49 protein-coding genes and 1 tRNA gene (1 of these 50 only partly in view) are annotated in these 49769 nt (G+C 59.9%); 18 read left to right on the forward strand and 32 right to left on the reverse strand.

Going from position 1 to position 49769, the window contains the following annotated elements; genetic code table 11:
• Positions 1–487: the 5' end (the start) of a tRNA dihydrouridine(20/20a) synthase DusA gene (dusA, locus tag ACW9HW_RS03000; RefSeq protein ID WP_457398221.1), read on the reverse strand. It extends 509 nt beyond the left edge of the window; the window shows 487 of its 996 coding nt (coding positions 1–487); it begins with the start codon at positions 485–487; its stop codon lies beyond the left edge, outside the window.
• A 525-nt stretch (positions 488–1012) separates the two neighbouring features.
• On the opposite strand from dusA, the gene ACW9HW_RS03005 reads away from it, so the two are divergent.
• Entirely contained in the window at positions 1013–1843 is an 831-nt protein-coding gene (locus tag ACW9HW_RS03005) for a type 1 glutamine amidotransferase domain-containing protein (protein WP_457398223.1), read from the forward strand.
• 327 nt (positions 1844–2170) lie between these two features.
• Here ACW9HW_RS03005 and ACW9HW_RS03010 read toward each other — a convergent pair whose 3' ends face one another.
• Both ACW9HW_RS03010 and ACW9HW_RS03015 read right to left on the reverse strand, forming a co-directional pair.
• Entirely contained in the window at positions 2171–2605 is a 435-nt protein-coding gene (locus ACW9HW_RS03010) for a helix-turn-helix domain-containing protein (RefSeq protein ID WP_457398226.1), read from the reverse strand.
• Positions 2602–3918, reverse strand: a complete 1317-nt coding sequence (locus ACW9HW_RS03015; protein WP_457398229.1) for a type II toxin-antitoxin system HipA family toxin — start codon at positions 3916–3918, stop codon at positions 2602–2604. Before ACW9HW_RS03015 ends, ACW9HW_RS03010 begins: the two co-directional genes overlap by 4 nt.
• Positions 3919–4596: 678 nt before the next feature.
• Here ACW9HW_RS03015 and ACW9HW_RS03020 point away from each other — a divergent pair.
• Together ACW9HW_RS03020 and ACW9HW_RS03025 are read left to right on the forward strand one after the other, a co-directional pair.
• Positions 4597–4938, forward strand: coding sequence for a DUF6124 family protein (locus ACW9HW_RS03020; protein WP_457398232.1), 342 nt, complete (start codon positions 4597–4599; stop codon positions 4936–4938).
• A gap of 175 nt (positions 4939–5113) precedes the next feature.
• The gene (locus ACW9HW_RS03025; protein ID WP_457398235.1) at positions 5114–5332 is read left to right on the forward strand and encodes a hypothetical protein; all 219 of its coding nucleotides are present in this window, start codon (positions 5114–5116) and stop codon (positions 5330–5332) included.
• A gap of 198 nt (positions 5333–5530) precedes the next feature.
• On the opposite strand, the gene ACW9HW_RS03030 is transcribed toward ACW9HW_RS03025, so the two are convergent.
• The 6 genes from ACW9HW_RS03030 to ACW9HW_RS03055 form a co-directional block, all read right to left on the reverse strand.
• Positions 5531–6322 (reverse strand): transporter substrate-binding domain-containing protein, encoded by a 792-nt coding sequence (locus ACW9HW_RS03030; RefSeq protein ID WP_457398238.1) that lies wholly within the window; start codon positions 6320–6322, stop codon positions 5531–5533.
• 156 nt (positions 6323–6478) lie between these two features.
• Complete coding sequence (copD, locus tag ACW9HW_RS03035) at positions 6479–7396, reverse strand: copper homeostasis membrane protein CopD (protein ID WP_457398241.1); 918 nt, start codon at positions 7394–7396, stop codon at positions 6479–6481.
• 3 nt (positions 7397–7399) lie between these two features.
• Positions 7400–7783 (reverse strand): copper homeostasis periplasmic binding protein CopC, encoded by a 384-nt coding sequence (gene copC, locus ACW9HW_RS03040; protein WP_457398244.1) that lies wholly within the window; start codon positions 7781–7783, stop codon positions 7400–7402.
• A 54-nt stretch (positions 7784–7837) separates the two neighbouring features.
• The gene (locus ACW9HW_RS03045; protein ID WP_457398247.1) at positions 7838–8716 is read right to left on the reverse strand and encodes a copper resistance protein B; all 879 of its coding nucleotides are present in this window, start codon (positions 8714–8716) and stop codon (positions 7838–7840) included.
• Positions 8717–8726: 10 nt separating this feature from the next.
• Complete coding sequence (locus ACW9HW_RS03050; protein ID WP_457398250.1) at positions 8727–10424, reverse strand: copper resistance system multicopper oxidase; 1698 nt, start codon at positions 10422–10424, stop codon at positions 8727–8729.
• 105 nt (positions 10425–10529) lie between these two features.
• Positions 10530–11231: a murein L,D-transpeptidase catalytic domain family protein gene (locus ACW9HW_RS03055; protein WP_095196902.1), complete on the reverse strand. Its 702-nt coding sequence runs from the start codon at positions 11229–11231 to the stop codon at positions 10530–10532.
• An 83-nt stretch (positions 11232–11314) separates the two neighbouring features.
• Between ACW9HW_RS03055 and ACW9HW_RS03060 the strand changes: the two genes are divergently transcribed.
• Positions 11315–13063 carry a L,D-transpeptidase family protein gene (locus ACW9HW_RS03060; RefSeq protein ID WP_457398253.1) on the forward strand — a complete coding sequence of 583 codons (1749 nt, stop codon included), beginning with the start codon at positions 11315–11317 and terminating at the stop codon, positions 13061–13063.
• A 203-nt stretch (positions 13064–13266) separates the two neighbouring features.
• Positions 13267–14055, forward strand: a complete 789-nt coding sequence (locus tag ACW9HW_RS03065) for a lipopolysaccharide biosynthesis protein (RefSeq protein WP_457398256.1) — start codon at positions 13267–13269, stop codon at positions 14053–14055.
• Between the two features lie 79 nt (positions 14056–14134).
• Here the strand turns inward: ACW9HW_RS03065 and ACW9HW_RS03070 are convergent, their stop codons facing one another.
• Positions 14135–14458: a DMT family transporter gene (locus tag ACW9HW_RS03070; protein WP_095196899.1), complete on the reverse strand. Its 324-nt coding sequence runs from the start codon at positions 14456–14458 to the stop codon at positions 14135–14137.
• A 15-nt stretch (positions 14459–14473) separates the two neighbouring features.
• The gene (locus tag ACW9HW_RS03075; RefSeq protein WP_457398260.1) at positions 14474–15472 is read right to left on the reverse strand and encodes an SLAC1 anion channel family protein; all 999 of its coding nucleotides are present in this window, start codon (positions 15470–15472) and stop codon (positions 14474–14476) included.
• 114 nt (positions 15473–15586) lie between these two features.
• Between ACW9HW_RS03075 and ACW9HW_RS03080 the strand changes: the two genes are divergently transcribed.
• Entirely contained in the window at positions 15587–16537 is a 951-nt protein-coding gene (locus ACW9HW_RS03080; RefSeq protein WP_095196897.1) for a GlxA family transcriptional regulator, read from the forward strand.
• A gap of 202 nt (positions 16538–16739) precedes the next feature.
• Here the strand turns inward: ACW9HW_RS03080 and ACW9HW_RS03085 are convergent, their stop codons facing one another.
• Positions 16740–17588, reverse strand: a complete 849-nt coding sequence (locus ACW9HW_RS03085) for a LysR family transcriptional regulator (RefSeq protein WP_457398263.1) — start codon at positions 17586–17588, stop codon at positions 16740–16742.
• A 109-nt stretch (positions 17589–17697) separates the two neighbouring features.
• Between ACW9HW_RS03085 and ACW9HW_RS03090 the strand changes: the two genes are divergently transcribed.
• The 6 genes from ACW9HW_RS03090 to ACW9HW_RS03115 all read left to right on the forward strand — a co-directional run bounded on the left by ACW9HW_RS03090 (position 17698) and on the right by ACW9HW_RS03115 (position 24538).
• Positions 17698–18402, forward strand: coding sequence for a haloacid dehalogenase type II (locus ACW9HW_RS03090; protein ID WP_457398266.1), 705 nt, complete (start codon positions 17698–17700; stop codon positions 18400–18402).
• A gap of 17 nt (positions 18403–18419) precedes the next feature.
• Positions 18420–19193: an aldolase gene (locus tag ACW9HW_RS03095; RefSeq protein WP_457398268.1), complete on the forward strand. Its 774-nt coding sequence runs from the start codon at positions 18420–18422 to the stop codon at positions 19191–19193.
• A gap of 145 nt (positions 19194–19338) precedes the next feature.
• Entirely contained in the window at positions 19339–20910 is a 1572-nt protein-coding gene (locus ACW9HW_RS03100) for a sensor domain-containing diguanylate cyclase (RefSeq protein ID WP_095196893.1), read from the forward strand.
• 140 nt (positions 20911–21050) lie between these two features.
• Positions 21051–22457: a DUF1254 domain-containing protein gene (locus ACW9HW_RS03105; RefSeq protein ID WP_457398271.1), complete on the forward strand. Its 1407-nt coding sequence runs from the start codon at positions 21051–21053 to the stop codon at positions 22455–22457.
• 346 nt (positions 22458–22803) lie between these two features.
• The gene (locus tag ACW9HW_RS03110) at positions 22804–23598 is read left to right on the forward strand and encodes an exodeoxyribonuclease III (protein ID WP_457398274.1); all 795 of its coding nucleotides are present in this window, start codon (positions 22804–22806) and stop codon (positions 23596–23598) included.
• Between the two features lie 112 nt (positions 23599–23710).
• Entirely contained in the window at positions 23711–24538 is an 828-nt protein-coding gene (locus ACW9HW_RS03115; protein WP_095196889.1) for an arylamine N-acetyltransferase family protein, read from the forward strand.
• 63 nt (positions 24539–24601) lie between these two features.
• Here the strand turns inward: ACW9HW_RS03115 and ACW9HW_RS03120 are convergent, their stop codons facing one another.
• Both ACW9HW_RS03120 and ACW9HW_RS03125 read right to left on the reverse strand, forming a co-directional pair.
• Positions 24602–24928, reverse strand: coding sequence for a BrnA antitoxin family protein (locus ACW9HW_RS03120; protein ID WP_095196888.1), 327 nt, complete (start codon positions 24926–24928; stop codon positions 24602–24604).
• Between the two features lie 3 nt (positions 24929–24931).
• Entirely contained in the window at positions 24932–25213 is a 282-nt protein-coding gene (locus ACW9HW_RS03125) for a BrnT family toxin (RefSeq protein ID WP_095196887.1), read from the reverse strand.
• Between the two features lie 245 nt (positions 25214–25458).
• Here ACW9HW_RS03125 and ACW9HW_RS03130 point away from each other — a divergent pair, with 245 nt between their 5' ends.
• Complete coding sequence (locus ACW9HW_RS03130; RefSeq protein ID WP_095196886.1) at positions 25459–26976, forward strand: nucleobase:cation symporter-2 family protein; 1518 nt, start codon at positions 25459–25461, stop codon at positions 26974–26976.
• A gap of 66 nt (positions 26977–27042) precedes the next feature.
• On the opposite strand, the gene ACW9HW_RS03135 is transcribed toward ACW9HW_RS03130, so the two are convergent.
• The 15 genes from ACW9HW_RS03135 to antA all read right to left on the reverse strand — a co-directional run bounded on the left by ACW9HW_RS03135 (position 27043) and on the right by antA (position 41196).
• Complete coding sequence (locus ACW9HW_RS03135) at positions 27043–28275, reverse strand: dienelactone hydrolase family protein (RefSeq protein WP_457398279.1); 1233 nt, start codon at positions 28273–28275, stop codon at positions 27043–27045.
• Positions 28276–28303: 28 nt separating this feature from the next.
• The gene (locus ACW9HW_RS03140) at positions 28304–29089 is read right to left on the reverse strand and encodes an SDR family oxidoreductase (protein ID WP_095196884.1); all 786 of its coding nucleotides are present in this window, start codon (positions 29087–29089) and stop codon (positions 28304–28306) included.
• The gene (locus ACW9HW_RS03145; RefSeq protein ID WP_095196883.1) at positions 29086–29679 is read right to left on the reverse strand and encodes a cysteine hydrolase family protein; all 594 of its coding nucleotides are present in this window, start codon (positions 29677–29679) and stop codon (positions 29086–29088) included. The genes ACW9HW_RS03140 and ACW9HW_RS03145 overlap by 4 nt, the downstream gene beginning before the upstream one ends.
• Positions 29679–30212: an aromatic-ring-hydroxylating dioxygenase subunit beta gene (locus ACW9HW_RS03150; RefSeq protein ID WP_095196882.1), complete on the reverse strand. Its 534-nt coding sequence runs from the start codon at positions 30210–30212 to the stop codon at positions 29679–29681. The genes ACW9HW_RS03145 and ACW9HW_RS03150 overlap by 1 nt, the downstream gene beginning before the upstream one ends.
• Positions 30202–31533: an aromatic ring-hydroxylating dioxygenase subunit alpha gene (locus ACW9HW_RS03155; protein WP_095196881.1), complete on the reverse strand. Its 1332-nt coding sequence runs from the start codon at positions 31531–31533 to the stop codon at positions 30202–30204. The genes ACW9HW_RS03150 and ACW9HW_RS03155 overlap by 11 nt, the downstream gene beginning before the upstream one ends.
• A 17-nt stretch (positions 31534–31550) precedes the next feature.
• Entirely contained in the window at positions 31551–32495 is a 945-nt protein-coding gene (locus ACW9HW_RS03160; RefSeq protein ID WP_457398283.1) for a PDR/VanB family oxidoreductase, read from the reverse strand.
• A 250-nt stretch (positions 32496–32745) separates the two neighbouring features.
• On the reverse strand, positions 32746–33555 hold the full coding sequence (locus ACW9HW_RS03165; protein WP_457398286.1) for an alpha/beta hydrolase: 810 nt from the start codon (positions 33553–33555) through the stop codon (positions 32746–32748).
• A gap of 6 nt (positions 33556–33561) precedes the next feature.
• Positions 33562–34248, reverse strand: coding sequence for an ABC transporter ATP-binding protein (locus ACW9HW_RS03170; protein ID WP_095196878.1), 687 nt, complete (start codon positions 34246–34248; stop codon positions 33562–33564).
• A complete protein-coding gene (locus ACW9HW_RS03175; RefSeq protein ID WP_457398289.1) occupies positions 34241–34990 on the reverse strand; it encodes an ABC transporter ATP-binding protein in 750 nt (249 codons plus the stop codon). The genes ACW9HW_RS03170 and ACW9HW_RS03175 overlap by 8 nt, the downstream gene beginning before the upstream one ends.
• Positions 34987–36003: a branched-chain amino acid ABC transporter permease gene (locus ACW9HW_RS03180; RefSeq protein WP_095196876.1), complete on the reverse strand. Its 1017-nt coding sequence runs from the start codon at positions 36001–36003 to the stop codon at positions 34987–34989. The genes ACW9HW_RS03175 and ACW9HW_RS03180 overlap by 4 nt, the downstream gene beginning before the upstream one ends.
• 10 nt (positions 36004–36013) lie before the next feature.
• A complete protein-coding gene (locus tag ACW9HW_RS03185) occupies positions 36014–36925 on the reverse strand; it encodes a branched-chain amino acid ABC transporter permease (protein ID WP_457398293.1) in 912 nt (303 codons plus the stop codon).
• A 66-nt stretch (positions 36926–36991) separates the two neighbouring features.
• Positions 36992–38152 carry an ABC transporter substrate-binding protein gene (locus tag ACW9HW_RS03190; RefSeq protein WP_457398296.1) on the reverse strand — a complete coding sequence of 387 codons (1161 nt, stop codon included), beginning with the start codon at positions 38150–38152 and terminating at the stop codon, positions 36992–36994.
• 104 nt (positions 38153–38256) lie between these two features.
• On the reverse strand, positions 38257–39279 hold the full coding sequence (gene antC / locus ACW9HW_RS03195; RefSeq protein ID WP_095196873.1) for an anthranilate 1,2-dioxygenase electron transfer component AntC: 1023 nt from the start codon (positions 39277–39279) through the stop codon (positions 38257–38259).
• A 19-nt stretch (positions 39280–39298) separates the two neighbouring features.
• Positions 39299–39790 carry an anthranilate 1,2-dioxygenase small subunit gene (gene antB, locus ACW9HW_RS03200; RefSeq protein WP_095196872.1) on the reverse strand — a complete coding sequence of 164 codons (492 nt, stop codon included), beginning with the start codon at positions 39788–39790 and terminating at the stop codon, positions 39299–39301.
• A gap of 2 nt (positions 39791–39792) precedes the next feature.
• A complete protein-coding gene (gene antA / locus ACW9HW_RS03205; RefSeq protein ID WP_095196871.1) occupies positions 39793–41196 on the reverse strand; it encodes an anthranilate 1,2-dioxygenase large subunit in 1404 nt (467 codons plus the stop codon).
• Positions 41197–41557: 361 nt separating this feature from the next.
• On the opposite strand from antA, the gene ACW9HW_RS03210 reads away from it, so the two are divergent.
• The 3 genes from ACW9HW_RS03210 (at position 41558) to ACW9HW_RS03220 (ending at position 45075) form a co-directional block, all read left to right on the forward strand.
• The gene (locus tag ACW9HW_RS03210) at positions 41558–42808 is read left to right on the forward strand and encodes an OprD family porin (RefSeq protein WP_457398300.1); all 1251 of its coding nucleotides are present in this window, start codon (positions 41558–41560) and stop codon (positions 42806–42808) included.
• Between the two features lie 259 nt (positions 42809–43067).
• On the forward strand, positions 43068–44081 hold the full coding sequence (locus tag ACW9HW_RS03215; RefSeq protein ID WP_457398303.1) for an AraC family transcriptional regulator: 1014 nt from the start codon (positions 43068–43070) through the stop codon (positions 44079–44081).
• Position 44082: 1 nt separating this feature from the next.
• A complete protein-coding gene (locus ACW9HW_RS03220) occupies positions 44083–45075 on the forward strand; it encodes an AraC family transcriptional regulator (protein WP_095196868.1) in 993 nt (330 codons plus the stop codon).
• Between the two features lie 85 nt (positions 45076–45160).
• Here ACW9HW_RS03220 and ACW9HW_RS03225 read toward each other — a convergent pair.
• Positions 45161–45236 (reverse strand) — tRNA-Asn (locus ACW9HW_RS03225).
• A 230-nt stretch (positions 45237–45466) separates the two neighbouring features.
• Here ACW9HW_RS03225 and ACW9HW_RS03230 point away from each other — a divergent pair.
• The gene (locus ACW9HW_RS03230; RefSeq protein WP_095196867.1) at positions 45467–45697 is read left to right on the forward strand and encodes a hypothetical protein; all 231 of its coding nucleotides are present in this window, start codon (positions 45467–45469) and stop codon (positions 45695–45697) included.
• Here ACW9HW_RS03230 and ACW9HW_RS03235 read toward each other — a convergent pair.
• Positions 45694–45903: a hypothetical protein gene (locus ACW9HW_RS03235; protein WP_095196866.1), complete on the reverse strand. Its 210-nt coding sequence runs from the start codon at positions 45901–45903 to the stop codon at positions 45694–45696. The two genes, ACW9HW_RS03230 and ACW9HW_RS03235, sit on opposite strands and share 4 nt — an antisense overlap.
• 237 nt (positions 45904–46140) lie before the next feature.
• Positions 46141–47337, reverse strand: coding sequence for an amino acid aminotransferase (locus ACW9HW_RS03240; protein ID WP_095196865.1), 1197 nt, complete (start codon positions 47335–47337; stop codon positions 46141–46143).
• 351 nt (positions 47338–47688) lie between these two features.
• Between ACW9HW_RS03240 and uvrB the strand changes: the two genes are divergently transcribed.
• Positions 47689–49704 (forward strand): excinuclease ABC subunit UvrB, encoded by a 2016-nt coding sequence (uvrB, locus tag ACW9HW_RS03245; RefSeq protein WP_095196863.1) that lies wholly within the window; start codon positions 47689–47691, stop codon positions 49702–49704.
• Positions 49705–49769: the final 65 nt, after the last annotated feature.

The raw sequence follows: 49769 nt of genomic DNA on the forward strand, positions 1-49769 counted from the left end.
GAACCGTGCCGACGAAATCGCACAACTCCTCGTAACTGTCTCGCCCGTTAATCCCGATGCGATGCTTCACCGTCACCGGAATCGACACCGCATCGCGCATCGCCTTCACACAATCGGCCACCAACTGCGGATGCCCCATCAGGCACGCGCCAATCATATTGTTCTGCACCCGATCACTCGGGCAGCCGACATTCAGATTCACCTCGTCGTAACCGTGGTCCTGGGTCATGCGCGCACACGCCGCGAGATCCAGCGGCACACTGCCGCCCAACTGCAACGCGAGCGGGTGCTCGGCTTCGTCATGGCGCAGGAAACGGTCGTGATCACCGTTGAGGAGTGCGCCGGTGGTGACCATTTCGGTGTAGAGCAGGGCGTTTTTCGACAGCAGGCGCAGGAAGAAACGGCAGTGGCGGTCAGTCCAGTCCATCATCGGGGCGACGGAGAAACGGCGGGAGAGTGGGGCGGGTGTTGTGGTGGTTACGGGCATTGGGGATCTGGAATCGGTGAGGCTGGGAGGTGGGGGAGTTTAACAGGAATGGGGGGATGGGGCTTGGGGGAGTCTTAAAGGCGGTGTTCTGAGCATTTGAACGAAAGGTTAGTGGGCAATTGGTGGGACTGGTGCGAACAAATACATCTATTCCCTTTTTCCCTTTTTCCGCTGTCCCCTTTTTCCGCTTTTTCCTGATGTGGCGCTGCGAAAGCGGGAGCGGGCTAGGGCATATCTAGGGCCACAACAGGCCGCAGTACGCCTCGGGAAGATTTATAGAAGGCCGTTTTTTACGGTCTACAGCGGACCAGAGGGGAGCTTGAAGGGGGGGCGAATCTCTATCCAGTTGCCCCGCGTTAAGCCATACATCAAAGGCTACTGTCGACCCATTGCAACCCTTCGCAAAAGGTGGCCATCGGCCTATTGATTACTCAATGTAATAAGTGAAATTCAGTTCAGGGGCTCTATCTCAGTTTGCTCTAGTAATAGGATGGCTCCATCAACTCATTCCTATTGGAGAATCGCGTGAAAAAAACCATTATTGCCGCCCTGTTAGCCGCTGCCGCTAACTATGCCAACGCCGGCACGGTATTGGTTGTACTGTCGGATCAGGATCAACTGGACCTGAAAGACGGCAAGGTCATGCAAACAGGTTTCTTCCTGAACGAATTAATGCAACCGGTGCAGACCTTCATCGCTGCGGGTCAAACCGTCGTATTTGCCACCCCGAGCGGCAAGGCGCCAACTGCAGACCAGAAATCCAATGATGTGAGCTTCTGGGGCGGCGATGAAAAGGCCCGCCAGGAAGGTCTCGCGCTGCTGGACACGCTGAAGCTGACCTCGAAGAGCAACTCGCCAGCAATCAGCTTTGCGCAAGTTCAGAAAATCGGCTACGACAAGTTCGATGCCGTATTCGTGCCTGGTGGCCATATCCCGATGCAGGATCTGCTGAAGGACAAACAACTGGGCCAACTGCTGACCAACTTCCATGAGAAAGGCAAGATCACCGGCTTCACCTGCCATGGCACCATAGCCATGTTGTCGGCGATCCCGGACGCGCACGGTTTTGTCTCCGCGCTGGAATCGGGTAAACAGCCGGCAGCGCCAGCCAATTGGATTTACAAGGGCTACAAAGTCACCGCCTTCACCGACGCGGAAGAGGAGCTGGCCAAAGGCTTCCTCGGCGGCGGCCATATGAAACTGTTCCCGCAGGATGGCCTGACGGCAGCCGGTGCTAACTTCTCCGAAGCCAAGCCATGGAGCGAGAACGTGATCGAAGACCGCGAAGTCATTTCCGGTCAGAACCCACAGTCGGCCAAGGCAGTCGCCGTGGCCATGTTGGCGAAACTGAAGTAATCCTGGGCGGCCGTTCCAGGCAAGCCAGGCCTTAGGTGCTGCGGGTCGATCTGCTTTGGCGCCAGCACCACCGTCTATCTCGACTCGCTGCAAGCTTATGTGTCGGAAGACGACACCCGCTGAATGATTTAGCCAATCTGTTGCGTCGACCGGTTGAATCCACAGCCAAAAGCGGACAGTGATTGAAAAATAAATCTGTCCCCTTTTTTCCCCTTTTTTCCCTTTTTTCCCGCTTTTTTCCCGTTGGCTGATTTCGGTCCGATCGAGTTTTAGCTCCGATATGTGAGCGTTAGCTCTTAACTTCTGGTTCCGAAACAGACCATCCACTCATTTGGTTGGGTCCTTATCACCATCCTTGATCTTGGTCTGTGCAGCAGCCCTGCGAGAAGTAACTTTACTTAGCTGACCCGCATACGTCCGTTGAGGACTAGAGCCGCGAGCAGGTGTTTTAGATACAGGTTTGTGCTGCCCTAATGGCGGTGTGTAAGTCGTTGTGACCCTCATGGTCAACCCTAAGCGCAGCCCGAACTTCCTCAGGATGGACTCGACGGTAGAGATGGTCGGATTTCCCTTGTCATTTTCGATCAGATACAAGGCCTTGGTCGACATGTTACACATAGTAGCAAAGGTGTCTTGATCGAAACCGGTCACCTCAAGTCGTAGTCGGCGAATAGAGGTTCCCAAGGTTTCATTTCCCATATCATGCTGCTGCATGATGTCTTCAATCAGCTTCTTGCGAAACTCTGGTGTGATCGCATTCATTGAAGACCCCAATCAGCCAAGTGCATATCCAACTTGTTCAGGGGGACAGAGTGGGCTTGTCTCACTTCTTGTGGAAGATCGACCAGCAGATCCGGCAAAGCTCGGAACGCCTCTGCTGCTCCGAGCAAACGCTCAAAGAGCGCATCAGGGCTAACTAAACTCTGAAAAAAACCGCAGATCGCTCTCCAGTCCGGACTTCCCTTGTGCTCAGATTCCCACTTGGTTACTCGAGTGATACCTTCGGGGTCAAGCACCATAGGAGCGAGGTCGTAGATCGGTGCCAGCTCAAATCTGCCTCGATGTCTGAAAATAGCCGTATTGCGGCCATGGTTGTCCGAGTTTCCGAGGATACGGTTAAGCAGATCGCGCCGCAGGTATTCGAAAACCAATTCCTCAAGCTCTCCATTCTGCCCATTCGTAATCCATAGATTGATCAGGCGGTGGATTACGTCCTCATGATTCATCCTAGAACCGGGAGTCGTATTTCCACACACCGAGTAAATCGACTCGACCGGTATCCTTTCCACTTCACCGTTGTTAACTCGCCGATCAAAGCGTGGCATCCATAAGCTCGGCTTATCGGCTTCTTCAAGCACAAGCCCGTCCGTAGATATTGTATTCAAACCAAGCTGTGAGACGGCTTTGTAGTAGTGGTACTCGGCCCGCAGGATATTCTTATCGCGTTCAGTGGCCTGGTTGCGCGCAAATTTCACTAGCCAATGGCGGCAAGCAAGTTCGTCAGGAAGCATGGCATCAGCGTAAAGAGCCCCATCTATCCCCTCAACCATGATCAGCTTTGGAGCCTCTCCTTGGGCACCTGTAGCGCCGCCTAGAGCAGCACCTGATTCATAGGCGTACTCAAGGAAGTCATTTGTTCTGTCCACTACTTCCTTGCGAGGGAAGGCCTCCTTACGGGCCTGATCAATGTGCTCGAAAGACTCCTTCACACGCAGGTGCCCAATAGGCGAGGGCGTGCAGCGGACTAGAAGGAAAAAATCCAAGTCCATCTGATCGGGTTTTTCGCCAGAGAAACGTTTTATTAGCGACTTACGCGCGGCGCCAGCCGGCATGATGTCGTATACAAACGGGGGGTATCCCTTGCTATCAACAGGGCTCCAGGTCAGTGGAAGATTAACGCTGACAGCTGGTTCGAACATCGTCTCTAACCTGTCGATGAATTCGACCAAGTAGTGCTGATCGTAAGACACACTGCAGCGCGACGCCTCAATCTTCTGAGGATCCGACGTAGAAAGCATCATGGCATCGCGCCATTGGCCTTCAACGTATGTCTGGATAGTGATATGCCCTGACATGATGCACGCAACCCAATCGGAATTATGATGCCGATTATTGTGGGTCAATCACTAATTTTCAGCAATAAAATTCCGGTTATCTTGGGAGGAGCCTGTAAATTCGGTAATATAATGCCGACTCTTTCTGGTCCGCGGAGGTGACCGTCACTGACCCAGAGCGACCTATCTAAATCGCTATAGATGAAACGTTCCAGACCTTATAACACGCCAAAAACCGAATGAATCCCGGTGGTACATAAATGGTACAGACGTAAGCGAATGCTTCCTTAAGTCTTGTTTTAAAGGTTCTTTTGTTCAGTAGTTCCAATCCATCATCGAACAATGCCAACAACCTCATGTTGATGAAATCACCCAAAATGTAGGAAATTTCCCGCCATCTCTGTCGAATTCACCCATCTTGTTTCCCCCTCAACCACCCAGATAACCTTCCCCCCCGTCGCTGCAAATTCAGCGACAAGGGTGTGGAAGCCCTTCACAAGATCTAGGCGCATAGGCGCCACCTGAATTTAAGCAGGCGCTTTTTTCATGTCTGCTGTTAAATTATGGCGGCTGTGCGCGGGGCACTTTCGGGTGCGCCGGGTTCCTAGATCCCCGGTCTTCCACACCTGCGCACAGCTGCCACCTATCATGTGGAAGTGATGCTGGCAGTTCCTTTAATTAATTCTAGGAACGCAAACGATGAAAAAAATAACGCCCGATCCTCCCGAAGCGCCAACCGCTTCCGATCTCGACCAGCTTTCCGAAGCCAGTCATCGTGTTGTCAGCAAGCGCTTACGCAATCCGAATCACGCCGATCCCATCTGCCACGTCTTTACCATCGTGCCTAACGTCGACACTGAAACCTTGCTTTGTCACGCTTGCGAAACGCTGGCGTCGCTAAACGTCCTCACTACAGATCTGGCCTGTAAGCTCGAAGGCTCGCCACGCAGTCTGGCGTTGTCGATTCAGCAGTTGGCGGTCGTTGGAGAGCTGTTGGTGAATAGGGCACTGGATAATGTCGACCCGCCCGTGAGTGCATGAGTGCACGGTTGTAAAAGAATAGGGCGCCCTTAGGGACGCCCTATTCATTGGAGAAACCACCCCACCTGAACTAACGCTGTCCCCCAGCAAAGTTTCATAATCCCCACCCGCCCCACAGCCTAGGATGAAGGCATAAATCCAAACCAACACACCTCCACCCGACAGGACACCGACAATGATTTCAAACCTCGCCAAAGCCACGCTAATTGCCGGTGCTGTGCTGTTGAGCGCTTGTTCCGGGGTGAGTACCGCAAACCGTTATTCCGAAGAAAGCGTACCGTCCAGCGGCTTTGGCCCGGGGCCCACCAACAACCCTGACAAGATGAATTTCCATGGCAGTGCGCTCGGCAATAGCTTTGGTGAGTACAGCTCGGGTTTGCTGCACGACGACTGATTGGCTGCCAATCGTTTAACGCTGCAATGGAGAAGGGCGCCCTGCGCAGCAGTTGCAGGCACGGATAACGCAGTCTGTCTGCACAGGCGCAGGGGGCCGCTTTGCGGCCCAGCGGGAGTGAACTCCCTCGCCACAGATTTCTTGCTGGCCTAAAGATGATTTGAATGAACAGCTGAGCGAGTGCCCTTTTGATGTTCGTTACTTATCTTCAGGCACCGCCAACCACTGCCCCAACACCTTCTGATAATTCCCTGTCACCTTGGCCAGATGCAGCCACTGATCCACATACAACTTCCACGTCATGTCATCCCGCGGTAGCAGATAAGCCTTTTCCCCATATTGCATGTACTGCGTCGGATTGACCGCACACAATCCCGGTTTGAGTTTTTGCTGGTACAGCGCTTCTGAGGCATCTGTGATCATCACGTCGGCCTTTTTATCCAGCAGTTCCTGAAAGATGGTGACGTTGTCGTGCAGTTTCAGTTGCGCCTTGGGCAGGAAGGCGTGGACGAAGGCTTCGTTGGTGCCGCCGGCCGGTTCGACCAGGCGGACTGTGGGCTGGTTGATCTGGTCGATGGTTTGGTACTGCGCCTGGTCTTCGCAGCGCACCAGGGGGATTTTCCCGTCGACGTCGAGGGTGGTGCTGAAGAAGGCTTTTTTCTGTCGTTCCAGGGTGACCGAGATGCCGCCCATGGCGATGTCGCATTTGCCGGCGAGCATGTCGGGCATCAGGGTTTTCCAGGTGGTTTGTACCCATGCGACCTTGACGCCGAGGCTGTCGGCCAGGGAGCGGGCCATGGCGATGTCGATGCCTGAGTATTCGCCGTCCTCGGCTTTGTAGGTGTAGGGTTTGTAGTCGCCCGTGGTGCAGACGCGCAGTTGGCCTTGTTGAATGACGCTGTCCAGGTGCGATGGGGTTTCTTGTGCCTGGGCGCCTAGGGATAGTGCGAGCAGGCCACTGAGCATCAGGGTGCAGTTGATGTTTTTCATTGTTATTGGGCTTTTGTGGTGGCGTGGTTTTGAAGGGTGGGAGTGTAGTGAAACTTTCAGGGGTTTAAAAAATGAGTGGCTCCCCTGAATGGGACTGCTGCGCAGTCCAGCGGGAGCAAGCTCCCTCGCCACAGGTGAAATGTCAGGCTTCTTCCTTTACAGGTCGCCGATTTCCGCTCCTGGACTCAAGGTCCCGAGCCACGCCACCAATCCCACAATCAACACCGCTGCCGTCAATTCCACCATGACGCTGCGCCGCAACGCATTCGCTGCCACTCGATACTGCCCCTCCCGCAATGAACGCTCCAGCGTCGGCCCCAAATGAAAGCGGTTCAGCGCGGCGAGGACGAGCATGCCGGCGACCAGCGCGACTTTGACGAACAGTAAAACCCCGTAAGTATTGAGGAACAGTTTCGGGCCGGCGATGAAGAGGTAGTTCACAACCCCGCTCACCGCGATGACAACAACGATGACTGCGCCGATGGATTCAAACCGGGTGACGGCGTGGGCCAGCAGGCGAATGCGATCTTCGGTTTGCAATGCAGCAGTCCGTGACATCCAGGCAAACGCGACCAGCGCACCCAGCCAGGCGCCACCCGCTAGCAAATGCAGGATGTCCGCCGTGAAGTGCCAGATGCCCTCATCCATCGCCCCGTGGCCACTCCAGGCCAGGGAGGCGAGGGCGGCGCCGCCAGCAAGCGTCGCAACGAGCAAGCTGACGCCGGGTGCGCGCCGGTGGAGCAGCATGGCGATTCCAGCGACAACCAGCGCAATGATCCGAACCGTCCAGGCCAGCCCGACTTCCGTTTCCCGGACCATCATTTCCATGTGCGGGCGCAGTGCTGCGGAGTCTGTTTCACCGCTCATGGCACTTGCCAGCAAAACCATGCCGGCAACGGACAGCACCGCACCGAGGAGGGTGGTTCCCGTCAATAGCGAGCGAAACGGCAACACCGCCCCCGATATCCGTTCCGGTCCTTTAAGGCTGTACAGTCCAAAGAGCGCTACCCCAAACAGCAGCATCAAATCCGAGTACAGCGCAAAACGCAGGGCGATGTTGGCCAGTTCGCTCATTGATCATTTCACTTTGAACGTGACGTTGCCGGTGATCGGGTGGGTGTCCGATGACACGGCGCGCCATTCGACTTTGTAGGTGCCGGCAGGCAGCGGTGAGGCTGGGGTGATGAGCATGGTTTTCGGGTCGCTGGCGCCGCTGACCTTGGCCTTCATGGGCATGGGGGCATGAGCCATGCCAGGCATTTCGGTCATGACCAGTTTCGCTCCGGAAAACTGCGTCACGAGGTTTTCGGAGAAGTGCAGTTCGATGGTCCCCGGCGCGGTGCCTTCCGTGCCTTCGGCAGGGGTGGACGAGAGCAGTTTCGGGTGGGCCTGGGCGAGGGCGCTCAGTAGCAGGCCGGTTGAAAATACGCTGGCAACGATGGTGGTTTTGAACATGCGCATGCAAGGCCTCTTGCCGCTCGAAGCGGTCAATTGTTGGTTATTGGATCAATGGGTTCAGAACCACATCCGCACGCCGAGTACCAGGCGTGCTTCGCTGCGGTCCTCGCCTTCGTCTGTGGCGTAATCGGCGGTCTTGCCGTAGGTGCGGTTCCAGGTCAGGCCAATGTACGGCGCGAATTCCCGGCGGATCTCGTAGCGCAGGCGCAGGCCGGCTTCGCTGTTGGACAACCCGGAACCGATGCCCCGTTGCGGGTCGTTTTTGCCGTAGAAATTGAGCTCGGCGGTCGGCTGCAGAATGAGCCGGTTGGTCAGCAGGATGTCGTAGTCGCCCTCCAGCCGTGCCGCGCTCTGGCCGCCTTCGCCGATGAAGGCGGTGGCTTCGGCTTCGAAGTTGTACAGCGCCATGCCTTGCACGCCGAAGGCGGCCCAGGTTTGCGGGGCGCCGGGTTTGAAGTCCTGGCGCACGCCGCTCACGACGTCCCACCACGGCGAAATGGCGTGGCCCCAGAGCGCCTGGATTTCGGCGTCGTCGGTCTTGCCGTTGGTGCGCTCGCCTTCGGAGCGCAACCATAGGCGATCAATGTCGCCACCGATCCAGCCTGACAGATCCCAGGCCAGGGTGCTGCCGTCATCGGCGTCCTGCCATTCAAGCTTGTCGGCGAGGAAGAACGTGTTGAGCGCGCTGTCGTGCACGGTATGGCCATGGGGACTGGCGTAGACGGCGGCGCGGTCGGCGTCGGTCAACGGCGGGATGGGCGTGCGGCTTTCGGTCGGTGCGGCGGGCTGCATCTGGCCGTCGTCCATGGGTTGCATCTGGCTATGGTCCATCTGGCTGTGGTCCATGCCCTGCATGTCATCGGTGGCGGCTATCGCCTTGGAAAGCGTCAGTCCGAGGGCGACGAAGGTCAGAACGTTGCGGGTAAATCCGGTCATGGGTAGCGCCTCATTCTTCCACGCGAACTTCACGGAACATGCCCATTTCCATGTGGTACAGGAGATGGCAGTGATAGGCCCAGCGCCCGAGTGCATCGGCGGTGACCCGATAGCTGCGCCGGGAGCCCGGCGGCATGTCGATGGTGTGTTTGCGCACCTTGAAGTCGCCGTTTTCGTCTTCGAGGTCGCTCCACATGCCGTGCAGGTGGATGGGGTGCGTCATCATGGTGTCGTTGACCAGCACCACCCGGACGCGCTCGCCGTACTTGAGGCACAGCGGTTCGGCGTCGGAAAACTTCACGCCGTTGAACGACCAGGCGAACTTCTCCATGTGCCCGGTGAGGTGCAATTCGATCGTGCGACCGGGGTCGCGGCCATCCGGGTCTTCGAAGGTGCTGCTCAGGTCGGCATAGGTCAGGACCCGGCGCCCGTTGTTTCGCAGGCCAAGGCCGGGGTCGTCGAGTTTGGGGGCGGTGGACATGGCCTGCATGTCCACCAACGGGTTGTCGTTTTCCGACGCCGGATGGGATTGCATGCCGGGCATGGCCATGGCGCTGTGATCCATGCCGGCCATGCTGCCGTGGTCCATCCCGCCCATGCCCATGTCATCCATGGTGACCAGGGGGCGCGGATCCAGTGGCGGCACCAGCGCCGCTGAGCCGGCCTTCACGGACAGCGTGCCGCGAGCGTAGCCGGTGCGGTCCATCGATTGGGCGAAGAGGGTGTAGGTCTCCATTGTCGGCTCGACGATCACGTCGAAGGTTTCCGCCACCGCGATGCGGAATTCATCGACGCTCACCGGTTTGACATGCAGTCCATCCGCCGCCACCACGGTCATTTTCAAGCCAGGAATGCGCACGTCGAAGTAGGTCATCGCGGAGCCGTTGATAAACCGCAGCCGCAGCTTCTCGCCGGGACGAAACACACCGGTCCAGTTGGCGTCTGGCGTCTGGCCGTTCATCAAAAAGGTGTAGGTGGCGCCGCTGACGTCGGCCAGGTCGGTGGGGTTCATTTTCATCTCGGCCCACATCTTGCGATCGGCAACCGTCGCGCCCCAGCCTTTCTCGCTGACGTCGTGGATGAAATCGCCGACGGTGCGCTTGTTGTAGTTGTAGTAATCGGATTGTTTTTTCAGGGTCTTCATCAAGCTGACGGGGTCTTCGTCGGTCCAGTCGGACAGCATCACGACGTAATCGCGATCGTACTGGAAGGGCTCCGGTTCCCGGGCGTCGATCACCAGCGGACCGTACACGCCGATCTGTTCTTGAAGGCCGGAATGGCTGTGGTACCAGTAGGTACCGTTTTGCCGGACTTTGAATTGATAAACGTAGACGCCACCCGGCTCAATGCCTTTGAAGCTCAGCCCCGGCACGCCGTCCATGTTGGCGGGCAGCAGGATGCCATGCCAGTGAATGGAGGTGCTGTCCTTGAGCCGGTTCTTCACCCGCAGCGTCACCGTGTCACCTTCACGCCAGCGCAGGAGCGGGCCGGGCAGGCTGCCGTTGATGGTCATTGCGGTGCGCGGGTTGCCGGTGAAGTTGACCGGGGTTTCGCCGATGAACAGCTCGAAATCGCTGCCGGCCAGCACCTGCGGTTCGCCGGGGCTGGTGATCGCCCAGACCGGCGTTCGCCATAACCCGAGGCCGCCCAGCAGCCCGCCCGCGGCCAGCCCCTTGACGAAGGTGCGTCTTGAAGTGTTGGAGTGCATGCCGTTTTTCCCGTCAGCCTGGTGAACGTGTCGATGAGGCTAACGGGCGGTGCCTTTCAGCAGGCTGAGGCGAAGATTACAGTTTTGACAGCTTGGCGCGCAGGTTTACTGGCGTTTGGTGGCTTTGTCCGATGACGCTACCGTCCCGCTGCCACAATTGATATAGGAAGAAGACTTCAGCCAGCGCTGATCCGGGTAGTAGGAAAACAGCAACTGCCCATCCTTCATCGAGTCGATCAGCCTGCGCGCAATGGCGGGTCGCACTGCCGGGCAACCGAGGCTTCTGCCGATGCGCCCGTTGGCGCGTGCCAGGACCGGACTGACGTACGGTGCGCCATGAATGACGATTGCCCGATCAAAGGCGTTATCGTTGAAGCCGGGCTCCAGGCCTTCCATGCGCAATGAGTAGCCGTTCTGGCCGCGATAGCTTTCCTGCGTGCGGAACAGGCCGAGGCTGGTGGCGAAGCTTTCATTCTGGTTGGAGAACTGGGTGGCCATGTTTTCGCCGCTGTTGCGGCCATGGGCGACGAGTTCCTGGAACAGCAATTTGCGCTTTTTCAGGTCGAACACCCACAACCGTTGTTCGGTTGAAGGCAAGGAGTAATCGATCACTGCTAGTCTCTGTGCCGGGGCTGCGCCTTGGGCGCGGGTGCATTGGGTGGCACGTACCGCCAGGGCGATGACTTTTGCATTGGCGTTTGGAGCAGCTTTGGCCAGCGCCACTTCAAGCGAATCGGCGTAGGCTGGTAGGTAGGCCGACGTCAACAGCAGGGCTGTGAGCAGAAAGCCAAAGCGTTGTATCGGCATAAGGTAAGTCTCATCAGGAATATGTCGAGTCTAGCAGCGAGTGGAACGCTAGCCTTTGATTTGCGGGAGATTAAGGATTATCCATGGTGCAATTAACAAGGTTATTCGTCATAAGCCGCGCTTTTTTTATGGTCTTTCTGATCAGCGGCACGGCATTTGGTGAAAGTTCGCCGATCGTGCAGGCAACTCCGGAAACCAGTGTGGTGTCGGCGGCGCCTGATGATGTCGTGGGTCAAGCGATCCAGGCCGTGCTGGAACCCCTGCAATCGGCATTTCCGCCGCTGCTCACTTCACGCAAGCATCAGCGCGCGGACATCAACCGCGTGGTCCTGGATTTCTATTCCCACCGCAACTATCGCGCCGCCTGGACGAACGGACGCGATGTCGCCCAGTTGCTCAAAAGTCTGAATGAAACTGAAATCGATGGCTTGAACCCTGCGGATTACCGGAGTGCCGAGTTGGTCCAGGCGCAACTGGCGATGCAGGCCACCGCGCCAACGCCAGCGCAATCGGCGGCTTACGATATCGGGCTGACCCGCACCTACATCACCGCGTTGCTGCAATTGCGGCGCGGCAAGGTCGACCCGTCACGACTGGATTTTCATTGGAACTTCGACCCCGAGGGGGTTGATCCCCGTGAGGATGTGAACAGTTTCTTTGCTGCCCTCGACGATCACGATGTGGCTCGCGCATTCGCTCAAGCGCCGCCGCAAGAGGCGGTTTATCGCAGCATGCGCGTAGCGCTGGCGCACTTGCGTCAGGTTCGGGATGCCGGTGGTTGGCCGAAGGTCGCCGAAGGGCAGTCGCTCAAGCCGGGGATGGACGGTGCGGCAGTTGCACAGTTGCGCGCCCGCCTGGTGGCCGGAGGATATCTGGAGCCAACCAAGGGCAAACGCAGCGATTACGACGACAAAGTCATTGCGGCGGTGAAGAAGTATCAGGCCGAGCAGTATCTGGGGGCGGACGGTGTGGCAGGGGCGGCGACCCTGGCGGCGCTGAATGTGTCGGTCGAGGCACGGATCGATCAGGTCCGGGTGAACATGGAGCGGGCGCGGTGGTTGCTGTACAAGCTGCAAGGCACTTTTGTCGTCGTGGACATCGCCGGGTACAAGGTCGCGCTGTATCGCGACGGCCAGCCGATCTGGCGTTCCCGGGTACAGGTCGGCAAGCCGTTTCGCAGTACGCCGGTGTTTCAATCCGAGATTACTTACGTCACGTTCAACCCCACCTGGACCGTGCCGCCGACGATTCTGGTCAAGGATATGCTGCCCAAGATTCAACAGAACCCGGATTACCTGGCGGCCAATCGGATCCGGGCCCTGGATCGCGAAGGCAACGTGCTCGATCCGTCGACCGTCGACTGGTACAACGCGCGCGGTATCACGCTGCGCCAGGATGCCGGCCCTGAGAATTCATTGGGGCAGGTGGTCATTCGTTTCCCCAACGACTATGCGATTTATCTGCACGACACACCGCATCGCGAGTTGTTTGCCAAGTCCATGCGCGCCACCAGTTCCGGATGCATCCGGGTGGAGAATCCGCTGCAGTTGGTCGAGCTATTGTTCAATGACCCGGAACACTGGAACAGTGAGGGCATTCAGAAGCAGTTGGCCAATGGCAGGACCGAAAACATCAGGCTCCCGGTCAAGGTGCCGGTGCTGCTGGCTTACTGGACTGTCGACTTGAGCAAAGAGGGGCGGGTGACGTTCAAACCCGATGTTTATGGCTACGATACGCCGGTACTGAAGCAGTTGAATTTGCCTTCAAAACTGCCGGCGCTGGAATTGCCACGGGCGGAAACTGCGATGGTGGTCACAGGGCAAAACCCGTAATAGACAGTATCAGACGAGGGTGGTTTTCACTCTGGCCCAAGACTGTGCGTCGTTTCTGAAAACGGGGAACGCTCTGCGACGGCCTTTGCGCTCCGTCGCAAACTTGGGATCCGATGAAGTCAAGCGGTTGGCTCGTCGGTTGAAAACTATCACAATGAAGATTGGTCACACATGATCGATCTCAATGGATAGGAAATTTGAAGATGGATGTTGCGCAGAAAAACTCGTCACGCACCGCAGGTCCACTTCATGTGCATGACCTCGATGAGTGCCGCAACATTCAAAAAGGATCGGTGTTCATCATTGCCTCGGGGCCGTCTGCCAAGGATTTTCCGCTGGAAAAATTTGCCGATGTTCCGATGATCACCATGAATGGCGCGATCTCGAAGTTTATCGGGACAGGCATCAACCCGTTTTTTTATGTGTGTACCGATCAGGGATTTTCCCGGCAGCAACCTGAATTGTTCTCGCAGGCCATGCGACTCAGTGAACGGGTTGCGCTGTCGGAGGATCACGTCTGGCATACAACGGTCAAACCCTCAGGCCAGCTGTATCTGTTGAGCCGGGCACCCAAGCTGTCCTGGAGCGATCTGTTTCGCAATGACAACGAACTTGTCAGAAGCCGCAAGCTCGGCACTGGCCGTAATCGGAGCCTGGGTTTCAGCAAGAATCTAAAGCGCGGTTTTTTCGACGCTCGCACAGTGGCCTACCTGGCATTACAGCTTGCCTATCACCTGGGGTTTACCAAGGTCTTTCTGGTGGGTGTGGACTTGAATCAATCAGCGAATCGCTTCTATGAGGCGCCGGGGGTGTTTGCTTCCCCCTGCCGGCTTGATGAGCACTTCTATACGAGAATACTGCCGTCATTCGAGATCCTGTCGAAATACGTCATGAACAAGGATTTTCAAGTCTATAACCTGTCCGAAGTCTCCCGAATTCCTGAGGCGCTGGTGGCTCGGGTGTCGCTGGATGAACTGGACAAGCGGGTCTGACGGAAATCCTTGACCCATGGAAACGGGCGCTTTTTAAGCGCCCGTTTTTTGTTTGTGAATCCGTATTGTTCAACCGGTCTCACGACCAGCGCAGCCCTGCAACACTCACCACAATCATCCCCAGCCAGACCACCCGCCAGAAAGACACCGCATCGCCGAGCCAGTACATGCCGACCAATGCCGTACCGGCAGCGCCAATGCCAGTCCACACGGCGTACGCTGTGCCAATGGGCAGTTGGCGCAGCGCCAGGGTCAACAACGTCAGGCTCCCCGCCAAAGCCACGAACGTGCCGAGTAACAACCAGGGTCTTTGTAAGCCGCTGGCGGATTTCAAGCCTATCGCGAACACAATCTCCAGAAGACCTGCCAGAAACAGCAGGCCCCAGGAATAACCGTAAGTCATGGATGCCTCGATGGGTCAGTTGGACAACAGTTTTCCGTTGAACAGGATTTTCAATGTCTTCACGGTCAGTACCGCCAAGGCAATGGTCAGGAAGGCCAGAATCAAATAGGCCACGGCACTGAGGACGATGCTGTCTTGTGCGTAGGCGTATTTCAACGCGGCATTGCTCAGCGCGGCGATGGGGAAGCTGATGGCCCACCAGGCAGGCGAGAAGGGCACGTCTTTACGAAACACTTTGAAGGCCAGCACCGCAAACAGAAACAGACCGAAGTAGAACAGCAGGCTGGCGAAGTGATCGATCACCCCGAAGAAGTTGGTGTAGGCCAGGAAGCCGACTTCAAAAGGCGCGATCAGAATCATCAGCGAAGGCGTCATGCCTTTGGCCATGGCTGGCTCGTGTACCAGTCGTGCGAAAATCCGGGTGAAGAACATCAGCGCCAACACGGTACCGACGGCGATGGCGAACACGTTGAACTCATAAGCCCAGGCCATGGGCATTTGCGCACCGGCCACGGCGATGTCGAGGGTGGCGACACCGGGGATCAACCACGCAGGCACGGCATGCTGCGCGTCCTGGTTGCCCGACAGCAACCGCGATACCACCACACCACCCAGCACCACGGTCAACAGGCTGCCAATGACCCAAAGCGCCTGACTCAACACCGCGCTGTAGGGGGCAGATACAGCAGACAGCAACAACAGGGCAATGGTGACGGTACCGAAGAAGTTGCCGGACACAGGGTGGTTGAATTCCGCTTTCACCACTTCGGGGTGCTTGATCCATTTGGTGAGGTAGCCCAATACCAGCAGGGCGAAGACCAGTCCGGCAAACAGGCCGATGCCGTCGGCGATCACACTGACCTGAGCGGTGTGTTGGTTGACCAGGCGCCAAGCCAGGCTGAGGCCTGCAAGCCCCATCACGGAACCGAACAGGTTGATGGGGAGGTTTTTGATCGACGTCGATTTTGTGACTGAATCGAGGGCGACGGCAGGGGGCATATTCAAGGCAGTCATGGCGGTCTCCGGTTGACTGAATTAATCGTCATGGGTAGTTTCTGCCAATATTCATTTGGCTTGAAGCGTCTTGAAGCGACGTTTTCAGCCATTAACATTACGAGGACAGACACCATGCGCATCGCCTTGCTGGCATTCCCTCGGGTACAGATGCTGGACATCGTCGGGCCGGCGGATGTATTTGCCGAAGCCGCCCGGCAATTGGGCAAGCCACGGGCCTATCAAGTCTCGGTGATCGGCACCGAGACTGGGCCGATCAAGGGCACCAGCGGTTTACGCCTGGCGCTGGACGGCACCATCGATACGTTCAAAGGCTCGATCGATACGCTGCTGATTGCCGGCAGCCCTGCGGTCAGCGAGGTCGCGCAAAACCTGCAGTTGCAAGCCTGGATACGCCTTCAGGCGACCAAGGTGCGGCGCATCGGCTCGGTGTGCAGCGGTGCCTTTGTACTGGCGGCAGCCGGTCTGCTGGAAGGGCGGCACGTGACCACTCATTGGAATTCCAGCGCGCTGCTGGCCAAGGAATTTCCCGAGACCATTGTCGAACCGGACAGCATTTTCATCCGCGACGGCAATGTCTACACCTCGGCCGGTGTCACAGCGGGCATGGACCTGGCGCTGGCCATGGTCGAAGAGGATCACGGCCGTGAATTGGCGCTGAGCATCGCCCGGGAAATGGTCATGTACTTCAAGCGCCCGGGCGGGCAGTCGCAGTTCAGTGCGCAGTTGGCGGCGCAAACGGCAGAGCGCACGGTCATTCGCCAAATCCAGGGTTACATCGTCGACAATCTGAAGGCCGATTTGAGCGTGCCGACCCTGGCCGAGCGGTCGGGCATGAGTGAGCGCAACTTTGCCCGGGTGTTCAAGGCCGAAGGCGGATTCACGCCCGCGGAGTTCGTCGAATTGGCCCGCATCGACGAGGCCCGGCGCTTGATCGAAGGTGCGGATGTATCCCTCAAGCGCCTGGCCGATCAGGTGGGGTATGCCAATATCGATGGGTTCAGGCGCGCATTCGTCCGGCGCCTGGGGATCAGCCCCAGCGATTATCGGAAGCGATTTTTATAGAACGTAATGCTGTTCACTTAAGTGAGTGCCGCACATTTGTGGCGAGGGGATTTATCCCCGTTCGGCTGCGAAGCAGTCGCCAATTCGGACAACTCGGTCTGATTGAACAGGCGCTGGGGCCGCTTCGCGACCCAACGGGGATAAATCCCCTCGCCACAGGTTTCTTGTTCGCCTGAAATTTGTCTTACGCGAGCGGCATTACTTATAAATCGGGGCTTTGCAGTTCCACCCGCAAAAACTCCACCAGCGCCCGCTGCAATCCGCTCAGTGCGCCATCGCGACTGATCAGCGCCAATTCTGTTGGCGGCAGCGGCGGCAAGTCGGTGCATACGCTGTGCTCGGGCAGCACCGCCGAAGCAGGCAACACCGAAATGCCCAGCCCACAGGCCACGGCGGCTTGAATCCCGGTCAGGCTGTGGCTGCCGAACGCGATACGCCAGGGCCGTTGCGCCACGTCCAGCAGGCGGATGGCCCGTTGGCGATAGATGCACCCCTGGGGAAACAGCGCCAGTGGCAACACGCCGTTGGCCGGGTCTGCCTGCGCACCTTTGACCCACACCAGCGTTTCCGGCCAGGCGGCCCAGCACGGGCCGCTGTCCGGCTCACGCTTGACCAAGGCAATGTCGATGTCACCGCTGGCAAGCTTGTTTTTGAGATCGGTACTCATGCCGCTGAGGGTCTCCAGGCGTGCCTGGGGTTTTTCGCGGTTGAATCCGGCGAGGATCGTCGCCATGCGCCGGGCGTCGAAATCTTCCGGCACGCCGATGCGCAGGATCTCCAGATCCACGTCGCTGGCCAGCGCTTCCACGGCCTGTGAAGACAATGCCAGCAAGCGCCGCGCATAGTGAATCAACATTTCGCCATGCTCGGTGACACTGATGTTTTGCCCGGTGCGATCGCGCAGCAGCAATGAATGCCCGACCAGCTCTTCGAGTTTGCGCACCTGTTGGCTCACGGTGGATTGTGTCCGATGCACCCGCTCGGCCGCACGGGTGAAACTACCTTCGTCCACTACACAGACGAAGGTCTTGAGCAGTTCAAGATCGAGCATGGCGGCCTCCGTTGATATTTGTTTTGTAACTGACGATTAAGTATTTATTTAATTTCACACTATCACCACTCGCACTTAATCTGAACCCCACACTTCAGAGGATGCTGCCATGACACTCCAAAACACCCCGCGCCCCCAATGGCTGACCTTCGATTGCTACGGCACGCTGATTCAATGGGATGAAGGCTTGCAAGCCGTGGTGGCCGAGATTTTGCGCGACAAAGGCGACCACGCTGTCGATGTCGATCGCCTGATCGAGGTCTATGACCGGCACGAACATCGACTGGAGCAGATGCCGCCGCATCGCTCGTTCCGCCAATTGAGCACGCTTGGGTTGCAGTTGGCGCTGGAGGAACTGAACCTGGCGAGTGCGCCCGAGGACAGTCAACGCCTGGCCGGGGCGATTCCGCGGATGCCGCCGTTTCCCGAGGTGGTCGCGAGCCTGGCGCAACTCAAGTCGATGGGGTTCAAGTTGTGCATCGTGTCCAATACCGACGACGACATCATTGGCGGCAACGTCGCGCAACTCGGCGGGCACATCGACCGGGTCATCACCGCCCAGCAGGCCGGCGCCTACAAGCCCAATCCCAGGCTGTTCGACTACGCGCACGAACAACTGGGTGTCACCCGCGAGCAAGTGGTGCATATCTGCGCCAGCCCTACACTGGATCACACCGCCGCCCGGGACATGCACTTTCGTTGCGTATGGATCGACCGTGGCACCGGTCGACAGTTGCTGCCGGACTATCGACCCGATGCGATATTGAACACGCTGGACCAGGTCGTGCCCTTGTTCACATCCCTTGGCTGGTAACCCACGGAGTCAGCGCCATGGCCCATACGCTTGCAGGCAGTTCCCGTCCCTCGAATTACACCGGCCTCGATCTGGATACACCGGCCGTCATCACCGCGCGCACGGAGTTGGCCGCGTGCTTTCAACTGGCGGCGCGTCATGGCCTGGAGGAGGGCATCTGCAATCATTTCTCGGCCATGGTGCCGGGGCGCGATGATCTGTTTTTCGTCAACCCCTACGGTTATGCCTTCGAAGAAGTCACGGCTGACAAGCTGCTGGTCTGTGATTTCCACGGTCATGTGGTGGACGGCGAGGGTCAGCCGGAAGCGACGGCGTTTTACATCCATGCGCGGCTGCACCAACAGTTGCCACGGGTGAAGGTGGCGTTCCACACGCACATGCCGCACGCCACCGCGTTGTGCCTGCTGCAAGGTCCACCCCTGTTGTGGCTTGGCCAGACGGCCCTGAAGTTTTACGGCCGTACGGCGGTGGATGAACACTACAACGGCCTGGCCCTGGATGAATCCGAAGGCGACCGCATTGCCAGTGTCATGGGTAACGCCGACATTCTGTTTTTGAAGAATCACGGGGTGATCGTCGCCGGGGCCACCATCGCCGAAGCCTGGGATGATCTGTATTACCTGGAGCGCGCCGCCCAAGTGCAATTGATGGCCATGGCAACCCAGCGGGAACTCCTGCCGGTGCCTCACGAAATCGCCCAACGCGCCTATGAGCAGATGCGCGTGGGCGACGCTGAAAGTGCGCGGGCGCATTTGCACAGTGCGATGCGGCGGTTGCAGCGCTCTGCTTGATGCGCGAAGGGCTGAGGGGGCTCTGGGGGCGGAAGCACTTGATATGCGGTTCCCATTTATCCCCGATAACCCCGTAGACTACGCGCACAAAAAATGAGGGCTTTTGGGCCGGTGCCCATGCGTTGCCCTTGAAGGATGAGCTTCTTTGCCCACGCGCTTTCACGACCAGCAACACACCCCCAACGTCGCATCAAAACGCGTACCGCTGCGCAAGGCAGCGGTATTGTTTATTGCCACGGTGTGTCTGTGCCTGTGTGCTTTGCTGTACCTGCAACTGGAGCAATCCCGCCGTCATGATCTGAGTCAGGCCCAGGTCGCCTCCTCGAACCTGACGCGGGCGATGGCGCAGCAGGCCGAAGACACGTTCATGAAGGCCGATCTGGTGCTGACCAGTCTGGTGGACTGGATTCAGGTCGACGGCTTCGGCCCGTCCTTGCGACCCCGCTTGCAGAAAACCTTCGCCCGGCGCGTGCAGGCGTTGGACCAGTTGCACGGCATCCTGCTGTTCGACCAGAAGGGCCAGTGGGTCGTGAATTCATTTGAGAGTCTGCCCCGCGGCCCCGGCGTGGCGGATCGCGAATACTTCAAGTTTCACCAGCAGAACGTGTCGTCCATGGCGCACATCGGCCCGGCCATTCGCAGCCGGGAAAACGGCGAGTGGATCATTCCGGTCTCCAAGCGGGTGAACGACAGGAACGGCCAGTTCCAGGGCGTTTTGCTGGCCGGAATCAAGATGTCGTACTTCGACCAGTTCTTCAAAAGCTTCAACATCGACGACAACGGTTCGATGTTTGTGGCGTTGACCGATGGAACGCTGCTGGCGCGCCGGCCGTTCGTGGAGTCGCAGATCGGCACGTCCTTGGCGCGAAGTGAAATCTTTCAGAAACTCCTGCCCCAGGCACCCTCCGGCAACGCGATGTTCACTTCGTTGGTGGATGGCGTCGTTCGCCTGTTTGGCTACCGTCAGCTGGAGGCTTACCCGCTGGTGGTTTCGGCGGCTTCTTCCAGGGATTCGATTCTGGCGGGTTGGTACGACACGGCGTTTCGCTCCAGCGTCATTGTCGCGTTGGTCATGCTCGGCGTAGGTCTGTTCGGTTGGGTGTTCATCCGTCAGGTGCGTGTCGGTGAGCGGGTCGAGGCGGATTTGCGCAAGGCCCAGCAAGCACTTGAACTGATCGCCACCCATGACAGCCTGACCGGTCTGGGCAATCGCCGGTTGTTCGAGCGGGCGCTGGACATCGAGTTCGGGCGCGGCGCGCGCCAGCACACTTCGCTGAGCCTGATCATGCTCGATATCGATTACTTCAAGTGCTACAACGATACGTACGGCCATGTGGTGGGCGACCATTGCCTGGCCGAAGTGGCGCGAGCGGTGAAAAGGTGCTGCCATCGCAAGGCCGATCTGGCGGTGCGCTACGGCGGCGAAGAGTTTGCGGTGTTGCTGCCCGACACTGACATCCACGGCGCCATGACCATAGCCGAACAAATCCGCCGCAGTGTCATGGACAAGAACATCAGCCACACCGGTTCGCCCATGGGTTATGTGACGGTCAGCCTCGGTTGCTATTCGTTTGTCCCAACCGGACAAGACAACATGGATGTGTTCGTCCAGCGGGCGGATGCGGCGTTGTATCAGGCCAAGCATTCGGGGCGCAATCGCTCGGCCGTGCTGTCGATGGAGGGCGGTGTCGAGGCGCTGATGCGTTCGGATCGTTGAAGCGCTGCCCTGTTGTTTCACCCGCGCAACACCCGGCGAACCAATTGTCCGCCTGTCAGTTCCCGTTCATTTGATCGTCTAGAGTTCCGTTAGTCCTGCCAAATCCTGCAGGTCTCCCTAACGCATGGACGATCGCCAACATGTTGATAACCCAAGCATTGACAGCCGTTGCTCTCACCCTTGCAGCCTGCGCTATCTTTCCACTGGTCAGTCACGCGCAATCGAAAGTCACACCCGAGGAAGCTCACGCCATTGGCGTGGAAGCCTACGTTTATTTCTATCCGCTGCTGACCATGGACATCACCCGTAAACAGTTCACCAACATCGAACCGGGCAAGGAGTTCGGTAAAGGTCCGATGAACATGTTTGTCAGCGTGCCGCAGTATCCGCCGGCAGATTTCAAAGGCGTGGTGCGTGCGAATTTCGATACTTTGTATTCCATTGCCTGGCTCGATTTGACCAAGGAGCCGCTGGTGATCGCGGCACCAGACACCGCCGGACGTTTCTATCTGCTGCCCATGCTCGACATGTGGAGCGACGTCTTCGCCTCGCCCGGCTGGCGCACCACCGGTACCGACGCTGCGCAGTTTCTGGTCACACCGCCGGGTTGGACCGGTACGGTGCCTGCCGGGTTGAATCATCTGCCGGCGCCGACGCCTTTTGTCTGGGTCATCGGTCGCACCAAGACCGACGGCGCGGCGGACTACGCGGCGGTGCACAAGATCCAGGCCGGCTACACCGTGACACCGCTGTCGCGACTGGGCAAAAGCGAGGAACCGGTCAGCGTCAAGATCGACCCGGCGGTGGACATGAAGACCCCGCCGAAAATCCAGGTCGATACGTTGTCAGCAGCCGGGTACTTCGCGTATGCCGCCGAATTGCTCAAAGTGCATCCGGCCCACAGCACCGACCAACCGATGCTGGCGCAGATCAAGCGGATCGGCATCGAGCCCGGCAAGCCGTTCGACCTGAACGCCCTGGACCCTGACATCAAGGCCGCGCTGCAAACCGTGCCGCAAGAGGCACAGGCACTGATGAAATGGAAAGTGGAAACCCTGGCGCGGGTGGTCAACGGTTGGTCGATGAACACCGATACCATGGGCGTGTATGGCAACTACTATCTCAAGCGCGCAATCGTTGCCCAGGTAGGGCTTGGCGCCAACCTGCCCGAGGATGCGATTTATCCGTTGAATATGGGCGATGAAAACGGCAAGCCCCTCAATGGTGCGAACAAGTATGTGCTGCATTTCCCCAAGGGGGAGGCACCACCGGTGAACGCGTTCTGGTCGATCACGCTGTACGACCCCGAAGGCTTCCAGGTCGGCAACGAACTAAACCGATTTGCGGTCAGCAGCTGGATGCCGTTCAAGAGCAACGCCGATGGGTCGCTGGACCTCTATTTCCAGAATGAAAGTCCCGGCAAGGAGCATGAAGCCAACTGGCTGCCGGCCCCCAAAGGACCGTTCAACCTGACCATGCGCCTGTACGGGCCGAAGGCCGAGGCGTTGAACGGCAAGTGGAACCCGCCGCCGGTCAAGCAGTTGTAGGTATGGGCTATAGAAGCAGCCGATGAGTTACCACCATCGGCTGCCTTTACGCGTTCAGCTGCCCGTCCCGCCGCCGGCACCGGCATTACTGCCGGAGGGGGCGGAGGGCATGTTGTCAGGGGGCATGACCGGGGCGCTGGTTGGAAGGGTGTGGGTCGAAAAAAATCCTGGTGTGCCGATCACCCTGTGGGAGCGAGCCTGCTCGCGAAGGGGGAGTGTCAGTCGGCATCCAGGCTTTTCTCGGCAGACATTGGACATCTATTACGCCGTACAGGCGACGGCTGACGCAACCACCGACAGGCATCGAGGTCACAATCTGCAGACCCAGCCAACTGGAACGGCGGCCATGAAAAAATTGCGGATCGCGACCTTCAATGTCAACGGCATGCGTGCCCGATTACCGAACCTGCTGGCCTGGCTTGAGCGCGAGCGGCCGGATATCGCCTGTTTGCAGGAGCTCAAGTCGGTGGACAGCGCCTTTCCCGCCGCCGAGCTTGAAGCTGTCGGCTACGGTGCGATATGGCAGGGCCAGGCGTCGTGGAACGGGGTGGCGATTCTGGCGCGGGATGCCCAGCCGCTGGAAAGTCGACGAGGGTTGCCGGGCGATGAGGGCGACACTCACAGTCGTTATCTGGAAGCCGCCGTTCATGGGGTGCTGGTAGGTTGCCTGTACCTGCCCAATGGCAATCCGCAACCGGGCCCGAAATTCGATTACAAGCTGGCGTGGTTCGAGCGGCTGATCCGCTACGCGCAGGCGCTGCAAAGCAGCGAACATCCCGTGGTGCTGGCCGGTGACTACAACGTGGTGCCCACCGATCTGGACATCTACAACCCGCGCTCCTGGCTCAAGGACGCCTTGCTGCAACCGGAAAGTCGTGCGTGTTACCAGCGGCTTCTGGATCAGGGCTGGACCGATTCCTTGCGACATCTGTACCCGCAGGATCGCCTTTACACCTTCTGGGACTATTTCCGTCAGCACTGGCAGAAGAACTCCGGATTGCGCATTGACCACCTGCTGCTCAATCCGGCGTTAAGCCCTTACTTGCTGGACGCTGGCGTCGATGCCTGGGTTCGCAACGAGCCCCATGCCAGCGACCATGCGCCGACCTGGATTCAACTGGGCTCGCGCAAGCGCCGCTGATTTGTTCTGCAGGGCGATTGGCTAAATCAATTGTCGGCGGCAGCGCCCCATCCCTTATACATAGCGACAATGGCGGAACGATCCGCAGCCTCCCGTGCATAAGGACTGAACGATGAGCGAGCCACACCTGACGAACCTTGCGCTGTACCTGCAACGCCTGGGCTTCGATGCGCCCCCGGCGCCGACCCTGGAGACGTTGCGTCAGTTGCAATTGCGCCACACTGGCGTTTTTCCGTTTGAAAACCTCACTACGCTGTCAGGCGAACCGGTGCTGATCGACTTACCGTCGATAGAGCGCAAAGTCCTGCACGACGGGCGCGGGGGTTACTGTTACGAACTCAACAATTTGTACCTGGCCTTGCTTCAAGCGTTGGGTTTCGAGGCGCGAGGCATCAGCGGCCGCGTAGTCATGGGTCAGCCCGAAGGCGCATGGACTGCCCGCACGCACCGCTTGAGCCTGGTGACGCTGGACGGCGTGCGCTATATCACTGACGTCGGCTTCGGCGGCATGGTGCCCACCGCACCGCTGTTGCTCGACAGCCGGGCTGAACAGGCCACTCCGCACGAACCCTATCGCATCGAACAACACGTCGACGGCTACACGCTGCGCGCCAAGGTCGCGGGGGAGTGGCGAGCGATGTACATCTTCGATCTGCAACGCCAGGACGACATCGATTACACCGTCGGCAACTGGTATGTCTCGACCCATCCGGAATCATCTTTCGCCAGACAACTGATGGTGGCGCGGACCGGGGAAGGGTGGCGACGTACGCTGAACGATGGCAGTTTCGCGATCCATCGTATGGGCCATGACAGCGAACGCCGGCAGGTGGTCGATGTGCAGGAACTGTTGGCCTTGCTGGAAAGTGAATTCGGCATTCGGGTGCCGCAACATCAAACATTGATCCGCACACTTGAACACCTGATCGAGGTGCAATAAGCGGCTTACCCTGCACACAAAAAAGGGGCGGATTGCATCAATCTGCCCCTTTTTGCATCAGGCCTAGGGCCTGACTTCAGGCTCCATCACGCGCTGAATCTCCCTGAGCGCTTCCGAGAGTTTCTTCTCCAGGGTTTTCAGCTCGGAAGTCGTGATGCCCTTTTTCAGGCGCCCGGCAGCACTTGAATCCGCCACTTTTCCATGGTCGGTCAACAGCGCCCGGCGCAGGGTGTTGTTGATTGCGGTCTGGTAGCCATAGCCCTCGCGCTCTGCCAGCGCGCGCGCGGCTTCGATGACGGCATCATCGAGCATGATGGTGATTCGGGTCTTCCCTTTGCTGGAGGCAACCGCCCCACGCCTGGCATGGCTGAAGTCGTACTCGTCTTTCATCGGTCAAGCCTCCAGATACTGTCGGCGCTCGTTTCTACTGGCGAGGCGCGCGGAAATGATTCGAACAAAATCAGGGTCCCGATAGGTGTAAGCCACCACCAGCAAACGACCTTTGCCATCAAGTCCGATAGTGATCCAGCGCGCTTCATCATGGTGATCGTCCTGAATCGTCAGGGCGCGTTCGTCATGGAACACCGGTTCTGTCTCGGCGAGGCTGATGCCCTTGTGCTTGAGTTTGTTGGCTGCGTTCTTTGCCTTATGGAACTGAATGTCGAATGGCTTCATTATGCATACTTTATATGTATATGAAAGAGGGCGACCACGACCGATGGTCGACAGGAACTGAAAAGACTAGCGGGCGGAGGAGAATGGCCCGGGAGGATGTATTTCAAGGTTTGATGGGCAGTGGCACACAGTCTGCATGACCAACCGTTCATAATTTGAATGGCAAGTTGTATACAAGTCTATGGACATTTGTCCTGACTCTTGCATACAGTGTGCGCATAACAAAAACCAGGGAACCCCCTAACATGAAAACGCCCCATGTTTCACACCAACGGCCCGAAGACGAAAACCTCGGGATCGGCGCGAATATGGCTTACGGCCTGCAACATGTTCTGACCATGTACGGTGGCATCGTCGCGGTGCCTTTGATCATTGGTCAGGCTGCCGGGCTGTCGCCGGCGGACATTGGTTTGTTGATTGCTGCTTCATTGTTTGCGGGGGGGCTGGCCACGTTGCTGCAAACCCTGGGCTTGCCGTTTTTCGGTTGTCAGTTGCCGCTGGTGCAGGGCGTGTCGTTCTCTGGCGTCGCGACCATGGTGGCGATCGTCAGCAGTGGGGGCGAGGGCGGGTTTCAGTCGATTCTGGGGGCGGTGATTGCGGCGTCCCTGATCGGCTTGCTGATTACTCCCGTGTTCTCTCGAATCACCAAGTTCTTTCCACCGCTGGTCACGGGGATCGTGATCACTACGATCGGCTTGACCTTGATGCCAGTGGCCGCACGCTGGGCCATGGGCGGCAACAGCCATGCCCCGGAATTCGGCAGCATGGCCAATATCGGCCTGGCGGCGGTGACCCTGGTGCTGGTGCTGTTCTTGAGCAAAATCGGCAGCGCAACCATCTCCCGGCTGTCGATCCTGCTGGCGATGGTCATCGGCACGATCATCGCGGTGTTCCTGGGCATGGCGGACTTCTCGTCGGTGACTCAAGGCCCGATGTTCGGCTTCCCGACGCCGTTCCACTTCGGCATGCCGACCTTCCACTTCGCCGCCATCCTGTCGATGTGCATCGTGGTCATGGTGACCCTGGTGGAAACCTCGGCGGACATCCTGGCGGTCGGTGAGATCATCGACACCAAGGTCGACTCCAAGCGCCTGGGTAACGGCCTGCGTGCCGACATGTTGTCGAGCATGATCGCGCCGATCTTCGGTTCCTTCACCCAAAGCGCCTTCGCCCAGAACGTCGGGCTGGTGGCGGTAACCGGGATCAAGAGTCGATATGTGGTGGCCACCGGCGGCCTGTTCCTGGTGATTCTCGGCCTGTTGCCATTCATGGGGCGGGTCATCGCCGCCGTGCCGACCTCCGTCCTCGGCGGCGCCGGTATCGTGCTGTTTGGCACCGTGGCCGCCAGTGGCATCCGCACCCTGTCCAAGGTCGACTACCGCAACAACGTCAACCTGATCATTGTCGCCACCTCCATCGGCTTCGGCATGATCCCGATCGCCGCACCGAACTTCTACGACCACTTCCCAAGCTGGTTCGCCACAATCTTCCACTCGGGCATCAGCTCCTCGGCAATCATGGCGATTGTGCTGAACCTGGCTTTCAACCACCTCACGGCCGGCAACTCCGACCAGCAGTCGGTGTTTGCGGCAGGGACCGAACGGGTCCTGCGCTATCAGGATCTGGCGGCGTTGCGCGAAGGGGATTACTTCAGCGACGGCAAGCTGCATGACTGCGACGGCAAGGAAATTCCGGTGGTGGAGGTGGACCACGGGCATGGCGAGCCACGCGCGGTGCATGCGAAAAGCAGTGAGCATGTCTGACGTTTGATCGAATGCAAAAAGGCCGATCTGTTGCGTGACAGATCGGCCTTTTGCATTGATGGGTCTCTATTGCGCGCTTTGCGTCCAGCGCCCCATCAACGTGTTGGACGGCAGTTGTTCATCCAGCAATTTTCTCGCCGTTTCCACTCCCGCCACCGGCAGCCCTTCGGGGTTCAACAAGCCAATCTGCACCAGCACACTGGCCTGGTCCCAGTAGATATGCTCGTGGTACAGCTTGTCTCCTCGAAACTTGATCACACCCAGCATCGGAATCTCGACGTACTTACCGGTCGGTGCCACGTTGGGCAGCATCCAGTCGATTTCGGTGCTGTGGGTGAAGCACATGATGAATTCATCGACGATCTGCAGGGCGCCGATGGTGCGCGAGATCGGTATGAGCTTCATGTCCGGCGGGTTGCCGTGGACAAAATGGTGTTGGTAGAAGCGGCTGAGCTCCCTGGCGCCAACGCCGCCGGTCATGGTCGGAATATGGTTGACGTAGGGTTCGGCGACCATGGTCGCCATGGTGGCGGGTACGTCCCGGGTGTCGAACTCGTGACGGATGTGTTCTTCCCACAGGGCTGACAGGTGGAAGTGGGGGCCGATCTCGCGCTTGAGGGCGGCGATGCTGCGTTCATGGGCCATCAGCGAGGCCGGCTTGTCGTAGTGTGGGCTCCCGGCCCGGGCGAAGGCGTGGTCGACGCCCGGGTAGACGTAGATTTCGGTTTTGTCGTTGCCGGCCAGGTGCTCGCTGATCCGGGCGCGGGCGCTGGCGTCGCAATAGCCATCGTTTTCGGCGAAGTGCAGGACCAGGCGACCCTTGAGGTTTTCCGATTCGTGCAGCAAGTGTTCGATGCCCATGCCGTAGTAGCCGACGGCGCAGGCAACATCGGTGCGCGTGGCGGTCAGCCAGGCCAGCTTGCCACCCATGCAGAAACCGACGTAACCCAGGCCCGCGCCTTCGACTTCAGGCAGGGCACGCAGGGCTGTGAAGCTGGCGTCGATGTCGGTGACGGCCTTGTCCACGTCCAGGCGCTGGAACAGGTCGATGGCGACCGCAAAATCGGCTTCGGTGTAGCCCAGGTCAATGCCTGGCTGCAGGCGCCAGAACAGATCCGGCACCAGCGCCACATAGCCTTCCTCGGCATAGAAATCGGCCACCGCGCGCATATTGGCGTTGATCCCGAAAATCTCCTGGCCGATCACGACCCCGGGACCCTTGCCACTGGCCGGCAGGGCCAGGTAACCGCTGAACGTGGCGCTGCTGTCCGTTGCCCGGATTTCAATCATCTTGCCCATGTCATCTACCTCATTCGGTTGTCAGGGTTTATTGGCTGTCACGGTGTTGTTGGAACCACACGCGCGGCGACACGCCACGGTCGGGCCCGAGAATCGAAAAGCCGCCATCCACCGGCACATCGACACCGGTCATCCAGCTGGCCCCGGCGCTGCACAGAAAGGCCACCACGCTACCGATCTCATGGCCCCGGCCGATGCGCCCCAGCGGATGAAAGGGCGCGCCGACCCGATCGGCCAGCTGCGGATCGTTGTCGCTGAACTCGGCGACGCTGGGCGACCAGGTCCAGGCCGGGGATACGCTCAGTACCCGGATTTGCTGCGGGGCCAGGGTCATGGCCAGGTTTTTCGTCAGTTGCAGAATGCCGGCCTTGGACGCGGGGTAGAGTGCGCGCCCGGCTGCGCCGAATTTGCCGCCAGTGCTGCCGATGTTGATCACCACGCCGCCGGGCAGGTGCACGGCGGCCTTCTGGGTAAAGATCGCCGCCGACACCAGATTGACGTTCAGGGTTTTGAGCCACTGCGCGCGGTCCGAGGCCAGGCCCTGATCGGCGTACAGGCAGGCGTTGTTGACCAGGATGTCGAGCCTGCCGAAGCGGGCCAGCGTGGCGGCGATGCAGGCGTCGATGTCTTCGTCGCGCTCCACGTCGCAGACACAAAACCCGCAATCCAATGCGCGCGCCAAGGCCTGCCCACTGTCGGCGTTGCGCCCCACCAGCATCACACGGGCCCCTTCGGCCAACAGCTGCCGAGCGATGTCCAGGCCCAGCCCCTGGGTGCTGCCGGTCACAATCGCCACTTTGCCTTCGAGCATCATGCCAAGTCCTCCAGTGCTTCGTTGACGTGACTGATACGGGCGATCAGCGCCATGCTCGCCAGCGAGGCGGCATGCGCGCCGCTGTCCGCGCTGGCGCAGGCATCGGCTGCCACCGTCACCTCGAAACCGCAATCCACCGCATGGCGCACCGTACTTTCCACCACCGAGTGGGTCGCTACGCCAGCGATCAACAGGTGCGAAGGATTGAACTGGCGCACCAGGGTTTCCAGCGGTGAGCCATAAAAGGCATTGATCCGGTTATGGGTGACGACGAACTCGCGGCGGCTGTCCAGCGGTGCCAGGGCGCTGAGGAACTCCGCGCCCCAACTGCCTTCCTGTGCCGCGCCGATGGAGGCGACGCTGCGCAGAATCGGCGCGTTCTGGATCAGGTCGGCGTAGTCCGCCCGGAATGCCACGCGCACGTGGACGATCGGCCAGCCCTTGGCGCGCGCCCCGGCGAGCAGTCGGCCGGCAGCGTCGAGCAGCCCGGCACGCACGCTGTCATCGGTCCCCAGCCCGACCCGAATCTTGCCTTCGGGGTGCAACACGTCGTTCTGATAGTGCAGGGCGATCACCACCGGCGCGTTCATCACACGAATACCTCAAGGTTGGCGAACACATCGTTGCAGTTGATGAGGTCCACGCGCTTGAGCTGGATCTGCCAGCCACCGCTTTGCCGAGGGGCCAATTTATAGGTGTAGCGGCCGGCGAGCTGGCGTTGTTCCAGGCGCCACTCGCTGTACTGGAAGCTGGCGCTGACCACCAGCAGGCCCTGGGCATCGAGACCCTCGACCATCACATTGCCGACCAGGTGGGCGGTTTGGGTCTGCGGTTGCTGCGACCAGTTGCGGGCGTTTTCCACCCGGCGGATCCGCACTTCGCGCAGCATGCGGTTTTCCCAGAACAGCGAGATATGGTCAAACGGGTTGGCTTGCTCGTGCTTGTGTGGCACCCAGTACATGCCGGTGTCGGTGAACAGCTTGTCCCATTCCCAGAAACGTCGCTCATCCAGCAGGCGCGCCTCCTGATACAGAAACTGTTCGATCTGGCGCAGGGTCTCGACGGGAACCTGGGCGGGGGTCAACCGGCGGGTGTCGACGTCGATTCGGCGGTCAAGCAGCATGGGTGCTCTCCTTGGCAATCAGGGTGGCGGTCATGAACTGTTTCCAGGCGGCGAACTGGTTGCGCATCGGCAATTCGCTGGTGCCGTTTGTGGACACCGCGCCGTCTTCCAGCGGCTTATCGGTACCGACATAGCGATGCATGCTGATCCACTCGCCACCGCGGGTCATGTTGCCTTCCTGGCAGCGGGCATAGACTTCGACGTCATCGGGCATCACGTTGGAGGAGGGCGAGTTGATGACGTTGGCGTAGGTCAGTGCGCGGTCGAACACCGCATCCGGAGCGCCTTTGCAGCGGAAGGTCTGGATCTCGACCATGGTCTGGTCCACGGCGATCGGACGGATCACCCGGAATTGCATGAACACTGTGTGCGGCGAGCCACTGCCGTAGATCACCGTGTTGTGGCGGTTCATGCCCAAAATCTCTTTGGCGCGCTGCTCGCCGTAGGCCTGGCTCAGGCATTCGAAGTGGGCGCGGGAGACCTCGTCGCGCTCGGCGGCGCTCGGGTCGAAGATCGCCTCCATGTAGCCGTGGCCGTTGTGGTAGGCGCGCAGTTCGAGCTTTTCCCAGAAGTCGTAGGGCTCGCCATTGCCGTCCATGATCAACAGCTCGAAGGGCATTTCGCCGATGGCCTGGGCTTCGTCACGCGCAGCGTCGACCGACGATTCGTGGGTCACGCGGGCGTGCATGGTGTCGTGCAGGTTCTCGTAGAAGACTTTCCAGTTCGAGCGCTGCTGAACGCGGAAGATGCCGCCAGCTACTTCGACTTCACCGACCGGCGAACGGTCGCAGAGGTTGTCGATGGAGGTGATGACGCCGCCCAGGAATGCTTTGAGGTCCGGTCCGAACGCCGCCTGGCTGGCGAACACGAAGCCGCGATAAGCCTCGACGCGGGCGACGCTGACCATGGAGAAATCCGGGTGCTTGGGATCGTAGCAGGTGCCTTCGAAACCGCTCTTGAGCGGTGCCGACAGATGCTGGCCGTCGAGTTTGAAGGTCCAGGCGTGGTACGGGCAGCGGAAGAATTTGCCGACACTGCCGTCACCGTCGGCCACCAGTTTGGCGCCTTTGTGCGGGCAGCGGTTGTACAGTACGCTGACCTGCTGGTTGGCGCCGCGCACCATGATCACGTCCTGATCGCCGATGCGCGTGGTGTGGTAGTCGCCGGGGTGCTTGACCTGGCTTTCATGGCCGACGTAGATCCAGGCGTTGCCGTAGATGCGCTCCATCTCCAGCTTGAACAGGGTCGGGTCGGTGTAGACGCTCTTGTGTACGCTGTCCTCGCGGATCAAGGCAGCGATTTGCTCGTTGGTCGGTATCACGGGAAGTCCTCGGCTTGTCACAGATCGAGCACCAGCAGCGCGCTGCTGGCACGGGAGACACAGGTGCAGAAACTGCCGCTGGCGCGGTCGCGCTCCGACAGGCAGATGTCGCGGTGATCGGGCTGACCGTCGATGACCTGGGCGACGCATACGCCGCAGTCACCTCGTCGGCAATCGAACATCGGGTCCAGGCCGGCCTGGAGCATGGCGTCCAGCACGCTTTGCCCGGCCGCCACTTGCAGGTTCACGCCGGTTTCGCGCAGCAGTACTTCAAAGCCTTGATCGCTGGCCATTTCCAGGGCGCCGCTGAACAGTTCGTAATGCAGGTGATCCTCGGCCCAACCCTGTTCGCGAGCGCAGGCCAACACACTGTTGAGCATGGCGCTCGGACCGCAGATGTAGAGGTGCAGGCCGGGCCTTGGCGCGGCCAGGATCGTGGCGGCGGGGAAGCGCTTTTGCGGGTCGCCGCCGCTGATCCAGCAATGGTTGTCCTGGCAGGCGCGGGCCTCTGGCAGATAGGCCATCTGTGCTTCATCGCGACCGGCGTAGTGCAGGGTGAAGGGCTTGCCCGCCGCTTGCAGCGACCGGGCCATGCCCAGCATGGGCGTGATGCCGATGCCGCCGGCGATCAGCAGCGCATGCTCGGTGTTTTCACACAGTGGGAAGTGGTTGCGGGGCGCATCGGCCAGCAGTTCGTCGCCGACCTTGAGCGAGTGCACCCAACGCGATCCGCCGGTACTGGCCTCTTCGAGCTGGACGGCGATTTCGTAGTGTTCACCGTCGGGCAGGTTGACCAGCGAATAGGCCCTGCGTTGCGCGCGGCTGCCAGGCACATGCAGCTCCAGATGTGCCCCGGCGGTGAAGCCCGGCAGTGGCTGGGCGGCGCTGGACACCAGCAGCACGCGGCGGATTCTGGGAGTCAGGGGGTCGACCTGTTGGACCCTGAGCGAGAGGCTGGACATACGCAATTCCTGTCTGAATTCGTAGTCACTGTATGAAGCCTGAGAGGGTCAAAAAAGCCGCAAACGGCAAACCTGTATCCACATCTGGCGAGAATGATTGACGGGCGCGATGGGCGTCTTCGATAACGCGGCCTGCCTGAATGACCGCGGCGTCCGGGCGTTTTTTCGCGAGCAGGCTCGCTCCCACAAAGGGCTGCGCAATGCCTGTAGGAGCGAGCTCGCTCGCGATGGACGTTAACGGTAACGCGTGTTATCCGGTTGAATGTGTCACCTTCAGAAGTGCCAACAAAGCACGCAACTGTTCGCCATCCGCCCTGGCCAGATCGTCCAGCACCGCAAAGTGATGACAGCCTGCAAGCTCGACAAGGCTCACGGCCTGCCCGGCCTCGCGACAGGCACTGGCGTAGTCGCGCGAGTGGCGGATCAACTCCGGCAACTCATCCCCACCCACGGTCACCAGCAGCGGTGCACCGGCGCCGATCAGCCTTTGCGGGCTATAGCGCTGGATGTCCTCTTCGCTCAGTCGCAGCTTGTCGTTCAGCCAGCAGCGGCTGATGGGTTCGAGCTCCATCAGGCCGCTGATCGGCATGGCCAGGCTCACCAGCGGATGCCGGCGATGCAGTGCACTCAGATGGCCACCGGCCGAGTGCCCGCACAGCACCACCTGTTGACCGATGTTCAAGGCTTCCCGCTGCGCCAGCAGGTGGTCCAGTGCCTTGCCGATCTGGCCGACGATGGTGGCCATGTTCGCCTCGGGCGCCAGGGTGTATTCCAGCAAACCGACATTGAAGCCGGACTCGATCAGGCCCTCGGCGATGAAGGCGTAGTCGTCCTTGTCCGAGGCCTGCCAGTAACCGCCATGAATGAACAGCAGCGTCGGCGCCCCGGCATCCGCCTGGGCGTACCAGTCGAAACGCTCGCGCATGGCATTGCCATAGGTCACGTCGCGCTGCCAGGCGTGGCGTGCATAAGTCTCGGCGCTGCGCTGGCGAAACCGCTGCATGATCTGTGGAAAATTGCCGACGGCTGCGACGTTGTTGTAAGCCTGATTGAGGTCCATGGCGGCTCACACTCCCAGGTAGCGTTGCGACAGTTCGGGTTGCGCCGCCAGCTCCACCGGCGTGCCATCCCAGACCTGGCGTCCTTTCTCGATGATGTGATGACGGTCGACCACCCGCGCCATTTCCTTGAGGTTTTTGTCGATCACCAGAATCGTCTCACCCTCGGCCTTGAGGGTGGCCAGGCAACTCCAGATCTGCTCGCGAATGATCGGTGCCAGCCCTTCAGTGGCTTCGTCGAGAATCAGCAGGCTGGGGTTGGTCAGCAGCGCGCGGCCGACCACCAGCATCTGTTGTTCGCCGCCCGAGAGGGTGCGTGACAGCTGGTCCTGGCGCTCCAGCAGGCGCGGGAACAGTTCATAGACCCGCGCCAGGTCCCACTTGCCCCGCGTGGCGGTGGCCAGCAGGTTTTCCCGCACGCTCAAGGTGCCGAAGGCGCGGCGCCCCTCCGGCACCAACCCCAGGCCGGCCTTGGCGATGCGATAGGGCGCGGCACCGCGCATTTCCGTGCCGTTGATGCGAATGCTGCCGGCACTGGGCTTGAGCAGCCCCATGATCGATTTGACCGTGGTGGTCTTGCCCATGCCGTTACGGCCGATCAACGACACCACCTGGCCCTGCTCGATGCTCAGGTGCATGTCGAACAACACCTGGCTCAAGCCGTAGCCCGCTTTCAAGCCTTGAACGTCAAGCATGTTCTTCTCCCAGGTAAGCGGCCCGCACTTGCGGGTCGTTGCGCACTTGTTCGACGCTGCCGGTCAGCACCGTCTGGCCGTACACCAGCACCGTGATGCGGTCGGCGAGGGCGAATACCGCGTCCATGTCATGTTCCACCAGCAGGATCGCGTAGCGGCCTTTGAGGCTGTGCAGCAACTCGGTCATGCGCGCGGATTCATCGGCCCCCATCCCGGCCATCGGCTCATCGAGCAGCAGCACTGAAGCTTCCTGAGCCAGTGCCAGGGCAATCTCCAGTTGTCGCCGTTCGCCGTGGGACAGTTCGTGGACCGGGTCTTGTGCGCGAAGGCCCAGGCCCACCTGCTGCAAGTAGCCCAGCGCCGGCTCCAGCAGGCGAGTGTCGCGGGACAGCGGGTGCCACATGCCGAACGCCTTGCCTTCGCGGGCGGCGATGGCCAGGGCGACGTTCTCCAGCAGGCTGAACTCGGTGTACAGCTGGCTGACCTGGAACGCACGCGCCAGGCCCAGGCGTGGCCGCTGCCAGGCCGGCACGCGGGTGATGTCCTGACCATTGAGGTGGATCTGGCCCTGGTCGGGGAAAATCTCGCCGGCGATCTGGGCGATCAAGGTGGACTTGCCGGCGCCGTTGGGGCCGATGATGGCGTGCAGTTCGCCCTTGGCCAGTTCAAGGCTGGCGCCGTTGGTGGCTTTCACCGCACCGAAAGCCTTGTGCAAATCACGAATCGACAGTTGTGCGCTCATGGGCGTACCTCCACGGCGGCGTTGGGTTTGACGGCAACCACCTTCGGTTTGCGCTGCAGCAGGCTCAGCAGCAATCCGTAGACGCCTTTCTTGCCGAACAGCACCACCAGCAACAGCAATGGCCCGAAAATCAGCATCCAGTGCTCGGTCCACTGGCTCAGCACCTGTTCAAGGCCCAGATAGGTGGCCGCGCCCAGCAGCGGGCCGAGCAGGGTGCCTACGCCGCCGAGAATCACCATCGCCATCAGTTCGCCGGACTTGTGCCAGGCGCCCATGTCAGGGCTGACGAACAGCGCGTAGTTGGCCCACAGAATGCCCGCCAGGCCACCGCCGGTGCCGGCGATCACAAACGCCGTCAGGCGATAGCGCAAGGGTTTGAGGCCCAGGCTGACGCTGCGCCGCTCGCTCTGCTTGAGCCCGCGCAACACAAAACCGAAACGCGAATTGACCAGCCGCCGGCACAGCAGCAACCAGCCGGCCAGCAAGGCCACGCACAGGTAGTAGAAGTGGTTGGCATCACTCAGATCCAGGGCGCCCAAGGTGTTGCGTTCGCTCAGCAGAATGCCGTCGTCGCCGCCGTACAGCGACAGCGAGCCGAGCACGAAGTAGAGCATCTGGCCGAACGCCAGGGTGATCATGATGAACTGCACACCGCTGGTGCGCAGCGACAGATAACCCACCAGCAGCGAGAACAGCGCGCACACCAGCAGGGCCAGGGGCCACACCACCAGCGCGCTGTTGCTGCCGTCCCAACCCCACAGCGGCATGCCTTGCGAGGTGTGAAAGGCGATGATGCCAACGATGTAACCACCCAGGCCGAAGAATGCGGCATGGCCGAAGCTGACCATGGCGCCATAGCCGATCAGCAGGTCCAGGCTAATGGCCGCCATGCCATAGATGGCCAGGCGGGTGAAGAAGCTGACCAGGTAAGGTTCGTGCAACCAGTGGGCCAGCAGCGGCATGCAGGCGAAGGTCGCCAGGCACGCGAGGTCGATGATAAGGCGTGGTGACATGGCGTTCTCCTCAGACACGGGCCGGCAGCAGGCCGCGCGGACGCACCAGCAGCACCAGGGCCATGACGATGTAGGCGCTGGCGGAAATCAGCCCGGCGCTAATGGTGCCGCTGGTTTCGCTGGGCAGCAGTTGGTCCAGCAGTGGCGGGATGTAGGCACGCCCCAGGCTGTCGACCATACCGATCAGCAGGGCTCCCACCAGCGCCCCGCGCACTGAGCCGACACCGCCAACGACGATGACCACGAAGGTGGTGATCAGGATTTTCTCGCCCATGCCGATTTCCACCGACAGCAGCGGTGCGGCCATGAAACCGGCCAGGCCGCACAGCACGCAGCCGAATACGAACACCAGGGTGTACAGCCGGGCGATGTTGACGCCCAGCGCACCGACCATTTCATGGTCGTCGGCACCGGCGCGAATCAGCATGCCCAGGCGCGTGTGGTTGATCAGCAACCACATGCCGACCGCCACGATCAGCCCGGCGGCGATGAACAGCAGCCGGCTGACCGGGTACATCAGCCCCGGCAGCACTTCAACGAAGCTTGAATACCAATCGGGCGTGGGCATTGCCGGCGGGCTGCGGCCGAAAATCAGGGTCAGCAGTTCGTTGCTGAAAAACACCACGGCCAGGGTCGTCAGCACCTGATCCAGGTGATCGCGATTGTAGAGTCGACGCATGATCGAGGTTTCGATCAACGCGCCGTAGCAGGCCGAACCGATCAGCGCGGCCAGGCCGCCGAGCCAGAACGAGCCGGTGGCCATGGCGGTGTAGGCGGCACAGAAAGCGCCGACCATGTAAAAGGCCCCATGGGCCAGGTTGATCACGCCCATGATGCCGAAAATCAGGGTCAGGCCCGAGGCCAGCAGAAACAGCAAGGCGCTGTATTGCAGGCCGTTGAGAATCTGTTCGAGCAATAGCATTGCTGCGTTCCTCATGAAAACGCCCCGCAGTGGTGCTGCAGGGCGAGGACGGGGTTCAGGTGCCGATCAGATCGTGCATTGAGCGGCGTAACTGTCGACGTGGCGGGTCGCCAGGGTTTTGATCGGCACTTCGACCAGCTTGCCGTCAGCGCCGGCCTGCACTTGCAGCAGGTACCAGTCGATCACCGGGTGTTGGTTCTGGGCGAAGCTGAAGTCACCGCGAATGGAATCGAACTTGACGTTCTTCATGGCCGCGCGGAAGGCCGCCTGGTCTTGCAGATTGCCCTGGGAGGTTTTCAGGGCGGCGCCGATCAAGCGTGCCGTGTCGTAGGTCTGGGCGGCATACACCGTCGGGGCGCGCTTGTACTTCTCGGTGAAGGCCTTGACGAAGGCTTGGTTGGCCGGGTTGTCCGATTGCGGGTTCCACAGGGTGACGATGTTGGTGCCCTTGGCCACGTCGCCGGTAGCGGCGAGCATGCGCTCATCCATGGAGAACACCGGCACCACCATCGGAATGTGCGCCGACAGGCCCGAGCCGCCGTATTGCTTGGCGAAGTTGATGCCGCCGCCACCGGGGTGAAACTGGAAGATCGCATCCGGCGCCAGCGAGCGCACGCGCGCCAGTTCCACCGAAAAGTCGAGCTGGTTGAGCTTGGTGTAGATCTCGGTCACTTCACCCTTGAAGGTGCGCTTGAAACCGGCCAGTGCGTCACGGCCGCCCTGGTAGTTGGGCGCCAGGATCACCATCTTCTTGTAGCCCAGCTCATTGGCGGCGACACCGGCCATCTCGTGCGGGGTGTCGTTCTGGTAGGAGCCGACGAAGTAGTTGGCCATGCACTTTTCACCGGCCAGGGTCGAGGGCGCGGTGTTGTTGCTGACGTAGAAACCGTTCTTGGTCGCGGTGTTGATCACGGCCGCCAGCACGTTGGAAAAAATCACCCCGGTGTACAGCGATATGCCGTCCAGGCTCATGCGGTCGGCGATCTGCTTGGCCTTGGCCGGTTGCAGGCCATCATCTTCCACGATGAGTTGCACCGGCACGCCGCCGAGCTTGCCGCCTTCCTGATCGATCGCCAGCTGGAAGCCGTCGCGCGAGTCTTCGCCCAGGTAGCCGGCGGGGGTGGAGAGGGTGGTGATGAAGCCGATTCGGACAGGTTCCACGGCCTGGGCAGCAGTCGCTGCGCAGAGGGAGGTTGCCAGACATGCACGCAATACCAGGTTTTTCATGAGGCGGCCTATGAAGTAGGTCGTGCCAACGCACGGTGGATATCGATGAGGGCAGTGATTCAGTGTTCGGTCGGGCCGATTGATTGTTGTTATGGGGCGCTGTGTCAGCTGTTGCTCTCGGTGAACTTCTCCAGGTAAAGGCGGCTTTGATCCAGGCCGTGCTGCTGGCGCCAGTCCTTGATCGACTCGACCATCGGCGGCGGGCCGCACAGGTACAGATCGAACGGCTGGTCACGCAGCTCGGCCAACTCCAGGTGTTCGGCGATATAGCCGGTCTTGCCCGGCCAGTCGGGGTTGGGGTTGCTGACCACGGGCGTGAAACGGAACCCCGGGATTCGTGCGGCATAGGCCTCGATGCGCGAGACCTCGCACAGGTCCGCGGCCTCGCGCACGCCGTAGTACAGGTGCACCGGGTGACCGCAGCCGTGCTGCTCGGCGATCTGCTCGAGCATGCCCAGGAACGCCGACAGCCCGGTACCGCCGGCCACCATCATCAGCGGGCGGTCGATATGGCGCAAGTAGAACGCACCCAGCGGCGCTTCCATGTGGATCACATCGCCGACCTGGCAACGATCGCGCACGTAGTCGGTCATCACGCCGCTGGGCAGCAGGCGAATGAGAAACTGCAGGTGGCTGTTGCCTGGCGCGCAGGCAAAGGAATACGAGCGGCGGTGCTCGGTGCCCGGTACTTGCAGGCGCGCGTACTGACCCGGCAGGTAGTCCAGCGCCGCGCCTGCGGCACCGACTTCCACGTGCACGATGGCGGTGGTCGGGGAGACCTGTCGCACCTCGCTCACGGTGCCTTGCAGACTGCTCGGGCCGCTGCTGCCGCAGAGGCTGGAGTCGAAGTCGAAGTAGAACGCGGCATCCGACTGCACGCGGGTCTGGCAAGTCAACACTTTGCGTTCGGCCAGGTCGCTGGCGGACAGGGCTTCATCGTCCACGTAGTCCTGGGTGTACTGCCCGGATTCACAGCGGCCCTGGCAGGTCGCGCAAACCCCTTCGCGGCAGTCCAACGGAATCTTGATCCCGCTGCGCAGGGCCGCGTCGAGCAGGATTTCATTGTTCTGCACGTTGCAGAAGAGTGTTTTGCCGTCGGCGAAACTGAAGGCGACCTTGTACGTCATGAGCGTTAATCCGCGAGGTTCAGAGATGGTAGAAATCGAGCACGGAGTTGATCGTGTCGTTGAGCAGCACCACGTGTTTGCGGGCGATCTTCCAGCTCTCGCCATCGGGGCGCAGCCGGTAGGTGGCGCGGCCGAAGAATTGCTCGGCGGTCTGCATGCGGTAGTACAGGGTGTTCCAGTTGACGCGCACCTCCAGCTCATCGTCCTGCAGCGGCGCGATGCGCACGTTGCTGATCAGGTGCAGGGTGCGCGGCATCGGAATGGTCGATGCCGCCTTGCCGGTGCGAATGCGGAACACCCGGTCTTCCAGGCCACCCCGGTTGGGGTAATAGATCAGCGACATGCCTTTTTTCGGGTCGGTGGTGTAGACGTGCTCCGAATCCCATTGCGGCAGGTGGAATTCGCTGTCGTCGCTGAACATGGCCAGGTAGGTGTCCCAGTCCTGGGCATCGCAGGCCTCGGCGTTGCGGTAAAGAAATTGTTCGACGCGGTATTGCAGTTGCGAATTCATGTTCACACCTCACGCAGTTTCAACGGTTGTTGTTCGGCCGCCTTGCGCGCCAGGCCTTCGAGCAAAAAGCGCTGCCAGTTGGCGTGCTGGTTGACGTACAGGCCTTCATGGGTGAACTCGGTGCCGGTCAGCGCCGGGGCGATGCCAATGGTTTCGCTGTTGCGGGTGGGGCCTTGGACCCACTTGCCTTCGCCGCGGGAAATGTCACTCCAGCGTTCCAGGCGGGCCTGGAAACCACGTTGGGCTTCACGGAACTCCACCAGGTCGTCGGGGGTGCCCATGCCGGACACGTTGAAGAAGTCTTCGAACTGGCGAATGCGGTTTTCCCGATCGGCATCCGACTCGCCCACCACGCCCAGGCAGAAGCTGTTGATCTCGGTCTTGTTCCAGGCCAGCGGGCGGATGATCCGCAGTTGCGAGCTGATCTGGTCGAGGAAAAACATGCTCGGGTAGACGTTCAGGTTGCGCAGGCGGTGCATCATCCACTCGGCCTTACCCTGACCATGCTCCTTGACCAGGCGCGGCATGATGCTGGCGTAGCCCGGGCGCACGGCCGGGTTGGGCATATCGCTGAACAGCACGCTGTGGCCGTTGTGGAAAGCGAACCAGCCGTCGTCGGTTTCCTTGTCGCCGGCGCCCAGCTTGCTGTAGTCCAGGGTGTCGCTGGCGCTCAGGCCTTTTTCGGCGTTGACCTGCTGGCGGTGCTGCACGGTGGCCACGTAGTTGTAGTGGACGGTGCTGACGTGATAACCGTCCAGGCCGTTCTCATTCTGCAGTTTCCAGTTGCCGTCATAGGTGTAGGCGGACTTGCCCGGCAGCACTTCGAGCTGACCGGTCGGTGACTGCGCCACCATCATGTCGAAGAACACCTTGGCGTCTCCGAGGAAGTCTTCCAGGGTGTCGGTGCCTTGCACGTCGAGGCTGACGAACACAAAGCCATTGTAGCTTTCGATACGGGCCTTTTTCAGGCCGCGGGTGGCCTTGTCGAAGCCTTCGGGGTATTCCCCCGGCGCCTTGACCTTCACCAGACGGCCGTCGCTTTTGTAGCACCAGGCGTGGAAGGGGCAGGTGAAGGTCGACTGGTTGCCCTTGCCGACGCGGGTGAGGGTGGTGCCACGGTGCTGGCAGGCGTTGATCAGGGCATTGAGACGGCCTTCCCCGTCGCGGGTGATGATCAGCGGCTGGCGCCCGGCACGCATCGTCATGAAGTCGTGGTTATTGGCGATCTCGCTTTCGTGGCAGGCGTAGATCCAGTTCTTCTCGAAAATCAGTTCCATTTCCAGGTCGAACAGTTCCGGGTCGGTAAACATATCGCGGGCAATGCGATAAACACCGTCTTGCGGACGGAAGTCCAGGCAACTTTCTATATAACTTTTCCACTGTTCGACACTTCGTGCAGTTGTCATATCCCAGTCCTCGGCCAATGGGCTAATTCATGGCTTCATTTAATGACGTGGTGGCTGGCAGGGTCTATCCGCTTATTAGTGGAAACCCATCCGGAAAATAAGCCTCGATCCGCGGTTGTCAGTCATGAACTCCCGTAAATAAAGGCCTTCGCTGCATTCGGCGGCTGAGCAAATGGCTATTTGTCGTTCAGTAACGGGATAGCCGTTGATGAACTTGTTACGGCTTAATTTCAATCGAAGCACCACCAGAGTGTCTCGCTGCAGGTCACTGGAAACTGCCATTGCACATGGCCTTGGGTTTTGTACCAGAAGTGCCTTTTATTCATGCGTTGCTATATAAGCGGCAGGGGGAAGAAATAATATGTTGCATAAAACGTGGTTAGTCCGAGGGGTTCAAGCAGTGGGCTTGTTGACGCCATTGTTGGCACAGGCGGATGTGGTCAATGACAGCAAGCTGACGCTGGGTACGCGCAACTTTTACATCGATCGGGATTACAAGGAAAACAACCCGCCCCAGTCGCGGGTGGGCAGTTGGACCCAGGGTTTTGACCTGCGTTTCGCCTCCGGCTATACCGAAGGCCCGGTGCAGTTCGGCCTCGATGCAGAGGCGCAATATGCCTATCGACTGGACGGCGGTGGAGGGCGCGGCGATGACACCATCATCCCTTACAGCCAGAGCCGACAGGAGCAGGCCGATGAATACGGCCGCGGCGGTGTGACGTTGAAAATGCGCTATTCGAAAACCGAGTTGAAGGTCGGTGAGCTGCGGCCGTTTCTGCCGGTGGTGATCATTGACGATTCGCGCCAACTGGTGACGACCTATCGCGGTGCCTTGCTCGAATCCAAGGAAGTCGACCGCCTGACATTGACCGCCGGGCGGCTGACGCAGATCGGGGCGCGTAACTCCTCCAACTACGAAAAACTGTATTTGCAGACCGGTTCCGGCGTGCGGCACGGCAGTGACGGCCTCAACCTCGCCGGTGCCAGTTATGCCTTGAGCCCATCGCTGACCGGGACCTATTTCTACGCACAACTGGAAGATATCTACCAGCAGCACTACCTGGGTATCACCCATCTGGCCGACCTGGGCGACGGTTATGCACTGAAGACCGACCTGCGTTACTTCAACAACAGCGAAGACGGTGACGCCCTCTACGGCGACATCGACAACCGCTCCTACGGCGCCATGACCTCGCTGAAAAAGGGCGGGCATCGCTTCGGCGTGGGATACCAGCGCATGCTCGGTGACAGCAGCTTTCCGACCCTGGGCGGTTATGTCCCGCAGCCGTTTCTGGTGAACTGGTCGCGGTTGGGGTTCATCAAGCCCAACGAAAAATCCTGGCAGGTTCGTTATGACTACGACTTTGCCGCCATGGGATTGCCAGGCCTGAACTTCATGACCCGTTACTTCAAGGGGACGTCGGTGGATCGTGGCGACAACCTCAGCCAGGCGGCGGAACAGCAGCGCGACCTGGTGCTGTCCTATGTCGTGCAAAGCGGGCCGCTCAAAGGCGTGGGAGTGGAGGCGGGCAATGTCGTCGCCAAATTCAGCCACGGCAATGACTGGGTGGAGAACCGCCTGATCACCACTTACACCTGGAAATTTTGGTAACGTCCTGCCCTCAAATCGAACGCGGTTGTGCGCTGAAGTGACGCCTTGGGTAGCGCATTACCCAAGGCGCTGACCATGACCGGCACCGTTGCTGTGCGCATCAGCGCCGCACAGCACGTTCGATATCCAGATAGTTTCCGATTACTAGCCAAAAAATGCGGATATCGCCTGTTCGCACCGGCTGGGCATAGCCCTTGCAAATGTAATGAGAATACGCGCCGAAGAGCGTGTCGATGTCCATTGCCGTGGGTGTACTGAAATGACCGAACCAAATGTTGCCCAGTTTCGAGATATCCGCATCGATCGCTACGACCTGGCCGGTGCCCGTGCCTGGATGGCCGGCATTTGCGGGCCGCACGAACTGCAGACTCGCCAGCCGAACCGGATTCAGTTTCACCACAAAGCCAATGTGTTCAAATCCATGTCCACGACCCTGGGCCGGATGGAATACGGCACCGACGTGACCATCGGCGTCGAGGATGCCGAGCACCTCAATTGTTACAGCCTCAGCCTGCCGATTCGCGGCGAGCAGGAACTGCTCAAGGACGGTCGCCGGTTGTACTCCAACCAGGACCAGGGCCTGATCGTGACGCCCCATGAAACCCAGGCGCTGACCATGGCCGGTGACTGCCACAAGATTTCCGTGGTGATCACCCGCATGGCCATGCGCCAGACCCTCGAAGGCATGCTGCAACGCCCGCTGGAAATGCCGGTGAAGTTCGAGCCGGTGATGGACGCGGTCAACGGTGCCTCGGCCTCCTGGTGGCGGCTGGCCCGTTACTACATCGATGAACTGGAACGCGGCCAGGACCTGTTCAACCAAGTGTTCTTCACCCGCGATATCGAAAGCGCGCTGATCAAGGGCCTGATCCTTTCCCAGCCCAACAACTACAGTGCCGAACTGCGTGATCAATTGGGCGCCAAGTTGCCCTACTACCTGGTGCGCGCCAAGGACTTCATCGAAAGCAACGCCCGCGAAGACATGCACCTGGAAGACATCGAGGCGGCAGCCGGGGTGTCCCGCTTCAAACTGTTCGAGGGCTTTCGCAAGCACTTCGGCGTCTCGCCCATGGCTTACCTGAAAAAGTATCGCCTCAGCGCGGTGCGCCAGGAAATCCTCGAGGACGCCTCGGTGCGCAACATCTCCGTGATCGCGATGTGCTGGGGGTTTTCGCATTTGGGCCGGTTCGCCAGCGAATACCGCAAGCTGTTCAACGAAACGCCCAGTGCCACCCTGCAGCGCAGCGAAGCCCGTCGCAACCGGTCGCTTTGAGATGACGACCTTACAGGCGGCCACCGCCAACAGCGTGGGCCTGAACTTGTCGCTGATGTGCCGCGAACCGGTCTTCACCAGCCGCTCGGCGCAAGAAACCCAGCGCCTGATGGGGCAAGCGCTGGTGGAGCATGAATTGGATTGGCCACGGGGCGGCGTCGATACGGCGTTCTATCGCGGCCAGGTCGCCAGCTGCGAGCTTTACGCGTTGCGTTATGGCGGCCAGGTCGAAATCCGGCCGCAGCCTTTCGAAGATTTCGTGCTGGTACAGATGCCACTGCGCGGCAGTGCCACCCTTGAGTCCGACGGCATGGGCTATGCCGTCAGCCCCGGAGAAGTGGCGATTCTGTCCCCGCGTGAACAAGCTCGAGTGGTATGGGAGGAGGGCTGTGAGCAACTGATCCTGAAACTGCCACGAACCTTGCTAGACGCCGGCCAGAGCGCCCTGGGCGATGACTTGCCCTCGGGCTTCACGCTGGCGCCGGTCAGCCGTCTGCAACGGCCGCTGGCCATGCGCTGGTTTCGTCTGGTCAGCGAGTTGCTGGAGCATTTGCCGGACGGCGAGGCAAGCGCGGCGCCTTCGCGCTGGTTGCAGCATCTGGAGCAAAGCCTGCCGCTGTTTCTGCTCAGCCATTGTGGCGTTGCGCAACAAGAGTCGCCTTTGCGCCAACCTACCCGGCAACTGCAAAAGATCGACGCCTGTATGCGCGAGCATCTGGCCCAGGGCATCACCCTGGCCGAGCTGGCGGTTGCCGCCGGGGTGAGCATTCGCAGCTTGAACACGTTATGCCAGCGCGAATACGGCCAAAGCCCGATGGACCGTCTGCGCGGTTTACGGCTTGAAGCCGCCCGGGAGTACTTGCTGGCGCGGCCGCACTCCAGCGTGACTGAGGTGGCGTTGGAATTCGGATTTGGGCATGTGGGGCGGTTTGCCAATTACTATCGGCAGCGGTTTGGAGAGTTGCCCCGGCAGACGGTGAAGTCTCAGGCATGAGCAGGAAACGCCAAAACGAAAAAAACCCGCCATAAGGCGGGTTTTTGTTGGTTGGAGATTTTGAAAGCCTTCTCCGAACCTAGTCTGGCTCCACGACCTGGACTCGAACCAGGGACCCAGTGATTAACAGTCACTTGCTCTACCAACTGAGCTATCGCGGAATGGCGCCTATGTTACTGATTCAAAAAGAGAAGTCAAGCATCGGATAGCAAGTTGACGGATTCAATGGGACGGACGGTGGTTTATCGATGATTGTCGGTTACCAGAATCGCTTCAGAGGTCTACCATGACCGCCCGGAAGTGGTTACACGCGCTGCCGGCCATTCGCCGAAAAGGTACGCGCCATGACTCGCTTGACCACAACAACGCCTCTAATCGATGAGGTGTTCGCATGAGCATCGCTCAGATCAGCCTGCCCAAAGGTGTCGGCCCGCACGCTGAGAAGCTGTTCGACGCCATCACTCAGGCTGGCACCGCTGAAGAATTGAACCGCGCGGGTGGCAAGGCCGAAGGCTTTGTCCTGGGCCTGGAAAGCACCAAGGCGATCAAGAGTCAGGTTGCTGAATCGCTCTATGTCGCGTTTGACGATGCTGCCAGCCAGCGCGCGAGCGAACTGGCCTAACCGCCAAAGGTAATCGTGCCCATCATCAGCTTGGCGTAAAGCGCCGTGGCGCCCAATTGCACCAGCCACAGGGCCAGGCCGCCGAGAAACACGCCGGCAGCGACTTGCATCACCAGGTTGTTGCCGCGTTTGGCCGGGGTACGGGGGATGAAGTCATCCAGGTCGTCGCGGTCATCGCGCTCAGCGCGTAGGTCATCGATTTTCATTTTGGTACTCTTCAGAATTCAGGGTGTACACAAATCCAATGTGGGAGCGAGCCTGTTCGCGAAGGCAATAGTCAATTCAACGCATCATCGACTGGACTGATGCCTTCGCGAGCAGGCTCGCTCCCACAGTTGATCTGCGTAGAGTTTAGAGGGCTTGGTGGGTGGGTTGAGAATTTTCTGGGGCCTATAAAAAACGGGAAGCCATTGGGCTTCCCGTTTTACGCATCACGGCGCGGTTCAGATCACCTGAACGATCGCATCCGTCACGACCTTGATGTTGCTCTGGTTCAATGCCGCCACGCAGATACGACCGGTGTCCAGGGCATAGATACCGAACTCGTTGCGCAGGCGGTGAACCTGTTCAACGCTCAGGCCGGAGTAGGAGAACATGCCGCGCTGGCGACCGACGAAGCTGAAATCGCGCTGCGGTGCGTTTTTCGCCAGCAGGTCGACCATCTGGGTGCGCATGCCACGAATCCGCAGGCGCATTTCGGCCAGTTCGGCTTCCCACTGGGCGCGCAGTTCCGGGCTGTTCAGTACGGCAGCGACGATGCTTGCACCGTGGGTCGGCGGGTTGGAGTAGTTGGTGCGGATTACGCGTTTGACTTGCGACAGCACGCGCGCGCTTTCTTCTTTCGATTCGCTGACGATCGACAGGGCGCCAACCCGCTCGCCGTACAGCGAGAAGGATTTGGAGAACGAGCTGGAAACGAAGAAGGTCAGGCCCGACTCGGCGAACAGGCGCACGGCAGCGGCGTCTTCGTCGATGCCGTCGCCAAAGCCCTGGTAGGCCATGTCGAGGAACGGCACATGACCTTTGGCCTTCACGGCTTGCAGAACGTTTTTCCAGTCCGCCGGGCTCAGGTCGACACCGGTCGGGTTGTGGCAGCAGGCGTGCAGCACAACGATCGAGCCGTCAGGCAGGGCGTTCAGGTCTTCCAGCAGGCCGGCGCGGTTCACATCGTGGGTCGCGGCGTCGTAGTAACGGTAGTTCTGTACCGGGAAACCAGCGGTTTCGAACAGTGCGCGGTGGTTTTCCCAGCTCGGGTCACTGATCGCCACGACAGCGTTCGGCAGCAGTTGCTTGAGGAAGTCGGCACCGATCTTCAGTGCACCGGTACCGCCAACGGCTTGGGTGGTGATGACACGGCCAGCAGCGATCAGCGGCGAATCATTGCCAAACAGCAGTTTTTGCACGGCCTGGTCGTAGGCAGCAATGCCGTCGATCGGCAGGTAGCCACGGGAGGCGTGTTGAGCGACGCGAATCGTCTCGGCTTCGACAACGGCGCGCAGGAGTGGAATTCGCCCCTCCTCGTTGCAGTAAACACCGACCCCCAGGTTGACTTTGTCAGTACGGGTATCGGCGTTGAATGCTTCGTTGAGGCCCAGGATTGGATCGCGTGGTGCCATTTCGACAGCGGAGAACAGGCTCATTTTTGCGGCGGCTCTGAATGGAGAGTGGAGGGACGTGTCGCGCTCCAGCCGAATGCACTAGAGCGGTGCACAAACGGGGAGCTAGTATAGAGGCCATCTGCGATTGATGGCGACAGACGATTCGGCTTTTGCGGTAAGTTTTTCCTATTATTTTTCGACCGTTAGTCGATTGGCTGCGTCAAAGGCTTCGTGGGATGTAGGACGTTTGCCTTGAAAGCGCGGGCAATCGGCACCACATTGAGCACAATCCAGTTTTTTCCTCGGGCGACGTTCGTCGTTTGCGGCCTTTCTCGTTCCTGCCGGTTTGACCGCGCAGGCGCGATTCCTTGCTCCGAGAACCGAGAGGTATGCATGTCTGAATTCCAGCTAGTCACCCGCTTCGAGCCTGCCGGCGATCAGCCGGAAGCCATCCGCCTGATGGTCGAGGGCATCGAAGCCGGGCTGGCGCACCAGACGCTGCTCGGTGTGACCGGCTCGGGCAAGACCTTCAGCATCGCCAACGTGATCGCGCAGGTGCAGCGTCCAACCCTGGTGCTGGCACCGAACAAGACCCTGGCGGCGCAGTTGTACGGCGAGTTCAAGGCGTTCTTTCCGAACAACGCCGTGGAGTATTTCGTTTCCTACTACGACTACTACCAGCCCGAAGCCTACGTCCCGTCTTCCGACACCTTCATCGAGAAAGACGCCTCGATCAACGATCACATCGAGCAGATGCGCCTGTCCGCGACCAAGGCATTGCTGGAGCGCAAGGACGCGATCATCGTCACAACGGTGTCGTGTATCTACGGCCTGGGCAGCCCGGAAACCTATTTGAAGATGGTGTTGCACGTCGATCGCGGCGACAGGCTCGATCAGCGCGAATTGTTGCGGCGCCTGGCCGATCTGCAATACACCCGCAATGACATGGAATTCGCCCGGGCAACTTTCCGGGTGCGCGGCGATGTGATTGATATCCACCCGGCGGAATCCGATTTTGAAGCGATCCGCATCGAGCTGTTCGATGATGAAGTGGAAAGCCTGTCGGCGTTCGATCCGCTGACCGGCGAAGTCATCCGCAAGCTGCCGCGCTTCACCTTCTACCCGAAAAGCCACTACGTGACGCCGCGGGAAACCCTGATGGGCGCCGTCGAAGGGATCAAGGTCGAGTTGCAAGAGCGTCTGGAATACCTGCGCTCCAACAACAAACTGGTGGAAGCCCAGCGTCTGGAACAGCGCACCCGTTTCGATCTGGAGATGATCCTCGAGCTGGGCTACTGCAACGGCATCGAAAACTACTCGCGCTATCTGTCCGGTCGTGAAGCCGGGGCGCCGCCACCGACCCTTTACGACTATCTGCCGGCCGATGCCTTGCTGGTGATCGATGAATCCCACGTCAGCGTGCCGCAGGTCGGTGCCATGTACAAAGGTGACCGTTCGCGTAAAGAGACCTTGGTGGAATACGGTTTCCGCCTGCCATCGGCGCTGGATAACCGGCCGATGCGTTTCGACGAATGGGAAAGCATCAGCCCGCAGACGATTTTCGTTTCGGCGACCCCGGGTAACTATGAGGCCGAACATGCCGGGCGTGTGATTGACATGGTGGTGCGCCCGACCGGACTGGTCGACCCGCAAATCGAGATTCGTCCCGCGCTGACCCAGGTCGACGACTTGCTGTCGGAAATCACCAAGCGTGTCGCCCTTGAGGAGCGGGTATTGGTCACCACGCTGACCAAACGCATGGCCGAAGACTTGACCGATTACCTGGCTGACCACGGTGTGCGTGTGCGTTACCTGCACTCGGACATCGACACCGTCGAACGGGTGGAAATCATCCGCGATCTGCGCCTGGGCACGTTCGATGTGCTGGTAGGGATCAACTTGCTGCGCGAAGGCCTGGATATGCCGGAAGTGTCGCTGGTGGCCATCCTCGATGCGGACAAGGAAGGCTTCCTGCGTTCCGAGCGCTCGCTGATCCAGACCATCGGCCGCGCGGCGCGTAACCTCAACGGTCGGGCGATTCTCTATGCCGATCGCATTACCGGCTCCATGGAACGGGCGATTGGTGAAACCGAGCGCCGGCGCGACAAGCAGATCGCCTTCAACCTGGCCAACGGCATCACGCCCAAAGGGGTGTTCAAGGACGTTGCCGACATCATGGAAGGCGCTACCGTACCGGGTTCGCGTAGCAAGAAGCGCAAGGGCATGGCCAAGGCCGCCGAGGAAAACGCCCGGTACGAAGCCGAGTTGCGCTCGCCGGGTGAGATCGCCAAGCGCATCAAGGCGCTGGAAGAGAAGATGTACCAGCTCGCCCGTGACCTGGAGTTTGAAGCCGCGGCGCAGATGCGCGATGAGATAGCCAAGTTGCGGGAGCGGTTGATCACGGTTTGAGTTTTGCGGTGTCTGTGATGTCCTGTTCGCGAGCAGGCTCGCTCCCACAGGGATCACATTGGACC

The organism is Pseudomonas sp. SDO5532_S415, from assembly GCF_054071155.1.

Bases quoted from the DNA above. Each gene is read 5' to 3' on its own strand.
- copC (WP_457398244.1), bottom strand. From the start codon at position 7,783: ATGCGCATGTTCAAAACCACCATCGTTGCCAGCGTATTTTCAACCGGC.
- ACW9HW_RS03110 (WP_457398274.1), top strand. From the start codon at position 22,804: ATGAAAAAATTGCGGATCGCGACCTTCAATGTCAACGGCATGCGTGCC.
- ACW9HW_RS03180 (WP_095196876.1), bottom strand. From the start codon at position 36,003: ATGTCACCACGCCTTATCATCGACCTCGCGTGCCTGGCGACCTTCGCC.
- ACW9HW_RS03140 (WP_095196884.1), bottom strand. From the start codon at position 29,089: ATGATGCTCGAAGGCAAAGTGGCGATTGTGACCGGCAGCACCCAGGGG.
- copD (WP_457398241.1), bottom strand. From the start codon at position 7,396: ATGAGCGAACTGGCCAACATCGCCCTGCGTTTTGCGCTGTACTCGGAT.
- ACW9HW_RS03220 (WP_095196868.1), top strand. From the start codon at position 44,083: ATGACGACCTTACAGGCGGCCACCGCCAACAGCGTGGGCCTGAACTTG.
- antA (WP_095196871.1), bottom strand. From the start codon at position 41,196: ATGACAACTGCACGAAGTGTCGAACAGTGGAAAAGTTATATAGAAAGT.
- ACW9HW_RS03025 (WP_457398235.1), top strand. From the start codon at position 5,114: ATGATTTCAAACCTCGCCAAAGCCACGCTAATTGCCGGTGCTGTGCTG.
- ACW9HW_RS03150 (WP_095196882.1), bottom strand. From the start codon at position 30,212: ATGCTGCTTGACCGCCGAATCGACGTCGACACCCGCCGGTTGACCCCC.
- ACW9HW_RS03175 (WP_457398289.1), bottom strand. From the start codon at position 34,990: ATGAGCGCACAACTGTCGATTCGTGATTTGCACAAGGCTTTCGGTGCG.
- ACW9HW_RS03145 (WP_095196883.1), bottom strand. From the start codon at position 29,679: ATGAACGCGCCGGTGGTGATCGCCCTGCACTATCAGAACGACGTGTTG.
- ACW9HW_RS03235 (WP_095196866.1), bottom strand. From the start codon at position 45,903: ATGAAAATCGATGACCTACGCGCTGAGCGCGATGACCGCGACGACCTG.
- ACW9HW_RS03105 (WP_457398271.1), top strand. From the start codon at position 21,051: ATGTTGATAACCCAAGCATTGACAGCCGTTGCTCTCACCCTTGCAGCC.
- ACW9HW_RS03080 (WP_095196897.1), top strand. From the start codon at position 15,587: ATGCGCATCGCCTTGCTGGCATTCCCTCGGGTACAGATGCTGGACATC.
- ACW9HW_RS03125 (WP_095196887.1), bottom strand. From the start codon at position 25,213: ATGAAGCCATTCGACATTCAGTTCCATAAGGCAAAGAACGCAGCCAAC.
- uvrB (WP_095196863.1), top strand. From the start codon at position 47,689: ATGTCTGAATTCCAGCTAGTCACCCGCTTCGAGCCTGCCGGCGATCAG.
- antC (WP_095196873.1), bottom strand. From the start codon at position 39,279: ATGACGTACAAGGTCGCCTTCAGTTTCGCCGACGGCAAAACACTCTTC.
- ACW9HW_RS03160 (WP_457398283.1), bottom strand. From the start codon at position 32,495: ATGTCCAGCCTCTCGCTCAGGGTCCAACAGGTCGACCCCCTGACTCCC.
- ACW9HW_RS03065 (WP_457398256.1), top strand. From the start codon at position 13,267: ATGGATGTTGCGCAGAAAAACTCGTCACGCACCGCAGGTCCACTTCAT.
- ACW9HW_RS03030 (WP_457398238.1), bottom strand. From the start codon at position 6,322: ATGAAAAACATCAACTGCACCCTGATGCTCAGTGGCCTGCTCGCACTA.
- ACW9HW_RS03170 (WP_095196878.1), bottom strand. From the start codon at position 34,248: ATGCTTGACGTTCAAGGCTTGAAAGCGGGCTACGGCTTGAGCCAGGTG.
- ACW9HW_RS03240 (WP_095196865.1), bottom strand. From the start codon at position 47,337: ATGAGCCTGTTCTCCGCTGTCGAAATGGCACCACGCGATCCAATCCTG.
- ACW9HW_RS03050 (WP_457398250.1), bottom strand. From the start codon at position 10,424: ATGCACTCCAACACTTCAAGACGCACCTTCGTCAAGGGGCTGGCCGCG.
- ACW9HW_RS03095 (WP_457398268.1), top strand. From the start codon at position 18,420: ATGGCCCATACGCTTGCAGGCAGTTCCCGTCCCTCGAATTACACCGGC.
- ACW9HW_RS03055 (WP_095196902.1), bottom strand. From the start codon at position 11,231: ATGCCGATACAACGCTTTGGCTTTCTGCTCACAGCCCTGCTGTTGACG.
- ACW9HW_RS03045 (WP_457398247.1), bottom strand. From the start codon at position 8,716: ATGACCGGATTTACCCGCAACGTTCTGACCTTCGTCGCCCTCGGACTG.
- ACW9HW_RS03020 (WP_457398232.1), top strand. From the start codon at position 4,597: ATGAAAAAAATAACGCCCGATCCTCCCGAAGCGCCAACCGCTTCCGAT.
- ACW9HW_RS03010 (WP_457398226.1), bottom strand. From the start codon at position 2,605: ATGAATGCGATCACACCAGAGTTTCGCAAGAAGCTGATTGAAGACATC.
- antB (WP_095196872.1), bottom strand. From the start codon at position 39,790: ATGAATTCGCAACTGCAATACCGCGTCGAACAATTTCTTTACCGCAAC.
- ACW9HW_RS03115 (WP_095196889.1), top strand. From the start codon at position 23,711: ATGAGCGAGCCACACCTGACGAACCTTGCGCTGTACCTGCAACGCCTG.
- ACW9HW_RS03210 (WP_457398300.1), top strand. From the start codon at position 41,558: ATGTTGCATAAAACGTGGTTAGTCCGAGGGGTTCAAGCAGTGGGCTTG.
- ACW9HW_RS03075 (WP_457398260.1), bottom strand. From the start codon at position 15,472: ATGACTGCCTTGAATATGCCCCCTGCCGTCGCCCTCGATTCAGTCACA.
- ACW9HW_RS03015 (WP_457398229.1), bottom strand. From the start codon at position 3,918: ATGTCAGGGCATATCACTATCCAGACATACGTTGAAGGCCAATGGCGC.
- ACW9HW_RS03135 (WP_457398279.1), bottom strand. From the start codon at position 28,275: ATGGGCAAGATGATTGAAATCCGGGCAACGGACAGCAGCGCCACGTTC.
- ACW9HW_RS03070 (WP_095196899.1), bottom strand. From the start codon at position 14,458: ATGACTTACGGTTATTCCTGGGGCCTGCTGTTTCTGGCAGGTCTTCTG.
- ACW9HW_RS03215 (WP_457398303.1), top strand. From the start codon at position 43,068: ATGACCGAACCAAATGTTGCCCAGTTTCGAGATATCCGCATCGATCGC.
- ACW9HW_RS03185 (WP_457398293.1), bottom strand. From the start codon at position 36,925: ATGCTATTGCTCGAACAGATTCTCAACGGCCTGCAATACAGCGCCTTG.
- ACW9HW_RS03190 (WP_457398296.1), bottom strand. From the start codon at position 38,152: ATGAAAAACCTGGTATTGCGTGCATGTCTGGCAACCTCCCTCTGCGCA.
- ACW9HW_RS03130 (WP_095196886.1), top strand. From the start codon at position 25,459: ATGAAAACGCCCCATGTTTCACACCAACGGCCCGAAGACGAAAACCTC.
- ACW9HW_RS03165 (WP_457398286.1), bottom strand. From the start codon at position 33,555: ATGGACCTCAATCAGGCTTACAACAACGTCGCAGCCGTCGGCAATTTT.
- ACW9HW_RS03230 (WP_095196867.1), top strand. From the start codon at position 45,467: ATGAGCATCGCTCAGATCAGCCTGCCCAAAGGTGTCGGCCCGCACGCT.
- ACW9HW_RS03060 (WP_457398253.1), top strand. From the start codon at position 11,315: ATGGTGCAATTAACAAGGTTATTCGTCATAAGCCGCGCTTTTTTTATG.
- ACW9HW_RS03085 (WP_457398263.1), bottom strand. From the start codon at position 17,588: ATGCTCGATCTTGAACTGCTCAAGACCTTCGTCTGTGTAGTGGACGAA.
- ACW9HW_RS03120 (WP_095196888.1), bottom strand. From the start codon at position 24,928: ATGAAAGACGAGTACGACTTCAGCCATGCCAGGCGTGGGGCGGTTGCC.
- ACW9HW_RS03090 (WP_457398266.1), top strand. From the start codon at position 17,698: ATGACACTCCAAAACACCCCGCGCCCCCAATGGCTGACCTTCGATTGC.